The sequence below is a fragment of the Paenibacillus sp. RUD330 genome (assembly GCF_002243345.2).
Taxonomy (GTDB): domain Bacteria; phylum Bacillota; class Bacilli; order Paenibacillales; family Paenibacillaceae; genus Paenibacillus_O.
This window is the reverse complement of the sequence record NZ_CP022655.2, coordinates 2,632,414-2,690,084: the sequence shown is the minus strand read 5'-3', so window position 1 is coordinate 2,690,084 and position 57,671 is coordinate 2,632,414. Positions and strand designations below refer to the sequence as shown.

Below are 57,671 nucleotides of genomic sequence, written 5' to 3'. Positions count from 1 at the left end.
GGCCAGCTCGGGCAGACAGACCGGGAGGATATGGCGGAACAGAATCGCGGCCGGTGCGGTGCCGAGCGTCCGTGCGAACCGCACATAGTCGGCATCGGCGATCTGGCGGACGGAGGCGCGTACGATCCGCGCGAACCAGGCCCATTTCATCAGGATGAACGCCAGCAGGATGTTCTGCAGCCCGACGCCGAGCACGCCGATCACCGCGAGCGTCATGACATAACCGGGAAACGAGAGCATCACATCGCATAACCGCATGAGCAGCGCGTCCGTCCGGCCTCCGGCGTAGCCGGCAGCCATGCCGACGGCCGCACCGATCAGGACGGAGGCGAGCACGGCGGCCAGCACGAGCAGCACGCTCGGGCGGATGCCGTAAAGGAGTCTGGACAGCACGCAGCGGCCGAGCTGATCGTTGCCAAGCGGATAATGGAGCGACCACGGGCCATAACGCAGCGCCATGTTCACCTCATCCGGCGGATGGGGCGCGAGCCACGGAGCCAGCATGCCGGCAGCGGCGATCGCCGCCAGCACCGCGAGCGAGAGCAGCGCCAGCCGGTCCGACAAGAGCCGAGAGATTCGTTTCATTCGAGATCCTTTCTCAATCGGGGATTCAGAAGCCCGCTTATGACTTCCGATACGGCGTTGAACGCGACAAACGATGATGCCAGCAGCAGCACGAACGCCTGGATGACCGGGTAATCGCGGCCGAGGATCGCCTTGACGCTCAGCGTGCCGAGTCCCGGCCAGGCGAACACGTTCTCCACGACGACGGTGCTGCCGAGCAGGATCGGCACCGCCATGCCGAACATCGGCAAGGCGACCTGAAGCGAATTGGCAAGCACCCGCCGTGCGACCGCCCGCTCCGGCAAGCCGCCGGCGCGTCCGTACAGGACGTAATCCTCGTTGCGCCCGGCGATCATCGAGCTGCGTATGACGCGGAAGTAGACCCCCGCATAACCGATGGCCAGCACCGCGACAGGCAGCACGAAGCTGGCAGCGGAGTCCATGCCGCTGGTCGGCAGCAGGTCGAGCTTCACCGAGAACAGCCAGACGAGCCAGGCGGCCAGCCAGTAAGGCGGCATCGCCGTCAGCAGGAAAGCCGCGCCGCGGGCTGCCCTGTCCGGCCAGGAGCCCTCGCGCAAGGCGCAATAGACTCCGAGGGCGATGGACAGCAGGATGATCGCGGCCGCCGAGACCGCCGTCAGCTGCAGCGTATGCAGGAAAGCGGGACCAAGCAGGCTCCAGACCGGCTTGCCGGTCACATAAGAGAGGCCGAAGTCCAGCTGCAGGCTGGAGGCCAGCCAGGAGCCGTATTGACGCAGAAGCGGCCGGTCCAGCCCGAGCTCCGCTTTTTTCTGGGCAATGAGCTCCGCCGTCACTTGCGGCACGCCCTGCGCATGCAGGACCGCCTGTGCCGGATCGGCCGGGGCCAGCTGTTGAAGCAGGAACGCCAGGAACGAGATGACAAGAAGCAGCGGGACGGCCGTCAGCAGCCTGCGTGCCGCATAACGCAACATTCGAGCCTCCTCCTTTTACTTGAAGTGCATGAGCTCGAACGGGAGCTCGAATTGCGTCTGCTTGAACGCAACGCCCTCGAGGTCGATCGGAGCTACCACCGCCATGCTGCCATGCGTTATCGGAATGAATACGGCCTCGTCATGCACCGTAGTCAGAATCTCCTTGTACAAAGCCTTGCGCTTCTCCTCATCCCTGGAGCCGGTCACCTCTCCGATCTTGGCGTAAAGCTCCTTCACCCCTTCGATGCCGCCGGTCGTATGGGCGTAAGAGGACTCCGCCGTAAACGCGGAAACGGTGCTCTGCGGATCGTAGGCGAGGCCCCATGTCTGGTTGAACAGCAGGTCGTAATCGCCAGAGGCGCGGCGTGCCGCGACGGAGGAGGACTGCTCGCCGATCAGCTCCAGCTTCATGCCGATCGTTTTGGCGGCGCTCTGGATCAGCTCCGCTTCCGTTTTCTGCGAGGAGGAGGCTGCATCGTAATAGAGCTTGAGCGCCAGCTGCCTCCCCTTCTTCAAGCGCGTCTCGCCGCCGTTCTCCAGCTTCCAGCCGGCGTTCTCCAGCAGCTCGGCCGCATGCTTCAGATCGTAGCCGCGCTTGGCCAGCGGGATGTCGGCATATTCCACATTGCCCGAGAACAGGCTGTATGCCGGCGCTTCGGCACCATGGAGAATCTGACCTGCGATCGTCTCGCGGTCGACGGCATGCCATAAGGCCTCGCGCACCGCTTTTTCATGCACCGGACTCGTTACGCTGCTGCTGTTGGCGGCAATCAGCTTTGTGTTCATCGGCTTGCTGCGAAGCAGCTGATAGCGTCCGCTGTCCACAAGGCTCTGCATTGCCTCGATGTCGACGCCGTCCGCGCCGCGGTCGTCGGTGAAGATGAAGTTCACTTCCCCTTTTTGCAGCGCCAGCAGCGTCGTTTCGCCCGATGGCAGCACCTTTGCGGTAATCCGCTTGACCTTGGGCGCGCCGCCCCAGTAGGACTCGTTGGCCTCGAATACGGCAGCCTGCTCCGCTTTATGGTCGACAAGGCGGTACGGGCCGGTGCCGTCGTAGCCGGCGACGCCGTCCTTGGTCTGCCCGTTGATGAAGTCGTTCGGCGAGAGGAACACATACGGACGGGTCATCGACAGCTCGAGCAGCGTCGGGTAGTAGGGCTCGGATAGCAGGAGCTGAACGGTATATTCATCCGTTGCGCGGACTTCCTTGATCTTGGTCGACAGCTTGATCCAGGCGTGGCGCTCAGCATTCGCCTGCACGGCGTCGATGTTCAATTTCACCGCTTCCGCGTTGAACGGGGCACCGTCATGGAACTTCACGCCTTGCCGCAGGTGGAACGTGTAGCTCATGCCGTCCTCGGAGATGTCCCAGGATTCCGCGAGCAGCGGCTTGATGCCGACTTCGGTCTTTTCGACGAGAGATTCATAGACCATCCCCTGCGCAGGCATCGAGCCCGTGTACAGATGAGGGTTCATGTCATTGATGTCCTTGGAAGAAGCATAGATGATCTCATGTGCTTGCTCTTGCTTCGCCGCATCAGCGGCGGCAGGCTCATTCACGCTGCCTGAGCTGCCGGAGCAGCCGGAGGCGAGAAGCAGGAGCAGGATGAGGATGGCGGATAGGGCATTTCTCGGGTTATTCAACGGATTTCTTCCTCCTGGATAGGCGACGGAGCGCCTGAGTTGGGTTCTAAGGATGGGCTTGCCGGGCACGGCAGGCCGCGGGCGATCAGCTCCAGCTCGGCTTCATGTCCGCCCGGATAAAACGCATCCGAAAGCTCTTGGTAAGCAAGCGACTCCCGCGCCTTGGCGAGCCGCCCTTCGTAGAAGCCGAGCAGCCGGTCGATCGTCGGAGTCGGAACGCCGAGCCGCCGGGCGATGCCCTGCAGGATGGCCGTCCGGTAGTAATCCTCCTTGGGCATGCGAGGCACCTCCCATCGGCCTTCGTCGTTGATGGCCAGGCTGCGGATGGGAACCGCCGAAAAATCGAAATAGCGTCCTTGCCCATCCGGCTCGGAGAATGGATCGATCAGCAGCGAGGCGTAACGGATGTACAGCAAATACTGCTGATGCACGGCATCCAGCTCGGGAAAGCGCGCCAGCTCCTCGCTCGACAGGCTTTGCGGGCGTACCGGGTAACACTCCTCCGTCATGAACCGGAGCAGGTTGATCGGCCGCAGCCCTACCGCCTGAACGATGGCGCTGATCTCCAGCCAGCAGGAGCGCATGTCGCGGATCAGCGCCGGCGTGATCGGCCCTTCCGGATACAGCTTGTAGACATAGGTCTGAACACGTTCGGAGCCCAGGGAGAAGACAGCGTCAAGCGCGAATTCGTTCATGAACAGCGGCGGATGCACATACAGCGAGATGTTGCGGGTCTCGGCGGCAATAGGCGATTCCAGCGCCTCCATCGCGATGCCGGAACGGGCGCAGGCCTCCTGCAGTTCCTTCATGGCTTCCGAAGTGCGGCCGCGGGTGGAGCCGATGAATACTTTGCGCTTCACGCCTGTCGTCACGGCGCGGGAGCCGGGCCGGCCATCCGGCCAGCGGGTATCGCCCAGATAGGTCGAAAAGCTGATGACCTCGGGCCGGTCATCGGGCTGCAGCCCCTGCAGCAGCTGGCGAATGAGGCTGCCCGAGCCGAAGGTCGGCGAGACGAGCACGATGCAGCGGGCAGCCTGCAGCACAGACGGCGGCAGCTGCTCCAGCACCGGGGCATAGGCGTCCGCCGTCACGGCCAGCAGAAGCACAGGCCATTCTCCTTGGATTCGACCATAGCCCTCGCACCAGTCATCGAGCACGCAGCAACCCGACAGCTCCCGGTGTGCCGCGTTCTGGATATCCGCAACCACCGTCCCTCCTCCTTGTCGCAGAGCGTCGAAAAATCGTCTCGAGCGGGGCGAGCTCCTCCCTGCGATGCCGATTCTCCGGCTGGACCGCTGCTTGCGCAGCATCACCGCCAGCTGCACGGCCGCAGGTCCCGTACCGAGAATCAGCGCGTCCCCGAGCGCGCTCATCGCGCCCCTCCGATCAGGCGGTCCTGCTCTGCCGCCTTGCGGTACAGGGCGATGTCGAATATCTGCCCCGGCCTGAGCACGGTTTCCGCCAGCCGCCAGCCGCTGTCCTCCGTATGGCGGTCCGGATAATTGAACAGCGACTTCAAGCCGCCGCCATAACGCATCGCCACGACCGCATGTTCCCCGGCGAGCGGATGCAGCCGTTCGAGCAGCTCGTATTTGACAGGGATCGTCGAGCTGAAGATGATATGGGTCATCGCCTTCAGTCCTTCCAATTGTTCGATCCGGCTCGTCTCCAGCCGGATCGGAAGCTCCGGTCCGAGCCTGCCGGCGACCTTGCGGCCGAGCTCGACCGCCTCCGGGTCGATGTCGATGCCGACGACTTGCGCTCCTGTGCGGCGTGCGATCAGCAGCGGCGTCATCGGGAACGAGCCCGAGCCGATCATCAGCACCCGTGATTGCCGCGTCACCGCGAAGCTGCCGAACTCCTCCTCGATGCACGCCTCGATGTTGCGGAAATAGCCGGTCCGATTCTCCGCTCCATCCAGCAGCTTGAGCGCGCGGTACTTTTCCATCAGCGCCACGCATGCCGCCGAACGCTCCCGCAGCCGCTCCGCCAGCCGCTCCGTTTCCTCCGGCTCCCGGAGCGTCAATTCCTCCCACAATAACGCATTGCGCGGCTCCAGGATCAGAGCGGAGTAGCGGTCGATAAGCGCTTCAAGCTCGGATGAGCTGGCCGCCGTGCCGTCATAGGCATCTGCCAGCAAAGCGAAGGCGTCGGCGTATCCGGACAATGTCCGGTGAAAATCGGTCAATACGATCAAGTCGTCTTCTCTCCTTTCCTCTCCTTCAATCGCTGATGTAAGCCTTGCCGCGAGCGACGATGCCGACGAGCCCGCTTATGTACAGGTTCCTGATGCTGCTTCCTTCACCCTCGGCCTCGACCACGATCGTGCCCCCCGGCTGGCGCAGGGGAATCGTCATGCCGGCGCCTTCCCTCCAGCACAGATATGCACCGACGGAAGCCGTTCCGGAGCCGCACCCCCGCTCCCAGACGATGCTGCCGAGAGACGGCACATAGACCAAGGGCTGCATCTCGGACGTATCGGGCTTGTACAGCATGACGCCGATCAGCCGGTCGTCAAGCATCGCTCCTAGCAGCGTGGCCAGCTCGCATGCCTGGGTCCGGATCGAGTCGGAAAATGTCTTCACTTCGAGCACCAGATGCGTCGACTCGGCATAACGCACCAGCCCGACGCTCCAGGACTGTCCGCCCAGCGTGATCGTTCTGGCTTCTATCCGCCGGGGGAGCGGCATCTCCACCCGGCAGCGGAAGCGGTTCCCGGCACGGCTCGCCTCGCAGGAGATCGGCATCTCGACGCCGGACGCCTCCAGCTGCACATTCATCGTCCTTCCCTCGGACAGGCTTCTGTCCTGGGCGACCAACGCCGCCAGCGCCATGCAGGCATTGCCGCAGAATTCCCCGCCCGCCATGCTCAGCCGCGCTGCAGCATCGTTCAGACGCGGCGGCTCGACGAATCCGACCTGCTCGGCGGATATGTGGTCATATGCCATCATGCGGGACGCGATCGCCGCATGGTCCTCCTTCGGAATCGGCGTGATGACGAGGACGGTCATGTTCTGCGTTGGATTGAGCTTGACGAATTCGACTTCGAGGGTCATCGCCTTTCCTCCATTTACCGTAATTATTACTGTTTAAATAGTAATAATTACTAATAATAGCCATGTCAGCACGCTGCGTCAATACATTTCTGTAAGCCCATTCCAGAGAGGATGCCGGCCTATCGATTTGAAATTCCGTCCAAAAGCGGTGTACGGCCGACGAAAAAAGAACCCTGCACGGGTTCTTTCGCTTTGCACGCTCCATTTACGTTTTCATCGGCTTAATGAGCTTCCCATTTCTCCACTTTTCGGCCAGCCAGGAATTCAGCAGGAGCAGACCGCCATTGATTATTTGGATCCACACGACTGCGGCGCCGCCGATTACAGCTTGAGTGTACAGCATGGCGGATCCAAGCAAAATCAGATGCGCGATGACAGATACGGCAATGACGGCAAGCATAGCCGGGTAGCTCCGTTTGGCAGGACCGAAGCCGGCATGCGCGGCCCATCCGCAGAGCGGCAGGAATAGGATCAAGGAAGTTAGCAGGCCCGGCGTGTAGCCTTCACCCGTGAATACGGGAACCAGATGAGACAGAGCATTTACAATCATGATTCCGTACATCGACCAGCCGACCAAAGGATGACGGCGGCTCACCAGAGCGGCAATCGGCGCAGCGAACCATACGATGGAAAGATTGACCGCCGTAAAAAAACCGTTCGGCGGAAGCCCGCCTGGAGAAGCGGCCGTATGAAGCATCGTTGCCATCGTATTCGGAAATTCGTGAAGCCTTCCTCTCAAATCGATGCCGTACTCCTCCACGTTGTGAGCCAGATAGGCGGCCGCTGCCGCCCATGACAGCCAGACCGGATCGTACCATCTTGATTTGGCCTTGTCTCCGCGCAGTCCATCCGTCTTGAACAACAAATAAAGAAGGACAAGCGCCCCTGCCGCTCCCGCCCATGGCCATGCGATGTCATACCACTGCAATTTCATCGCTTCAACCCTCCTCGTCCATTGAAAAACGGGAAATCATACGCTCAACACACGGGATTATAGTGTTGATTGAATAGAAGCTGCCTCTATTTTAAGATAGAACCAGATTCATTGACGATCAACATGTTGTTCATTGAAATCAGCCTGAAAGGAAGCAGAGGTGCATTCAAGAATGAAAGCAGTCCGATATCATCAATATGGAGGACCAGACGTGCTCCAGTACGAGGAAGCTCCGATTCCGGAAGCAAGCACAGATGAAGTCTTGATCAAGGTGGCCGCGACAGCCTTCAATCCGGCGGATGCCATGATGAGAATGGGCGCATTGAAAGATTTCCTGCCGTTGGAGCTGCCATTCATCCCGAACGTGGATGTGTCCGGCATCGTTGAACGGGTGGGAGCTTCCGTTGCGGGCCTGAATGTAGGGGACAAAGTATTTGCCTTTTTGGATATGACCCGCAGCGGCGCGGCAGCCGAGTATGTAGTCAGCAAGGCCGCCGATGTCGCTCTGGCCCCGGCAACGATTGCCCTCCAGGACGCTGCGGCTATTCCGGGCGGAGCGATGACCGCTTGGCAAGGCCTCTTCGACCATGGGAATCTGCAGTCCGGCCAACGTGTCCTGATTACGGCCGCTGCCGGCGGCGTCGGCTCGTTTGCCGTGCAATTCGCGAAGTGGAAAGGCGCTTACGTCATCGGGACCGCTTCCGAGAGCAGCTTCTCTGCCCTTCGGCAATTGGGGATCGATGAGATCATCGACTACAAGACTGAAGCTGTAGAGGAAAAAATTACCGGTAAAGTCGACTTGATCTTCAACCTCGCCCCGATTCCTTCCGAGGAAGTCACAAAGCTGCTTCGCCTCCTCAAGGAGGGCGGCAAGCTGGTCACGGCATTGAATGCTGCCGATGAAGAAGCGGCGAAAGAGCTGGGCGTTCATGCGGAGAGGATGGCTGTGCAGCGCAATGCGGAGCAATTGTCCCAGATCGCTCGGCTTGTCGATGCCGGCAGCGTCATCCCGTTCATTACCGAGAGACATCCGCTCGGCAATCTCGCTTCCGTTCATGAAAAAACGGGACAAATGCGCGGGAAAGTCCTGCTTCTAGTAGAGGATGCCGAGTCCTGACAGCCTTAACCTGACGAAATAGAACGGCCCTGGGTCTTTCCGAAAGGATCGATCCAGGGCCTTTGCTCATTCGAACCTCATTACGGTTTGTTTGGAAGCCTTCTTGTACGCCTACAGCGGCAAATCTTTATTTTTAAAGACTCGGACTCCAAGCAGATAAAGGACAATGCCGACTACGGCAAGCACGGCGTACGAAATCGCATAATTGCCGTTGTTCAATACGGCGCTCGTGTCGAACAAAGCGTTCATGGATATATATTTGAGCTTTTCCAAGCTGCTGTCGACATCCCCCATCAGGTTGAGGAGGAAAAAGGCCATCGGAATTCCCGCTCCCCATGCCAATGAGTTTTTGGTGAGATTGAATGCGCAGGAGAAGAAGAAGGATATGCCGCTTGTCGCGAACATCAACAGAAACAAGCCGAGATTGAGCATGAAATAGCTGCTCTGCCGGAAATCGGTATCGCTTTGGAAAAGCTGGATCGAAGCGTAGCCCGCGATCGTGACGATCAGAATCATCAGGATGAGCGATGAGATCAAATAAGCCGCTTGGGTCCAAACAACGGTGCTTCGTTTCGTCGGAGTCGACAGCAGATACGCCATGGAGCCCCTGTCCACTTGCGAGGCGATGAGGCTGTTGGCGGTCATGATGATGAATACGATCGGCAGCAGGATCCCTTGAATGCCATAAAACGTCTTGGCGAGCATGCCGAGAAAGGTAGCTTCTCCGAGCAGGCTGGCCAGAGGGGTGTCCTTCACCATGCCCGACATATCGGAAATGGTGCTGGGGTCAAAGACCGCGATCAGCACGACATGAAAGACGGTCATGATAACCGTGAATACGAGCCATAGCTTCATGTTCGCCTTCAAGGTCTGTTTGAAAATCGCTTTGCTAAGCATGGCCCTTGTCCTCCTCGTAAATCCCTTTGAAGTAATTCTCAAGCGTATATTTGATTTCCTTGATGAACTTGATGGAATAGCTCCTCAGCGTTCCGAACAACCTATTGATATCGGCATCATGGATTTGGATCACCACTTGATTGTGCTCGTCGCGCTTGGTTATGAAATGAAACGGCTCGGACAGAAACCGCCGATAATCGTCCGGAGATAAAAACTCGATTTTGTATTCCTTGTTTTCATTGTGCTTGACCTCGGAGGTCCGTTTGACCGCGATCAGCCTTCCGCCTTTGATCAGCGCCACCTTGTCGCAGGTATGCTCCACTTCCTCGAACATATGGCTGGACATGAATATCGTCTTGCCTTTCTTCTTTTCTTCATTAAGGAGCTCAACGAACTCTGCCCGCATAAGCGGATCCAAGCCTGTTGTCGGCTCATCCAGCAGGAGAATGTCCGGATCGCCCATCAAGGCCGCGACGATAGCCGTTTTCTGCTTCATTCCTTTGGACATCCTCTTCAGATTGGCTGTCGGATCGAGCTGAAGCTTCTTTATCATGCGCTCCGCATAGGCCATGTCCGCCAGCCCCATTACTTCCGCCTGCCGTTTCAAAAACTCCGTTCCCGTCGGGGCATCCGGAAATGCGATCTCTCCTGGAATATATCCGATCAGCTTCTTGAGCTCCGCCGAATCCGTCCAGCCGTTCATTCCATTGATCGTCACCGTACCGCTATTCGGCTTCAGGAAGCCCATCATATGGCGGATAGTCGTCGTCTTGCCGGCTCCATTCGTGCCTACAAAGCCAAAAACCTCGCCCTTCTCGATCGTTAGATCCAGATTGAACACGCCTTTTCCATCTCCGTAATCCTTGGTCAAACCCTTGATCTCAATGTAAGGCATCCGGTCCGGCACCTCCCGTTGCTTTCGAGCTGCGGTCATAGAACTTCATGAAGTAATCCTCCAGCGTAAACTTGATCTCCGAGAAAAACTTCACCTCGAATCCGGTTATGAAGGAAACAAAGCTGTTGATATCCTTATCATGGACGCTCAGTGTCGCCTGAAGCTTCCGAGGCGTCAATGAAAGCACTTCAAGCTGCCGGACCGTCTTCGCTTCATCGCTGAACCGCTTGAAGGCGGCTTCCGTCTTGAATTCCAGCTCGTAGGTTTTGATTTCGTTATGGCGCAAGTCATCCGCTACGAAGGAAGAGATCAGCCTGCCGTCCTTTATGATCGATATGCTGTCGCAGGTCGCATCGATTTCGGAGAAGATATGGCTCGAGATCAGGATGGTTTTGCCCTTCGCTTTTTCTTCTTTGATGAAATCAATAAATAAAGTCTGCATGATGGGATCCAAACCGCTCGTCGGTTCATCAAGCACAAGTACGGCAGGATCATGCATGAATGCCGTTACAATCGCGAGTTTCCGCTTCATGCCGAGCGACATGCGCTTCAAGCTTCCGGACGCATCGAGCTCGAACTTCTTCATCAAGGCCCGAGTGTGGGCCATATCTGAGATCCCTCGCAAATCGGCCATCATTCGGATGAATTCAGTCCCTGTCAATGACTCGGGCAAGGCGATCTCACCGGGCAAATAGCCCAGCTCTCTCTGAATGTCGCTCGCGCGCTCCCAGCTGTCTAGCCCATGCACCGAGGTGCGCCCTTGCTGGGGGCGGGAAAAACCCATGATATGCCGGATCGTCGACGTCTTGCCGGCTCCGTTCGGTCCCAGGAATCCGTATACTTCCCCTTTTTCGACGCTGAAGGAAACATCGAAAATCCCCCGGTTATGACCATAATCCTTGGTCAAATGATCAATCTCAATGATAGGCATAAGAAACTCCCTTCTCCACGATAGGGACGATTAGGTTCCATTCGCATCCCATAAAACGAACAACGTGTTGTTTTACTTTTCAGTTTTTATTATAATTAGCGAGCATGAGAGAAACAATGATCAGAAAGGCCTCCTATGTCTGTTATCCAACACCTTCTGCATATGTGTTTAATTACTGAGGGGATGAATGAATATGGCAGATACCGATCTGCGTATTATCCGTACGAAGGAATCGATTCGAAGGGCATGGATTCAACTCATCGAGGAAAAAGGCTTTGAAGCGATCACCGTGAAGGACATTACGACGAGGGCTGGAATTAACCGCGGCACTTTTTATGCGCACTATCAGGACAAATACGATTTAATGGCTAAATGCCAGGAAGAAATCATGATGGAGCTGGCCGACACCGTCAGACAGAACTTTGCCGGCTTGAAAGAGAACCAATACGAGTCCGTGCCCTCGGCAACGCCGCTTGCGGTTTCCGTCGCCCTTTTCCGTTATCTGGATGAGAATCGGGACATTCTGAGGGCGGTTTCCGGACCTAAAGGAGACCAGACTTTCCAGACGAAGCTCAAGGACTTCATGTGGAGCGCCCTCTTCGTGCGCAAAGAAATTCCGCTCATCAAGCAAGAAAATCTGCTCGTCCCAAGTCAATATTTGATCGCCTACATCGCCTCGGCCCATATGGGCGTCCTCCAGCAATGGCTGAATGGAGACGGCGAGGAAACGCCGGAAGAGATGGCTCGCATCCTGTCGACCCTGACGGTCAAAGGTCCCTTTACAGCCGCAGGGCTGAAGGCGGAGCAAGTGCTGCCGGACGCTGCAGCAATACCAAAAGAGGAGCAAGGCTGACAAGCTCAGCCCCGCTCCTCTTTTCTATGGCTTGATCGCGAAAAACTTGATTTTGACATAAATGACCGCCATCTCCTCCGGCGATTGCCGCATCCCGCTGTTCAGCCAATCTTCAATGACTCCAAGATAAGCGGAAGTGGCAAATGCGGAAAAATACTCGCTTGGTATCGAGATATCCTGGAAGTGATCGTTGATTTCTTTGAAAATGCCGTTCTTCAGAGATTCCTTCAGCCTCGGTGAAAAAGCAGGATCTCCTTTGGCGCCGAGCAATGCTCTCAATATCGGCCCGTTCTGCTTCAGGTAGCGAAAAACGTCAACCAACGGAGCATGCGGCTTGTTTTGCTTATGGCTGTCCATCATCTCTTGATAGTCGAGCGCGCGCATATGCTGCTGCAAACCATCCAGCAGCCCGCTTTCTACGCTCTCGAGCAAGTCGAATTTATCCAGATAATGGAGATAGAAGGTGCCTCGATTTATTTTCGCCCGATGCGTCAAATCCCGGACGGTCACATTGCCGAACCCTTTTTCCTCAATCAACAGCAGGAGCGTTTCTTTTATCAGGCGGCGCGTTCTTTCCACCATCCGGTCATGCACTTTATCTGCCATCCCCATCGAACCTTTCAATCGTATGCTGACTGCTACTGTAAGTCTAACCCGTATGCTTGGAATAGACAAAATTATTGTCGTCCAAAGCCTGCCGTTCATTTCCTAAGCTCATTCCGATCAAGGCGAAAAAGAAACGTCCTGTTGATCATATGCAAGCCCCCTTTATTGCCGCCAGACAACAACACGATAGCACGGCTTGTCCTAAAATTGAACCTCAGGCCTAAAATATCGGTCCGCAAAAGAAAGCGCTCTCCACATCAGGCGTTACCGATAGAAGGGGCTCCCCGCGGCATAATTGCCGCAGGGGAGCCCCTTTCCAACAAGGTTTATTCGAAGCGGATTTCGTCGATCCATACCGTGCCGGCGCTTCCATGCCAGAAGGACATCTGCAGCTGTCCGGGAGAGCTGCGGTCAACGCCGCTGGCTGCCAGGTCGATGGCGATGTCCTTGTACGTCGTCGTCACCGTATTGCCGCTGAAAGCGCCGAACGTCTTCTCTTCTCCGCCCAGGACGAGATGGAACTGGCCTTCCTCTCCTCCGGCCGCGCCTTTGATCCGCATGATCAGCTTGCTGTATCCTGTTAGGCTTTGCGTGACGTCGCTGCCGAACCAGCCGTTGTTGTTGTACTGCAATTTCAAGGCGCCATTCTCGATCACGCCAGCCTGATTGACGAAGCTGTTCGCGCTGCTCCACTTGCCCAGGTCATTGGCTCCAAGCCACGCCGGAGAGCTGTCGAAGTTGTCCAGCAGCAGAGCCGTTCCGCCGCCGCTGCCAACGAGTTGAATCCTGTCGAAGTCCGGCGCCCATCCCGTTGCGTTGGACAGCTTGATCGTATTGCTGCCTGCGTTCAATTGCACGGCTGCCTGCAGCGTGCCCACCGTGCCCCAGCCTCCTGTGCTCGGGAAGCTCAGATTGGCGGATGCGCCTCCGTTCACGCTCATCTGGGCCGATCTCGCCGCATCTCCATTCAAGTAGGAGAGGGTCAGGATTGGATTTGGCTTCTCCCTCATTTTGTCATGCGGCTTATTCGACGGCGATGCCGAGAATTGAAGAAACAAGCCCCCTTTTTAACGAAAAAAAAGAAAACCGGCGGCTGATGCCGATTTTCTTTGGGAAACTTCCCGGTGATTCCTTGCGGGGCGCGGAGCGTCGCGAGACGCGGCGGGATGTTCATGACTTGCAAGGATGGCGAATTCCCTGTCTCCCCATCAGCTCTTCCTGTACCAGGGCAGCCTCCCCAGCGGCACCTCGACCTGCTCTGTCGCCGGTCCTTCGACTCTGCTTCCGTCGTCTCCGATCCAGGTTCCGGCCGGGAACGAGACCAGGCGCTCTCGCATGCCTTTCACAACTGCAGGAGCAACCAGAAGGGAGCCTCCCAGCATGAACTGATCGAGGACCGTCTCCATTCCCTCCTCAGGGAATTCATAAGCCATATGGCGCATGATCGGCTCACCGGTGAGGGCGGACTGCTGCGCCAGCGCTAAAATCTCTTGTCCGAACCGCGCATGCAGCCGAGCCGCCTCGACGCAGTAACGCAGATGCTCGTCGTCGAGAACCCGCCATGGCGCGGCGGAAAACTGCATCATCGGGAATAACGCGGAGCATTGGGCATATCGGACGAACAGCTCGGAATCCAGCTGCGCAGAGGTGAAGCTCATATACTCGCCGCCGCCGATCATGTCGGGACAGATATACGCATAACCGAGCAGGCCTTGCGCCAAGCCGTCGGGTATCAAGGCATCGAGCCCGTTTCCTTCCCACTCATGGCTCTTGTCCTTGAGGCGCTGCACGAGCGGCTGGCCGGCGAGCTTCCAGCAAGCCCGGTATTCATTAAGAGGGTATTTCAGCCCTACCCTCGCCCAGGCTTCGCAATGTCCGCTGCGCGTAGTCCCGGCTGCAAAGCTGAGATCGTCGTTCTCGTAAAATTCGGGATCGCCGGCATCCAGCTTGAAGCCATCAATTCCGTATTCGCTCTGCAGGGTGTCCAGCTGTTCATGAATCCACTCGACTGCCGCAGGGTTGGTGCAATCCAGCACCGCGCTGAAGCCGTTCCACCACTTGCGGATCGCTGTCCTGCCATCCCGATCCTTCAGGAGAATGCCGGTCTGTTCCAGCTGCCGGAAGGCAAGGGAGTCCGGACTGACAAAAGGGCAAGCCCAGAGCATGACCTTGAAGCCCATCGCATGCAGCTCGTCGACCATATGCTTCGGATCCGGGAAACGCCCTGAATGGAACTTCCAGGTTCCATAGGGTTCATGCCAGTTGTCATCAATCATGATGACCCCTGGAGGCATTCCATTCGTCAGCACATCTCTCGCGTAGCCCAGCACTTTGTCTTGGGTAGGCTCATACAGCAGCTCGATCCAAAGATTGTACTGGGGAGCCGTGAACAGCAGCTCTTCGGGAATCGACGAAACCGGAGGGAAAAAGGTCCGTGACGCATGGCCATGCGCCCCCCGCAGCGTTTCATGGCCGTCGCCCGAGAAGATCCGGTCCGGGAGGGCTCTCACAGTCAAACCTTGTCGATCGAACCGAAACTCGAAAGGCTCTTCGCTCCAGACGTATCTTCCTTTATTGGAGACCAGCAAGGGACAGGCTTGGTTCCCGTTCAAGCTGCCGCCTAGGTCCACACGGAACAAAGAAGTGCCGAAGGGCATGCTTCGACCGTCGGCAGCTCTGCCTCCCCACCAATATTCATCGGGAAGAAGGTCGAAAACAACCTCAGGAACAGTCATTGGATATTCCTCCTTATCTACCCCAAGCTTACTGCCCGGCGGGAAAGAGGACAATCTTAACATTATGACGAATGCTATAACAAAATTGACTTTTTAGGAGGATACTCTCTGCGTGCTTGAACCAGAATCCTATGCATTCCGTACGGAAGATCGTTCATTATTGATGCTGGATTCGATCGGCTGGCAGAAAATCCGTACGGCCGGCTATCATTTCGAAGGCATCGAACGGCCTGATTCCGGACATGTGATCTTCCAATACACCGTTGGCGGCCAAGGATGGCTGGAGGTGGAAGGGCGGCTCCATCCCTTGCCGAAAGGCTCCGGCTTTCTGGTCAAGGTACCGAGCCGGCACCGCTACTACTACGTGGAACAGGATGAGCCCTGGGAGATTGTCTGGCTGAATCTGCGGGGGGATGAAGCGAACCGCATCTGGGATATTGTCCTGGCTCAGGAAGGGCCTGTCATCTGCAGAGAAGAGGGCTCGCCCTTGATTGCCGGCCTGCGGGAGCTCCTGGAGACAATGGCGGAAATGAAGGAGGCCGATAAATACCGGTTGTCTGCCCGAGTGTATGAATGGCTGCTTGCCCTGCTCCAAACAAGCCGTGAGCTTGGCAAGGAGATGAGCGCAAGCGCAAGCTCGATGATCGAGAAGGCAAAGCGTTACATGAAAGAGCAGCATGACCAGCCGTTGACGCTGGACATCGTTGCCGGGCATTGCGGCGTCAACAAGCATCATTTCTGCCGGCTGTTCCGGAAATCCGAGCATACCTCCCCGCTCGCCTATCTGCGGGATCGCAGGATTGAGGCCGCCATCCGCCTGCTCCGCACGACAGAATTGCCCGTCCATGAAGTCGGACGCCGCTGCGGCTTCGACAGCCCGAGCTACTTCGGCAAAGTATTCCGCCATTATATGAGCGCAACCCCGACGGAATATCGGATGAAGAAGCTGAAGTTCCCTTACGATGCCGTTTATTATGAGCGAGGCTCCGTCTAGCCTGCGGCAGCCGTCTCTCGATGCGCACCATTCCGATAATATCGGATACAAAATAACCTCAGCCTCTTCAAGAGGCTGAGGTTATTCGTTCCGCCGCCTATGTGGATACAGTCGGAGCCTTCGCCGATTCGGCAGCCTCAGAGGCTGCCGAGGCTTGCGGCCGTCGAGGCAGTACGCCTGCCGTATCGGACTTCCGCAGCGTCAGGGCAAGTCCCCATGCCAGAGCCAGAAACGCGGCCGAAGCCAGCAGCGCGAGCTGATATCCGTGCGCACCGGCCGGCGCGCTCTGTTCCGCGCCGGCCGACAAGCCTGCCGTCCCGGCTGCAAGCACGCTGCCGATGACGGCCACTCCAAGCGCAGAGCCCAGCCGGTTCTGCACTTGGAACAGCATGGTCGCCTGTCCCATGAGATGCGGCTCCACGCGGGCGAAAGCCAGCAGCTGCACAGCGCCGACCGAATGCCCCAGCGTGAAGCCGCCGCATAGCAGCAGCAAGCGAACGAGCCATGGATTCGTGCCGGCTTGCACGAGTGAGAGCGCTCCGAACACTCCGATCGCGCATAGGAGCGCGAGGATGACGACCCTCCGCACGCCGAATTTATTGACCGACCACGGCAAGCACTGCGAAGCCGCCATCAGCCCGATAGCCTCCGTGAATGTCGTCAGTCCGGTATGAAAGGCGGACGCGCCGAACATATCCTGGTACATCAGCGGAAAGACGTACAGCATGCCCAGCAGCCCAGCCGAGGAACACAGGGCGATCAGCCCTGCGGTCCGATACAAGCGATGGGAGAGCAGCCTCAGCCTCAGCAGCGGTGCGGGAGTTCGCAGCGATTTCACCGTCATGACGATCAAGAATGCGATTCCCGTCAAGCCCGCGATGACGATCTCCGGCGATTTCCATCCGCGGATCGCGCCTTGGCTGAGCGCATATATCGCCATTGCCAAACCCGGGCCGCCAAGCAGCAGCCCTGCCCAGTCAAGCCTGCTTGCCTGCTGCGGCCGGCTTGCCTCCAATCCAAGCCATCCCAGCACAAAGGCTATGGCCCCGATAGGCAGATTGATATAAAAGCACCAGCGCCAAGACAGCGTCTCGACAAAAAAGCCGCCGACAATCGGACCGACAGCCGGCGCCACGGCGATCGGCAGCACCAGCGACCGGGAAAGCCTGGCCCGTTCCTCTGGTGGAAACGCGCGGAACAACAGCGCCATGCCGACGGGGGCGATCAGGCCGCCGGCAGCGCCCTTTATGACCCGGAACACGATAAGCTCCTCCAAGCTCCCGGCGAGTCCGCAGCAGACGGACGCAGCCGTAAACACGGCAATGGCGCACAGCAGGACACGCTTGCCGCCGAATCGTTCCCCCAGCCACCCTGCAAGAGGCAGCGTCGTCGCCACAGCGACGAGGTAGCCGATATTCACTGTCCCCGCCTCAGCGGGCGATACGCCCAGCTCCCTGCAGATCGCGAGCAGCGATACGTTGACGACAGTCCCATCCATGGCGACGACGAACATCGCCGTCACATAAACCAGTCGTATGGCCACCTTCGGGTTCATGGCCCGGAAGCCTGATGTCCCTATCGCGGTCATACAGGCGTCGACTGCGGCGCAGCCGGCTGCGGACGCATATCCGTCCAATTCTCCTCAATATAAGCCAAGCACGCTTCGCGTCCTTCTTCGTGCCGCTTCGTCCACCCCGCCGGTATGGGAGCAAAGGCGGGCCAAAGCGAATACTGGCCCTGCTCGTTTACAAGCGCATAGAAGCGGTCTCTTGACTGTTCGAAAGGATTGCTCATGCCATTTCTCCTCTTCATCATTTGATATCCGCCAATTTCCGTGAAAGGATCGATCCGATGTCCGTCAGCGGTCCCGGCTGGCACAGATCCTTATGGCGGCAGGCCAAATCATGCTGCTCGATGCGGCCGGTGATGTAAGGCTGCCACGTTTCCGGAGAAATCGGCGTGAACCAGTCTGGAATCACCGTTGAATGGACAAAGAGCAGATCGCCCCTATACAATCCCGGACGATAAGCTCCGAGCACGCGCACGGAATTTACATACGTGTCCTTGAGGCTCATGACGACGGATGGCTCCAGGCTTGCCAGCGCGCTGCCGTCGCTGCGCAGGATGTCCACCGCTGCCTCCATGTCGAGCGCCTTCCCGCCCAGGCTGTCCGGGTCGTAGCCGCCCAGCGCGAGCAAGGCGATCAGCGCTTCTTCCTCGCTCGGCCCCTCGCTGATCGGCAGGAAGTGGCTCGGGAACGCGTCCAGCATGACCAGCAGCGCGATCTCCTCGCCTTCGCCTTGCAGCAGCGACGCAATCGCATGAGCCACATTGCCGCCGAGCGACCAGCCGAGCAAGTAATAAGGGCCATGTGGCTGTACGGAACGGATATGCGCGATATAATCGGCTGCCATTTCCATCAGATCGGCCGGCAGCGGCTCCCTTCTGGCAATGCCTCTCGCCTGCAGGCCATAGATCGGATAATCCGGACCGAGCGATTTCATGAGGCCAGCATAACACCAGCTGAGTCCGCCCGCCGGATGGATGCAAAAGAAGGGCGGGCGCCTCCCGCTCGTCCGCAGCGGCAGCAGCACCTCCAGAGCTCCCTCGCTCCCCCCGCCCTCGAGCCGGGCGGCGAGGCCGGCAACTGTCGGCGCTTCGAACAAAGCTCCGATGCCGAGCGATACGCCCAACGACTCGCGGATGCCGCTCATCAGCTTGACCGCCAGCAGCGAGTGGCCGCCGAGATCAAAGAATCCGTCGTCGATGCCGACCTTCTCCAGTCCCAGCGTCTCGGCGTACAAATCGCATAGAATTTCCTCCTGCGGAGTGCGGGGACCTCTGCCTTCCGCAGCCGAGGAGAAGTCCGGCTCCGGAAGCGACTTTGTGTCCAGCTTGCCGTTGACCGTCAGCGGCAGTTCCTCCAGAACGACGAACGCGGAAGGCACCATGTAGCTCGGCAGCGCTGCCGCCGCTTGCCGACGGATTTCATTGGGGTCGAGCTCGGCTCCCGCTGCCGGTACCAGATAAGCGACCAGCCGCTTGTCTCCGGGAACATCCTCCCTCGCCAGGACGACGGCTTTGGATACGCCGTCGGCTTGCGCCGCAACGGCTTCGATCTCGCCCAGCTCGATCCGGAAGCCGCGGATCTTGACCTGGTGGTCGATCCGTCCGAGGTAATCCAGCGTTCCGTCCTGCAGCCAGCGGGCTAAATCGCCCGTCCGGTACATCCGCGCGCCTGGCGGGCCGTACGGATCGGCGATGAACCGTTCCGCCGTCAAGGCCGGACGCTTCCAGTACCCGCGGGCAAGTCCTGCGCCGGAGACATACATTTCGCCCGCAACTCCCGTCGGCACATGCTGCATGCACCGATCCAGCACATAGACCTGCAGATCCGGAATCGCTCCGCCGATCAGACTGCCCGCCTTGCTCTCCGTCATCGCCCTCGACAGCGGATAACAGCTCACATGCACGGTCGTCTCCGTAATGCCGTACATGTTCACGAGCAGCGGCGCCTGGTCGTCGTGGCGGTCGTACCAGTCCCGCAAATGTCCGAGATCCAGCGCTTCCCCTCCGAAAATCACATAACGCAGCGACAGCTTCCGACGCAGCTGCTCCTGTTCTTTGTCCGCCTGCATGAGCTGGTAAAAAGCGCTTGGCGTCTGGTTCAGAACCGTAACGCGCTCCTCGCAGAGCAGCTTCAGGAATTCTTCCGGCGAGCGGGATGTCCGATGCGGCACGATGACAAGCTTGCCGCCGTACAGCAGCGCGCCCCACATTTCCCATACCGAGAAATCGAAGGCATAGGAGTGGAACAGCGTCCAGACATCCTGCGGGCCGAAGCCGTACCAGCGATCGGTCGCCGAGAACAGCCGCACAACGTTGCGATGCGGAATGACGACGCCTTTCGGCTTGCCCGTCGAGCCCGACGTGTAGATGATGTACGCGGCTGCATCCGGCGACAGCGGGGCCGTGCGGTCGCGGTCCTCCGGATCGGTCGCCGGATACAGGCTCAGCCGCTTGGCCGCAGCGGCTTCGTCGATCAGCAGCATCTCTTTCCCGGCCAGCACGGACGCCGTTTCGAGACAGCCGATCACGCAAGCCGGCTTCGTATCCTCCAGCATGTACAGGAGGCGGTCGAGCGGATAATCCGGGTCGAGCGGCAAGTACCCCGCTCCCGCTTTCAGCACTGCCAGCACCCCGACCAGCATCGAGATCGAACGCGGAAGCAGCAGGCCGACGAGCTGCTCGGGACCGATGCCCCGGAGGATAAGCTCATGCGCGAGCTGATTCGCCTTGGCGTTCAACTCGGCATAGGTAAGCGACTCCCTTTCGCAGGCAACCGCTGCCGCATTCGGGCGCTTCGCGGCCTGCTCCCGGAACAGCTCCGCCAGATTGCGGGCGTCCCAGGCGGATTCCCTTGGAGCAGCGGCTTGAAGCGCGCGTGCCGCCTGCTCCTCCGGCATCAGGATCGGAAGCAGTCCGATCGGCATGTCAGGCTCCGCGGCGGCCGTCTCCAGCAGAAGCGCAAGACGCGCGGCAAGCTTTTCAATCGTCTCCCGCTCGTAGAGATCGCTGGCGAATTCAAACCAGCCGTCGATGCCGTCCGGAGTGCCGTCCGGCAGCCTTCTTTCCCTGAACTCGATCGTCAGGTCGAACTTTGCCCGGCCGACCGTATCCAGCCGCAAGTCGGCGCTGACGCCTTCAAGCGCCAGCCTAGGCTCCGGCGTATTCTGGAAAGCAAGCATGACCTGGAACAACGGATGCCTCGAGCGGGAACGCGGCGGATTCAAAATCTCCACCAGCCGCTCGAAGGGCACGTCCCCGTTCCCGTATGCAGCAAGATTAGCGCTTCTCACCCGCTCCAGCAGCTCCCTGAAGCTTGGATCGCCGGAAGTATCCGTACGCAAAACGATCGTATTGATGAAGAGGCCGACCAGATCGCCGAGCGCATCGTCGTTGCGGCCGGCGATCGGACTTCCCAGCGGCACGTCCGTCCCTGCCCCCAAGCGGGTGAAGAGCGCGGCGAGTCCGGACTGAACGATCATGAACAAGCTCGTCCGAGTCTCTCTGGCCAGCGCGAGCAGACCGGCATGGAGCCCGGCCGGCAGCCTCGCCGCAACGGTATCCCCGGCATGCGTCGATTCCGCAGGCCGGGGATGATCCGCCGGCAGCTCCAGCTGATCCGGCAAGCCGTGCAGCGTCTCTTTCCAGAAAGAAATCTGGCGCGCGACGAGGCTGTCCGGGTCGCTCTCATCGCCGAGCAGCCGCTCCTGCCAGAGCGCATAATCTCCATACTGCACGGGCAGCGGCGGCCAAGCCGGCGCCTCTCCTTTCGAGCGGGCCACGTAAGCGGCCGACAAATCGCGGGTCAGCGGGTCCAGCGACCAGCCGTCTCCGACGATATGATGAAGCAGCAGCAGAAGCACATGCCGCTCCGGTCCTACCACATACAGCCTGGCCCGGAACGACAGCTCCTGGGCCAGATCGAAGCCGTAGCGCACGGCGGCGGCCAGCTCGGCCGCGAGCTCCTCCTCCGATACCTTGGTTACAGCCAGCCGCACCTCGCAGGCGTCCGCATCCAGCACCCGCTGCGTCGCGGTCCCGTTCCGCTCGGGGAACACCGTCCGCAGCGTTTCATGGCGGCGGACGACATCCTGCAGGGCGGCTTCCAGCCGCATGTGGTCCAGCGGGCCATCCAGCCTGGCGACCAGCGGAATGTTATAGGTCGGACCCGGGCCCTCGAGACAGTTCAGGAACCACAGGCGGCGCTGGGCAAATGAAAGCGGAATGTCGGCCGGTCGCGCGGCCGGGACAATCGCCGGCCTCGCCGCAGCGGCATGGTCGATCTCTTTGGCGATGCCCGCGACCGTCGGCGCTTCGAACAGGGCGGCGATGCCTAGCTCAGCCTGCAGCGATTCGCGGATGCGGCTGATCAGCCTGCCCGCGAGCAGGGAATGCCCGCCCAGCTCGAAAAAGTCGTCCTCGATGCCGACCTGCGGCAAGCCCAGCACTTCGGCAAACAGCTCGCAGAGCATTTCCTCCTGCGGCGTGCGGGCCAGACGGGCTGCCGAGCCGGCGGCATAATGCGGAGCCGGCAGCGCCTTGCGGTCGAACTTGCCGCTTGGCGTCTGCGGGAAGCGCTCCATCGCGACGAACGCCGAAGGCACCATGTATTCCGGCAGACACGCCGACATATGATTGCGCAGCAAGGCGGGCTCTATGGACACATTCGCCACGTAATAAGCAGCGAGCCTTTTATCCCCCGGCCTGTCTTCCCGAACGGCGACAGCACCCTGCGCAAGGCCCGGATAACGGCTCAGCGCGGCTTCAATCTCGGAAATCTCCATTCGGAAGCCGCGAAGCTTGATCTGCTGGTCGGCGCGGCCGCAATAATCGACCGCACCGTCCGGCAGCCTGCGCGCGATATCGCCGGTGCGGTACATCCGGGATCCCGGCAGGCCGTAGGGATCGGCCACGAACCGTTCCGCAGTCAAGCCCGGCCGCTGCCAATAGCCAAGCGCCAAGCCGGCGCCGGCGATATACAGGTCGCCGGCTGTACCGGGCGGAACCGGCTGCAGGCCGCTGTCCAAAATATACAGCTGCGTATTCCAGATCGGACGGCCGATGGACGGCTTCGGCACGCTGCCGGCTGCCGCATAGGTCGCGCTTGTCGACCAGATCGTCGTCTCCGTCGGGCCGTACAGGTTCGTCACCTCGCAGCCGAGCGCCCGCAGAGCTTGCAGCAAGCCTCCGGACAAAGCTTCGCCGCCGGCCAGGGCGCGCAGTCCGCGCAAGCCGTCCGGCGCATGCTCCGCCAAAGAATGCCAGAGCGAAGGCGTCGCCTGCATGAGCGTAGCGCCAGAGGTCCGGATGAGCTGCGACAATGCAACAGGGTCTTGAACCGTCCGTCTGTCCGCGACGATGAGCCTCGCCCCGCTTATGAGCGGCAGGAAAATTTCCAGGATGGAGATATCGAATGAGATGGTCGTCACCGCGAGCAGACGGTCTTCGGCCGTCAAGCGGAACTGCTCGTCCATCGCCAGCAGAAAATTCGTCAGAGCGGCACTAGGAATGACGACGCCCTTCGGCTTGCCCGTGGAACCGGACGTGTAGAGGATGTAAGCCGGATCGGCCGATAACGGGGCGAACAGCCGATCCTGATCGGTTACATTCCGTTCGGCGCAGCCGGCCAGCTCCGCCTGGACGGCAGGATCGTCGAGCTGAAGAAGCGGCTGCCGTAAGGCCGGCGCCGCCAGCTGCGGCAGCCTGGCGGCAACATCGGTTGTCGTCAGCATGATCGAGGCCTGAGCATCCTCCACCATATAGGCCATGCGGTCTGCCGGAAAATCGATGTCGAGCGGCAAGTAGGCCGCGCCGGTCTTGTGTACGGCCAGCATGCAGACGATCATCTCGACCGATCGGGGCACTGCGATCGCCGCGATGCATTGCGGCCCGACGCCGCGGCCGATCAGCAGCCGCGCAAGCCGGTTGGCCCGCGCGTTGAGCTCTGAATAGCTGAGCGCCTCGGCTTCGTGGACAACCGCAATCGCGCTCGGGCAACGCAGCGCCTGCGCCTCGAACAGATCGGCCGCACGCGCCGCAGGCAAGCGCCGCGCCGCGCCGTTCCAGCGCGACCCATCCTCCGCAAGCTCCCGCTCGTCCAGCAGCGGGATGCAGCCGACGGGATCATCAGGCCTTGCATCCGCAACGTTCCCCAGGAAATGGATGAGTCTCCGGTGATGTCCCCGCAGTTCTTCCTCGGCATACAACTCCGGGTTGCCGTCCATCTCGATCTGCAGGCCGATTCCATCCGCTTGGAGTGAAACATTGATGGCCAGATCGTCGACGGGCCCTGCCGACAAATTAAGCTTGCGGCCCGGTACGCCGTTGAACTCCAGCCTGCTGTCGAACGGCATCATGTTGACCATCGGGCCGTACAGCCTTCGTCCATCCCCGACCCGCTTGAGATCGCGTCGCAGCTCCTCGTGCCGGTAGCTCTGATGCTTGCGCGCCTCGCGGACCTCCCGCGCCGCCTGGCGCACCAGCTCAGACAGCTCCATCGCGGGCCTTACGTTCAAGCGCAGCGGCACGATATTCATGACCATTCCAGGCGTGTTCAGCGACGCCGAGCCGAGACGTCCCATCATCGGCAAGCCGAGGATGACGTCTTCCGCTCCGGTCAGCCGATGCAGGTACGCGGCGGCGGCGGCGAGCACGATCTCCGACCAGGCTGCGCCCTGCAGCTGTGCGGACTGGCGCAGGCTCGACGCCTTGGCGGAGGCAAGCTCCGCCGATTGCCGCCAAATCCGGTGCGCGCTGCGCGGCGCGCGGTCGGACAGGCTGACGACATCGGGCTCGTCCTCGAACCGGCTCAGCCAGAAGCGGCGATCGGCCTCCGCCTTCTCCGAGCTGCGGTAGCCCTCGTCCTCATCCAGCACGCTGTGCCACGAGCCGAAGCGCCCGTTCGAGAAAGGCTGGCGTCGCAGCATCGCCGTATAGATCTGCGCCACGCGCTTCGTCAGCAAGGAGAAGCCGTACCCGTCTATCGCGATATGATGAATGCGCTGATACCATAAGTAGCGCTCCCCGCTTAGTTTGAACAACGCTTCGGTAAACAGAGGATCTTCCGTCAGCCGGCAAGGACGGCGCAAATCTGCGTCCATCCAGGCTTTCGCCTGCTCGAAGGCGGCTTCCTCCTTGCTGAGATCCATATAGTGCAGGGTCCATTCGGCATTCGGCTCCAGCACCTGCCACGGTCCGTCGCGGTCCTCCTCGAACCGGGCATGAAGCGCCTCGGCTTCCAGCACGGCCTGCCGCAGCGCGGTCTCGAAGATCGACCGCTCGACAGGTCCGTTAATATCGATATATTCGCCTGTATTGTACATCGGATTATCGAGATCAAGCTGCTGGGCATACCATATGCCCGCCTGAGCTCCCGACAATGGGCGTCGAACCGTCGGAGCGGCTAGCATTCCCGTCATCTCCTTCCCTCGCTAGACATTGGCGCCTGCAGCCGTCCTGGCTTGGAGAAGCACGCTCCAGCTCGCCAGAGTCGGCTGCTCCGCCAGCTCGACGAACGTCGCCTCCGCTCCTTGGCCCCGCCATGCTTCGATCAAGCTCATCATGCGGATGGAATCCAGTCCGTGCACCTCGAGAAGATGGTCGCTGTCGCCGAGGCTGGACGGCTCCTCGAGCAGCAGCCCGGCGACTTGTCCGCGGAGGGCATCGATGGAAAAGGGGCCCGAAACGGGAACCGCCGCCGCCAGTTCCAGCTGTGCAAGCGCCTGCTCCGTCGTCAGCACGACCGCGCAGCGGCCAGCTGCGTATGCGATCGCCATCGTATGATTGTCCAGCGAGAAATCCGCCAGCGCATCCGCGACCATGAACGCCTGAATATCCTGCATGAATGCTTCGGCCGCCGTCATCATGCAGCCGATATGCGCATAAATGCCTGTAATGATCAGCTGATCGCGGCCTTTCTCCCGCATCAGCCCGGCTAGATTGGATTTGCGGAAGGCGCTGTACCGCCATTTGTCCATCAGAATATCGCCCTCCGCCGGCGCCAGCTCCGGCAAGATGCCCTTCAGATGAGGTGCTTTGTTGATGCCCTCTCCCCAGAAATCGGACAGCAGCCCGCGTTCCTCGATGGACTGCTCGCCAGGCTGCGCGGTGTACACGACGGGGATGCCCAGCGTGCGGCATTGGTCCAGCAGCTTCCGAATATGGGCGATCAGCTCCGTAACGGGCGATTGATCGACGGCGAAAGCATTCAAGAAATAAGCCTGCATATCGTGCACGAGCAGCACGGCCCGCTTCGGATCGGGAGTCCAGGAAGCGCGGTTCGGAGGCAGATCGGCTGCCTTCGGCATGGAATAGGATTGAATCGCAGGAAGCGCCATTCGCAATGACCTTCTTTCTCTATAGGGATTGGGATGCTCCGGCTCCGGCAGGAGCGGATTTAAGTGCCGGCAGGCTTTCGCGCAGCGCCTTCTTGCTTACTTTGCCGACGTTCGTCTGCGGGAAGGAGTCCGTGAACTCAAAGCGGTCCGGAAGTTTGTACGGGGACAGTCCACGTCCGCGCAGATGGGCTTTCAGCTCCGGGCCTGCCGTCTTCATGCCTTCCCGCAAAATGATGAACGCGCAGGAGCGTTCTCCGAGAAAATCGTCGGGCATCGCCACGAGCGCCGCATCGAATACAGCCGGATGGGCGAGAAGATGATTCTCCACCTCTTCCGCCGCGATCTTGTCTCCGCCCCGGTTGATCTGATCCTTGGCGCGGCCGTCGACGATCAGGCAGCCATGCTCGTCCTGCCTCACGAGATCGCCTGTGCGGTAATAGCCGTCCGCCGTGAACGCCTTGGCATTATGCGCCTCCGCCTTGTAGTAGCCGCGGATCGTATAAGGGCCGCGAGTCAGCAGATGGCCGACCTCGCCCGGCGCCACCTCGACATCGTCCTCGTCGACGATCACGATCTCATCCCGGTCCGACATCGGCCGTCCCTGGGTGTTCACGACGATCTCGTCGGCATCGTCCAGCCTCGTATAGTTCACAAGCCCTTCGGCCATGCCGAACACCTGCTGCAGCCTGCAGCCCAGCGCCTGTCGGACTCGCCCTGCAGCCTCGGCGCTGAACTTGGCTCCGCCGACCTGCAGCACCTGCAGGCTGGATAGATCCGGCTTGCGCTGAGCCGCCGCCTCCATCCAGATGAGCGCGAGCGGCGGCACCAGCGCCGTTATGGTGACCCGCTCCTTCGTCAGGAGCGGGAATGCATCATCGGGATTCGGCCTTGCGGCAAGCACGACCGTGCCGCCCGCGTACAGCGTGCCCAGCGCTCCCGGGGAGCTAAGCGGAAAATTATGAGCGACCGGCAGCGCCGCCATATACACGCTCTGGTCGGTCATGCCGCAGACCTCATTGCTGCGCCGGACGCTGTACATGTAATCGTCATGCGTGCGCGGGATGAGCTTGGGCAGTCCCGTGGTGCCGCCGGACAGCTGCAGAAAAGCAATGCGGCCGGAGTCGACCTGCGGCCAGCGCGGATCCCTCTGCTGCCTTCCCGCCTGTCCCGCAAGCATCTCCAGCGACAGGAAAGGGAATGATCCCGGCTCCCCCGCCACGAGCACATGCTTCAGCTCCGGCACATGCTCCTTCACCTCCGCCGCCAGCGTCCGATAATCAAAGGCTCCATCGGTGTCGGGAATGACATAGGCTTTGGCTTCGCTGAACTGGCATAGATAGCGGATCTCGCTGAGGCGGTGCAGGGGAAGCGCGAAGACCGGCAGAACGCCGATGCGGAACAGCGCGAATACGACGGTGAAAAATTCGTGCCTGTTCGTCATCTGGACGACGACACGGTCAGTCGGCTGCAGGCCGAGCTGCAGGAAGCCCGCAGCAAGCCTGTCCGCCTGCTCATGCAGCGCTGCGTAGCTGAGTCTCGCCTCTCCGCTGACGACGGCTGTCTTCGCGCCGTAGCGCGCCGCCCTGTCAGCCAGCATATCGCTGAACGTCAGTCCCTCCCATAATCCCGCCGAGCGGTATTCGGCCGCCAAGCCGCTTGGCCAGGTCGGGCAATCCTTCCTCAATTGCTCGTAAGCTTGCTCATGCATGTCAGTAGGCTTCGTCATCCTGCACCCCCATCGCGCGCAGCATCGTGCGGAATTTGGCCGACGTCTCCCGCAGCTCGGCTTCCGCGCTGGACTCGGCGACGACGCCGGCACCGGCATAGAGCTGCAAGGAATGGCTTTCCGCCAAAGCGCAGCGGAGCGCGATGATCCATTCGCCGTCGCCGTCGGCATCGCACCAGCCGACCAGCCCTGCATAGAAGCCTCTGTCGAAAGGCTCAAGCTCGTAGATGGATTCCATCGCCAGTCCGGTCGGCGATCCGCATACCGCAGGTGTCGGATGCAGGGCGATTGCGAGCGCCAGCGAAGTCATGCCGGGATCTTCAAGCTCCCCCCTGATTTCGGTCGACAAATGCCACATCGCTTCCGTGCTGACAAGCGACGGCTTCTCCGGAATCTCAAGCTTCCGGCAAAAAGGCTGCAGCGCTTGCGCGACCGCTTCGATTACGAGTCCATGCTCGCGCAGATCCTTCGGCGACGCGAGCAGCGCTTGCGCCTGCTTCCGGTCCTCGGCGGCATCCGGACTGCGTGGGGCGGAGCCGGCCAGAGGGTTGACGTATACGTGAGTGCCGGTTCTGGCCACCAGCATCTCCGGACTGGCGCCGATCAAGGTGCGGGCGCGGGCCGGCGCTGCGCTTCCGGCAGCGTTCTCCGTTCGTCCGGGCAGATCCACGGCAAACGTATAACCCAGCGTATTGTGCTGCGCCAGATTATGCAGCAGCTCCTTCAGTCTGATAGGCTGCTGCGAGGCAAGCTTGAGCGTGCGGGCAAGCACGATCTTGTCCACCTCGCCTGCGCGCATGCGTTCGATGGCTTTGCTGGCGCCTGCCGCATACGCTTCAGGAGCGGGAATCGGCTCGATGGTGAAGCTGCCGCCTAACGGCGTGCGCAGCGGCGCATGAGGATCGAGGTTCAGCTTTTCCAGCTTGCGGACGGTGAGCGGCACTACGAGGTGAGCGGCTTGCCTCGGATCGAACGGCACCGCGCCGACCAGCATCGGCAGCCGCCGGCCGTCCTGCTTCAGCTGCGCCAGCAGCCTTGAGGCGCGCTCGGGCAGCGTTGCAAGCTCATCGTACCCGGCCTCATTCGGGAGTACGGCAAGAGTGCCTTGCGCAAGCCAGGTGGCTTGCGGGGTCGCCAGGAAAAAGGACTGTCCCGGCTGATAGTTCTCTAGTAATTCGGCGGCTGTCGCCTCCGTGGCTTGTCCTTGTGCGTTCAGATGGTTCATCTCCTTCAGGCTCGGATTGGCGGATGTCGGATGGGTTGAAATCTCACATCCCGTTCAATGGGGCGATACCGATGCTCAAACGCCTAAAGTGGCACCCCCATCGATGCGGAGGTCGTGCATCGTCATGTGGCCGGCGCGATGCGAGGCCAAAAAGAGGACGCCTTCGGCGATATCCTCCGGGGTCGCAAGCTTCCGCAGCGGAATCCCGATCCGGTGGGCTGACAGCGATCCCTCCATCGTCTGCTGCGCGCCTTGCCCATCCTGCCACATGCTACGCAGCATCGGAGTATCGGTCGACCCCGGCGACACGATGTTGCAGCGGATGCCGTGCTCCGCCAGCTCAAGGGCGAAGCCCTTCGTCAGCATCGTTGCCGCAGCCTTGGTCGCCGCATAAGCGCCCATTTCCATTCGAGGCACGGCAGCCGCATTGGACGATACCGTTATGATGACGCCCCTCCGGCGCGGAATCATGCGCGCGCTTACTGCTCGCGAGAGCTGGAATACGCTGCTGACGTTCACGGCGAGCAGCTCGTTCCAGTCCTCATCGGCAAACGATTCGAGTCGTCCCGTCCTAAGCCTGCCCGCCGCATGCACGAGGATGTCGATCGAACCGAGCTCTTCCTCGATCCGGGCCACGGCCCGCAGAATCGCTTCGTTGTCCTTCAGATCCATGGGAAACGCCCTCGCCAGGCATCCTTGCCGAGACAGCTCTGCAGCCAGGCGCTCGAGCGGCTCCCTTTGCTTGTCGACGACTGCCACGGTCGCGCCTTGGCCGCAAAGCGCATGTGTGATCGCCTCGCCGATGCCTTGGGCTGCGCCGGTGACAAGCGCGATTCGGCCCTGAAACTCATTGTCCAAATCTCGATTCACCCCCTCGCATTGATAATGATTCTCATTATTGATTATAGGAGAAGGAGACAACGGCTGCCATGAACGATATCCGCAAAATAGAATGTACGAAATACAGATTGAAGGCTGGAGCTGCCTCGGAGTCCGGCTTCCAGGCTCATCCGCGATGTTCGCAGAATCGCTCATGCACGTCCTGAATCATCCTCTCGATTGCATGCGCGGAATACTCCCTCCACGGATCCGACGAAATCTGGTGCACGCGCTCTCTGCGCACGGCCTTGACATCCTGCCATGCCTCCGTAGCCTGCAGCTGCTCCCAGTGGTTCAGAGTCGTGGATTCCTGGCGGATGTTCAGCATGATATGGTCGGCGTCGAGCGCGGCCAGCTCCTCCAGCGAAATGCACTGATTGCCGCTGTACGCCGCGGCTCCCTCCGGAGCGTGCAGGGCCAAATCACGGAACACGTCGCGCATGCCGATCGATGGAAACAGGAAGAAGCGGTCCTGAAACAGGCTGACCATGAGCACGGTTTCGCCTTGCAGCGCCTCGTGCAGCCGCTCGCGCACCAGCTGAAGCTTGCGGCCGTAGCGCTGCAGCCATTCCCTGGCTTCATCGGAGGCGTTCACGATGGCGGCGATTTCCATGAGCTGATCGCGCCATCCCCGCTCATATAAGGGCACGACGTGAACGGCTGCAAGCTGCGCAAGGCGCTCCTCCTCCAGCGGCCGCAGCTGATCCGTCGATATGATGCAGTCCATCTGCGCCTGCTTCAGCATCTCTAGGTTCGCTTCCCAGTCTTCGTTGAACCGGTAGCCGCTCAGATGCAGCGAAATATCGTGCCTGTGCTTCATGTAGTAATACGAAGTCCACTTGGGGTGCAGCGGCGCCGCATAAGGCATGATCTTGAGCGCCAGCAGCTGTCCGAGCACCGTCGCGCTGTAGGCGACGATTTTTTGCCGGCGGGTCCGGAGGTAGACGGTGGGCGAGATGCCGACAGCCTTCTTGAACATCCTGCTGAAATAAAACTCATCCTTGTACCCGACCTGATAGGCGACATCCTTCAGCCGCACTCCTTCCTGCTGCATGAGCTGCTTCGCTTTATTCACCCTCACTTCGGTCAAATAGTCGATGGCCGTCTTGCCGTACGTTTTCTTGAACAAGGAGACATAATATTTCGGCGAAACTTCAGCCATGCGGGCGAGCTGATGGATCGTAATGCTCTCGCTGTAATGGGACTCCACATAGCTGCGGGTGCGGTCCATGGCCAGACGGGAATCTTGCTTTTCCGCCTGGCGGATGTGGCTGAATATCCATGCCATCAGCTCCTGGAAATGCGCCTGTCCCTGGAACCTCTCCACGGCATGCGCGCTGCGGCTGCAGCTGCCGGCCGATTCGCACAGCTGGCGAAGCGTATGATCCCCATGGACGGCAACCTCGCCTTGGAGCGGCAGCCTGCTTCCGTTCGGCGGCAAGTCCTTGTCCCATTGCAGGTCGAAGGTGAACAGGTACACTTCCAGCCTTGTGCCACACTCCTCGCTGAAGCCGATCGTCTGACCGGGCGCGACAAAGCGGACGGCATCGGAGTTCAGCCGGTGCACGTCTAGATCAACCGTCATATGTCCTTCGCCCTGCTTGACCACAATCAGGCCATGCCCATATAACAGCTGCGGCTTGAAATGCTCCCGATGAAGCACCCGCGCCGTGCGAAGTTTCAGCCACATGGAATCGAGGCTCACAGAAGCCTCCTCTTCATTGCCGGCAGGAACGGCTGGCATAGACACAAACCTCCCTTATGATCGCATTTGCGATGAAAATGATAATCACTATCAACGAATCAAATTGTAAAGAAAGGAACAGGACCTGTCAATGATTGACAGGTCCTGTTTTGGAGAGGCTCTTCGTTCCGCTTGCTTGCACGGTTTAGGTCATGATGCCTATGGAAAATGGAATGGGAGAACAGCTCGCCGCCGAGCAAGCTTGCTGGAGCTGCTCTGCTTGAAGCCGGCCTTGGCCGCCAGGACCATCAGGCATGCTTCCTTCGAGGCCATCGGAGCCGTGTCTCTACCGTTCCGTTTCTCCAATTACCTGCAGCTCGATTTGCTTCATCTCGTAGAAATAGCCCTTCTGCTCCATCAATTCCGCAAAAGTACCCGTTTCCACGATTCCGCCTTGATCCATGACGACAATCCGGTCCATCGCCTCCAATCCGGCAAGCCGATGGCAAATCAGGAGCAGCGTATCATCCGCAGCCTGTCCGAATAACTGCCGCATGACGCGCTGTTCGGTTACATAGTCCAGCGCTGACGTCGGTTCGTCGAGAAGCCATAACCGTCCTTTGCGGAGCATCGCCCGCGCCAGCGCGAGCCGCTGCTTCTCTCCATCCGACAGGTTCTCCCCTTTTTCAACCACCGTATCGGTCAACGAGACATGCTGCAACTGCATCCTGGCGAGCATATCCGTCAACTGCCCGTCCTCATAACCGTCTCCATCGAGCAGCAGGTTGTCCCGGATCGTGCCCCGGAAAAAATGGCTCTGCTGCAGCACGACATGGGCCGCTTGCCAAATGCTCGTCTCCTCCAGTTCCGCGAGCGGAACGCCGTCCATCCTGATCTCGCCAGCCGCCGGAGGACGCAGCTTGAGCAGCATGTCGACGATCGTAGACTTGCCCGATCCGCTCGGCCCCACAATAGCCGTCTTGGATCCGGGCCGGATATGCAGGGAAATATCCTTCAGCGCCGGCCGCCGTTCCCCTTCATAATGAAACGACACCGCCGACAGCTCCAACGAAACGGCATGATCGGCCGACAACGGGCGGCCTGGATGCTCAGCCGGCTCGTCTGGAGGCCGCAGCGTCTCCGTCAGCCGACCGGCCGCATGCTCGCTATCCTGCTTATAGGCGGGCAAAACCGACATTGCCGCGGCTTCCTCGAATACGGTGAGCGAGGCCATGACCAGCATGGCCAGGAAAACGCCGGCTAGCGATCCTTCCTGAATCAAATAGGCCCCCAGCGCCAGCACTCCCCAAGTGATCAGATACGTGACAAAAGCATGCATGAGCTGGCCGCGCAGCAGATGTCCGGCCGCTGTCCGCTGCTCGTCCGCCAAGGCGGCGGAAGCTTGCTGAAGCTGCTGCTCCCGCGGCGCCAATTGTCCGTAAAGCTTCAAATCCCGGAAGCCGTACAACACTTCGGTCACCTCCGTGGACAACAGAGCCCGCTGCCGGCGAACGCGTCCATGGATTTTCCGCTGGCCCTGCAAGACGATTCCCGGCACCGCCACTGCCGTCGCCAGCATTCCCAGCACGAACAGACACGAAACCCAGAAGGAAAAGGCCGAAGTGAACAGCATCGTGGCCAAAAAAACCATGACGACAATGACCGGAGGATAAGCGACCCGCAAAAAATAATGCTGCAGGCTTTCCACATCCCCTACGATCCGGGAAAGCAGGTCGCCGCTGCGGTTTTTGTTCAGCAGACCGGGCGTCAAAGGAATAAGCTTGCCAAAATAGGTGGTGCGCAAGCGGCTCAGCATGGAGAACGTCGCCCGGTGGGAATACAGCCGTTCGGCGTACCGGCTTGCCGCCCGGACGAGGCCAAGCAGCTTGACCAGCGAGGTGAGCACGATCAACGTATACAGCGGCGGCGCAAATACCGTCTGCGAGATCAGATATCCGCTCGCGGAAAAGAGGCCAACGCCTGCAATGCCGGCGATAAATCCGCCTAGAATCGAAAGGAAGATATCCTTGCGCTCCTGAATCATCGCTCTGGAAAGAATAGCCAGATCGCTCATGCCATCATGCCCCCTCTTTGTTGGATGCGGACCATTTCGGCATATGGCGGCAGCCGCTTCAGAAGCTGTTCATGGCTTCCTGAGTCCAGCACCGTTCCGTTTTCCATGAACAACAGCTTGTCCGCATTCCGAATCGTATGCAATCGGTGAGCCACCGTAATCATCGTCGCTGTTTCGGCCAGCGCGGCTATCGAGCGCTGCAGGATGCGCTCGGTGTGCAGATCCAGTCCCACGGTCGGTTCGTCGAACAAAATAAGCGCGGGCCGCTTCAAAAATGCCCTGGCCAAGGCAAGCCGCTGCTTTTCCCCGCCGGACAGTCCCCTGCCTCCTTCTCCCACAACCGTATCGAAGCCCTGCTCGAACTGGGCGGCCACTTCAGCAAGTCCGGCTTCCTCCGCCGCCCGCTCAATTTCGGTCCTGGATACGCTCCGCCCGGCTCCAATCGCAATATTCTCAGCGAATGTGCCGGCGAAAATATACGGATGCTGCGTAATATAGCTGACCTGCTCGAACCAAGAGGCCTCATCGTATTCGATTAGAGGACATCCGTTGGCCAGAACCTCTCCGGATGCCGGGTTCAACAAGCCGGAAAGGAGGTTCAGCAGCGTCGTTTTGCCGGAGCCGCTTTTTCCGACAATGGCGATGTGCTCTCCTGAGCCAAGCTTTATCCGGCCTGTCGAGATCTCAAAGGAATCTGGTCCATAGCTGAATCGGACATCGTTGAGTTCTAAGGCCGGCGGCAGGGCGGATCCAGCCGCAAGGGCTGTGAGGCATCCGCCCTCCCGGGCCGCCGCCTTGGCTCCATCCATCGCGGAGGATTCCTCCCCGCGATCGGCCAGACCGCTCTTGCTGCTTGTCGCCGCAAGCAGCTCGTCGACCTTGCGCACCGCTCCCATGCTCGTTCGGCCGCTGTGAAAAGCCGTGCCTGTGTTCTTCAGCAGGCTGTAAAACTCCGGAACGAGCAGCAGAACGAAGAAAGCGGCATGGAAAGTGAGAGAGTTGAAAACGAGCAGCTGAAGAGCCAGCTCCAGAGCGACGATGCCGATGCTCAGCATGACGATCGACTCCAGCATGAAGGTGTTCGTAAACGCGATCTGCAGGATGCCCATCGTGGCATCCCGGTATCCGATGCTGCTGCGCTCGATTTCCTGCTGCTGGCGGCGAGCCCGTCCAAACAGCTTCAATGTGACCAGTCCTTGCAGGGAATCCAGGAATGTACCGGAAAATTCGGCCAGCTGCTCATATTTCTGCTCCGATTTGGCCTTCGTCTTCAGTCCGACCAGAATCATGAATAACGGAATGAACGGAGCCGTAAGCAGCATGATGAAGCCGGTATTGGCATGCTGGACAAACGCAACGGCCAAAATCATGAGCGGAATCAGGGCCGCTTCCATCATCCGCGGCATGTACTGGCTGAAATAGCTGTCCGCCTCGTCCACGGCATCCAGTGCGATGCTGACCTTGCCTCCTGTCTGGCCGGAAAGGGCCGACCGCATGGCAGCATGGGTCAAATGACGCAGCACCGCTGCCCGCATGTTCCGCTTGGCGTCGGCGGCCATACGCAAGCCGATCTTGCCGTTCCCATACGACAACAGGGTACGTGCCGTCATCGCGGCCAGCAGCATGCCGAGCAGCACGAGAACCGATGAAAGGGAGGCTCTCTCCACAAAAATCCGCTGGACGGCTTCCGCGAGCAATGCGGCCTGGCTGATTATGGCTGCGCCAAGCGCGAGCGAAAGGACGGCAAGGAGAACCAGGTTTTTTCTTTGCTCAGACATTTGCTGTGAGATCATGCTGGTTTTCCGCTTCACACCATTCTCCTCCTTGATTTAAGGCCTGTAAGGATGTGAACCATTGGGTTTATTTGTTCCCTTTGACATAATCCGCATCGAACAGGAACAGCTTGAAGACAAGAGCCAGCGAAGGAATCAGCAGGCACAGGCCTCCAATGAAAGCGACGACAAGCGCAAATCCCATCGACGGCGAGGTAGCGCCGCCTTGAATCGTGATGTACGGATCGAGGATATACGGATAATGTCCGATCCCGTAAGCGAAAAAGGCCGAGAAAAATTGCAGCATGATGCATATGAAAGCCAGACCGTACCGGCGTCCTTGATATAAAAGCCACATAGCGACCATGAAAAAGGCAACGGAGAGCCCGAGCAGCCACCATAAATCCATCATGTTTTGAAAATGCCGCTCATTGTGCTGGCCCAAAAAAATAAACGCCGTCAATGCGGTAATGATCGTCGGGGTGCTCCAAAACAGGGCATAGGTCCGCAGCAGCTTCAGAGCGGAATGATCCTCTGCGCGCGAGGCGTAAAAGGCCAGAAAAGAGCTGCTGATGAACAAGACGGACACGATCGCAAGGCCGACGATGCTCCAGGACAACGGATTTGTGAACAGCGCCCAGTAATCCAGAGAAACGGCATCCGCCTGCTTCAAGATAAAGCCGCCCTCAGAGACCGTCAGAGCCACCGACAAGGAGGCCGGAATCAGCAGCCCCGTCGCTCCGTACAAAAACAGATAGATAATGTTCGTTTTGGAGCCATAGTTTTCAAAGGCGTAAAACGAGCCTCGAATGGCGAGCAGGATGACGGCGATGCTTCCCGGTACAAGCAGCGCGGAGCCGTAATAATAGGCCGTATCGGGGAAAAAGCCGACGATGCCGATATAGAAAAAGACAAAAAATACGTTTGTAATTTCCCAAACCGGAGATAAATATCGGGAAATGAGACGATTCATGACATGATCCTGCTTGGTCGATCGAGCATAAAAGGCAAAAGAGCCCGCTCCGAAATCAATGGAGGCAACGATCAGATAGCCGTATAGAAACAGCCACAGCACCGAGATGCCCATCAGCTCGTAACTGATCATGCCCTCTCGCCCCCTTCCTTGGAAATATCCCGCTTCTCCTTCAACCATGTCTCCATCTCCGCTTCCGCCGGCTTATGATGGAACAATCGGCGCAGCACGAGAACACATACGACGGCCAAGGCGATGTACAACAGGAGGAAGAGGAAAAACAGCAATCGTACGCTTGGGGATGTCGTGGCTGCTTCTTCGACACGCATATACCCTCGAATGATCCATGGCTGCCTCCCGAGCTCCGCATACAGCCAGCCGAACTCCACGGCCAGAAATGACAGCGGCGCGGTCAGCGCCAGGATGCGGAGCAGCCATTTGTTGAGCTCGTTGCGTTTTTTCCAGAATACGAACAAGAAATACAAGCAGGCTATTGCCAGCAGCGCAAATCCGATTCCGGCCATGAAATCGAACAAGTAATGAACGAGAAGCGGCGGACGCTCATCCAAAGGGAATTCCTCCAGCCCTTTCACCTCTGCATTAAAGTCTCCGAAAGCGAGGAAGCTGAGAAGCTTCGGCAGATGAATGGCTCCGATAATTTCATGCTCCGTATTGAGCCATCCCATCAAGATCAGATCCGCGCCTTTTTCCGTCTCGAAATGCCACTCTGCCGCTGCCAGCTTCTCCGGCTGATGCTCGGCCAAAAACTTGGCGGATACATCTCCGGCCAGCGTGTTGAGAAGGCCGAACAGCAGGACAGCTGCCATGCTGAGGTTCAAGGCTTTTTTGTGATAGGCGCTCCTGCCTTTTCTCAGCATCGTATAAGCTGCGATGCCGGCCAATAGGGCGGCTCCAGTCAGGTAGGCGGAGCTTAAGACGTGGAAAACCTTGGAGAACGTCGCCGTATTCAGCATCGCCTGCACCGGATCGACCGCCGTGAAGTGCCCCGCTTCCATGACGAAGCCTCCGGGCTGGTTCATGAATCCGTTCACCGTTGTAATGAAAACAGCGGACATGCCTGCCCCGGCGACGATCGGAATCGTGAGCAGCCAGTGAATATACGGATTTTTGAACCGATCCCATGTGTACAAATAGATGCCGAGGAAGATGGCTTCAAAAAAGAATGCGAACACTTCCATAAAGAGCGGAAGGGCGATGACATTGCCGGCCAGCTTCATGAAATGGGGCCATACCAGCGCCAGCTGCAGGGAAATCGCCGTGCCGGTTACGACACCGACAGCGACCGAAATGATGAATCCTCGCGACCATCTTTTGGCCATCAGGATGTAGTGAGGATCCTTCTTGCGGATTCCGATGAACTCTGCGATAGCGATCAACAACGGGATGCCGACGCCAATCGTCGCAAAAATGGCGTGGAACCCCAATGTCATGCCCGTCACCATTTTGCTCCAAAAAACTGTGTCTACTGCCAACCTTTATCGCCTCCGAGTATGAGAATAATTTCACAATGTATGAAGCGAGCAAACGCTCTCCACCCTTTTCATGCTTTTATCTCCGTTTGCCGCAGGGGAGCGACAGCCCATGAGACCGGCTTGAACCGTGGAGGAAAAGCTGTCCAAAGACGACTGGCCATGCAGGATTAAAATCATTGTACCGTTGTCTAGCTGCAATTCAATGCCTGACACTTCTTCGACCTTAAACGTTCAACAAAGGATCAACTCTTTCCGACAACTGCGTGAAAAATGAAAAAACGGCCCGATCGGGCTATTGATACGACCGCTGACCCATGCTGATGCCAGCCTGTTCGGAGCGTTGAAACCGGGCGCAAAAAAGCCGTGAAGGATATCCTCCACGGCCTCTCGAACCGACACGCCAGGCACCGTCATTTTATGCTCGTTCACGCCGAATTCATGGTTGTTCAGAGGGCATTCTCTTCGATCTCAAACCCCAGGTCTTCAATCATTCGGTAGTCGGCCATCGCCTCCTGACCTGCCGTCGTCAAATAGTCGCCTACAAAAATGGAATTGGCCGCATATAGGGAAAACGGCTGAAGGGAACGAAGATTCAACTCGCGGCCGCCCGCGATGCGGATTTCCTTGGAGGGGCACAGGAAGCGGAACAATGCCAGCACCTTGAGCGCCTTCATGGCCGGCGTCAGCTCCGAGCCTTCGAGAGGCGTCTCCGGAATGGGGTTCAGGAAATTGATCGGAATCGAATCCGCATCCAGCTCTCTAAGGGCATAAGCCATCTCGACAATCTCCAGGTTTGTCTCGCCCATGCCGACAATGACTCCCGAGCAAGGAGACATTCCGCTCCGCTTTGCCGCATGGATCGTCTCGATCCGCTGATCGTAGGTATGTGTCGACGTGATGGACGGGAAGTTCTCTTTGCTTGTGTTCAGATTGTGGTTGTACCTGTGAACCCCGGCATCCGCCAGCTTTTCCGCCTGCCCTTCCTTCAGGATGCCGAGGCAGACGCAGATTTTGAGCGGCAGCGTTTCCCGTATTTCTTTGACCGCTTTGACAACCTGCCCGATCTCCTTATCGGTCGGACCTTTTCCCGATGCCACGATACAATAAGTGCCGGCCTTGCGCTGCATCGCCTCGCGCGCGCCGGCAAGCAGCGTGTCCTTGTCCAGCAGCTTGTATTTTTCGATCGGGGCCGCCGATACGATCGATTGCGAGCAGTAGCCGCAGTCCTCCGGACAGAGGCCGCTCTTGGCATTGATGATCATGTTGAGCTTGACCTTTGTCCCATAAAAATGCTTGCGCACCGTGAAAGCCGCCTGCAGAATCGATAGGATCTCATCATTCCCCGCCTCCAGAAGGGCAAGTCCTTCCTCCAGCGTAAGGCATTCTCCGTTCAACGCCTTTTCCGCAAATCGGTTCCAATCCTTTTTCTCGGTCCTAGCCATCCGCTTTGATCACCCTGTTCGTATCCTTCTAATGTTAACCTTAATTAATAGATGAATGGTTAACAATGATTCCAAGCCATTGTATCAATGGACCGGCAGCCTGTAAAGGAAATGTTAACCTGTCATAACATTTTTAAGTTAACACAAATGGCCGATGCGTTCCCTCCCAAAAGAAGCTGCAGCCGAAATGACCCCTTCGAGTCATGTTGAATAGGTTCCGGTTCCCTATACTTATGAAGGTCGATAAGGACCTAATTGAATGGGGGTTGTTCATACAGATGAAGATGGAGCCTGAGCTGCAGCAATCGACTGGCAGCATCCGGACGGGCGGCAATCGCGGCTTGCTTCCCGCCCTGTATCAAACCGTCTGGAGATGGCATTTCTATGCCGGAATCATCTTTGCGCCGTTTCTCATCATTCTTGCTTTCAGCGGATCCATGTACCTGTTCAAGCCGCAAATCGAAGGTTATCTCTACAAGGATCTGCTCACCGTTCGGGAAGTCGGCGCTTCCAGACTTTCGCCCGATCAGCTTTCGGCAGCCGTCAAGCAGCAGCATCCGGGCTTGAGCATCCAGTCCATTACCCTGCCTGATGATGCGAAGTCGACAGTAACGTTTTCGGTCATGAATGAAGGGGCGCAGGCCGTTCTTTATGCCGATCCCTATGACGGAAAAGTGTACGGGATGATGGACGCCGAGAAAACCTTCTCCTCCTTCTTCAAAAAGATGCACAGCCAGCTGCTTCTGAGCGGAACGCTGCCGAACCGTCTTGTGGAAATGGCCGCTTGCTGGGGAATCGTACTCACGGTTACAGGGCTCTATTTATGGTGGCCGCGGGGCCGATTCAGCGTCTGGGGAACGGTGCTGCCCAGGCTCGGCAAGCGGGGGAGCCGTCAATTCTGGCGCGATCTGCATGCCGTACCCGCATTCTGGCTGTCCCTGTTCATTCTCATCTTGATTGCGACCGGACTCCCTTGGTCAGGCGTCCTTGGCGGACAGATCGATCGGGCGGCCAACGCCACCAATACCAATACACCTCCCTACGCATACCTTTTTTCGGGGCAGCCGGAATCCATTACTGTCGCCAAGGATATTGCGGACAATATTCCATGGGCGGCCGAAAATACGCCCGTGCCGAATTCCATCTCGGGCGGTTATGTAAGGCTGTCTATGAACGAAATCGCCGCCATTGCGGAGCGTCAACATGTCCTTAAGCCTTATACGATAACCATGCCGAGGGGTGACTCCGGCGTATACAGCGTATCTACCGATCATGTAAAGCCGGGAAAAGAAGTCACTCTGCATGTGGACCCATACAGCGGCGCCGTCCTTACCGATGTCCGCTACCAGGACTTCGGTGTTATGGCAAAGCTGATCACCCTGGGTATCGCTCTTCATGAAGGCAGGCTGTTCGGTCTGGCCAATCAGATCATCGGACTAGTGACATGCCTCGGCCTTGTGCTTATTTCGGCCGGATCCTATGTCATGTGGCGCAAGCGAAAGCCTTCAGGCACATTAGGCGCCCCCCGCAAGCCCAAAGAGAAAGGCGTCATGATCGGCGTTCTGGCCATCATGGCTGTACTAGGCATCCTTATGCCGCTCGTCGGCCTCTCCATAATGGCCATCTTGATTGTCGACCTTGTACTCATTTCGCGGATCCCGGCTCTGCGCCGCTGGCTCTCTTCCTAGGAGGAATCGCAGTTGAAAAGAAAAAAACGCATAGCTGGAATGATGATCGCGGCGAGTTCCCTCCTGTTCAGCGGCTGCACGGCCGATATGTCCGGACGAGATGCCAACGGCTTTATTCCTTATCTTAGCGTGGATATGAAAGTGCCTACTGACCTGAAGCTGGGCATGGACAAGACGTTTTCCATCCAGGTCGAAGAAAACGGCAAGCCGTACGAAGGCTTTTACAAAGCCCAGTTCCAATTCTGGCCGGAGGACGGCTCCTCCCCTCCTCTCACCGTTCCGGGCGTGATGTCCTCTCCGGGTTTGTATACGGCTTCACCTGCTTTCGATAAGGAAGGGGTTTACAGGGTGAAATTCAGCGGTATATCAGCGGAATATGAGATTATGCCGGCAAAGCGCTTTGCGATCGGCGCACAGGCCTCCAAGCATTTGACCGAGCTTGAAAAGCAAGAAAACGATGCCCCCTCCACCCCTGCTGCCGGCGGGCATCATCACTGACAGAAAGAATTCAGAACGAGGTCATGGAAGGAGCGAACTAAATCATGAAATGGTTCATGGGGATTGTCCTTCTTCTAGCGGCTGTCCTGGCTGTCTATTTGCTCTCGTTCCGCCTGCCTGAACCGCAGCGGACGGCAGTCCAGGACAACGCGGCATTTTCGAGCACGCCCGCAGATGCGGCAGCTGCGGCAACCATCTACAAGTCCAGCTGCCTTCCATGCCATGGAGGCAATCTCCAAGGAGGCATGGGGCCTTCCCTGAAGACGATCGGAAGCAGCTGGAGCAAAGAGCAGCTATACCGGCAGATCAGTCAAGGAGGCGGCGGCATGCCCGGCTTCAAATCCAAGCTGGAGGAGAACGATATCGTCAACCTCACTCTATGGCTGTCTGAACAGAAGTAGGGGGATGCCATGAAGCGGCCAAGCATTCTGGTCATCAGCGAGAAGCCTTCCGTTCGCAATCAAGTCATGCGCAGCGGCTTGAAGGCGAACTGGACGGTTCGCGTCGAAGGGGACGGAGCAGGCGGACTTCTCCAAGCACTTCAGGAGCCTTACGATGTCGTCCTCGCCGAATCCAATCTTAAGGATATTGACGGCTGCACGATCTGCTGCGAAGTTAAAAAGCAAACAGAAGCTTCTTTTATTCTGCTCCGAGCCGAGGAGCAGAAATCGTCTTCTATCCAGGCGTTCGAGAATGGCGCGGATGATTGCATCAGCTGGCCGATCAGCGAAAAGGAGCTTGTCCTGCGGGTGAATGCCCTTGTGTACCGATCCTTTGCCGTGCTTTCTCCCCTCCATAAGTCGAGACGACCCTATTTACTGAAGCTTGATCCGGCTCACCTGATCTGTTGGATTCACAATAAGCCGGTCGTACTGGCGCCCATGGAGTTCGAGCTCCTCTCCTGCCTGAGAAACTGTCCGAATCAAGTGCTTTCCAGAAACGAGCTCTTGATCCGCACACGCTCTTCCGCTTTTCGAAAAAACTTGCGGAGTCCATCTATTCATGCCAGGACGATCGATACCCACATCATGAATTTAAGGGCCAAGCTGGAAGAAGCCCTGCCGGGATCTTCGAAATGGATCCAGACGGTTCGCGGAGAAGGGTACCGGTTGATCGAGAGACTTCAGCGGTGACCGGCATGCCCAGGCTAGAACCGATGACGATCCGGCGGCAGGACGTCGCGGTCTATAAGACCTTGCTCGTAAGCATACCGCGTCAGCTGGACCCGATTGGCGAGCTGAAGCTTGGCCAGGATGTTCTTCAAGTGATTTTTGACGGTATGCTCGGAGATCGTCAGCTCCTCCGCAATCTTTTTATTGATCAGCCCTTTGGCCACGCAGGAAAGAATTTCACGTTCCCTGTTCGTTAAAGGCGACACGGCGGAATAATCGGCAGGATAGGCTTGAAATTCCTTTAAGACCATGGAAGCGAGCTCTTTGGACATGGGGGTTTCATCGGATACGATCGCTCTTAGATAGCTCAGCCAGGTTCCGGGTTGCAGGTTTTTGAGCAGGTATCCCTGCGCCCCTTTTTTTACTGCCTCGAACAGATCGGATATATCATCCGAAACGGTCATCATCACGATCTTGATCCAGGGGTAGACCATCTTGATCCGTTTTGTCGTCTCCAGGCCGTCCATTCCAGCCATGCGGATATCCATCAGAATCAAGTCCGGCTGCAGCAGCCTGACCAGCTCCAAGCCTTCCTTCCCGCTTGAAGCTTCTCCCACGATGACAAAAGCGGAATCTTCCTTTAAAAGCTCTCGAACGCCTTCGCGCGCCATGGAGTGGTCATCCACGACAAGCACCTTTACTCTTGTTTCCATCGTCTTCTTCACCTGCTTCTTTGTCCTTGTTCCCCCATTGTGCAGCAGCGGGATGAAAAGAACATGACTCTTTGGAGTCACCGGGCAGCAATCTCAAGCATTCATTGCGGCTAGAAAATGGATACGATAAAAAAACCCGCTTCGATCGAAGCGGGTTTTTCGGTATTCATAATGCCTCAGCAAGGGATTTCTCAATGTCCGCGACACTTTGAAATTGTCCTTGGACAATGCGGACGATCTTTCCTTCCGGAGAGATCAGAATGGAAGTCGGAAGCGCCTTCGCCCGAAAGGCGCTGACCGCTTCCCCCGTTATATCCACGAATACGGGCATGTCGATATGATTGGCATCCAGAAATTCATGAATCGTTCCGCGGCTTTCCCCTGCATTGACGGCCAGAACGGCCGTCGTGTTTCCAGCCAGAGCCGAGCGGGCTGCTTCGCTGATCAAGGGCAGCTCCGTGACGCAAGGAACGCACCAGCTGGCCCAAAAGTGGACGAGCACCGCTCGGCCGCGGTAGTCGGATAAATGAATGCTGTCCCCGGTCAGAGACTTGACCCCGATATCCGGAGCCGCCGAGCCTTCTTTGACCGAAGCGCCCGTCCCTTGCGGCCGGTGGTCGGCGATCGTGGCGACGGTCGCAAGGAGAGCCGCAGCCAGAAAAAGCAAAGTCAGCAAGATTATTGGCCTTCGATCGAAACGGAAGCGGCCTCTGTTCATAAATCCTCCTTATCCGCGACGCGTATCGCTGAACGCTGCATGCAGCCCGCCTGGTCCGTACTCCTCCAAAAAGGATGAAACAGCGCCCTGCTTGACGGCCGATCCTTCCTGCAGGAACAGGACGTAATTCGCGGAGGCCTCGGCTACAGGCAGCTGATGAGTCGAGTAAATCACGGCATGGCCATCCGCGGCGGCCCTCTTCACCAGCTCCACAAAAGCATCCATCCAGTAAGGATCGAGGCCGTTGGTCGGTTCATCCAGCACGAGCAAGGACGGGCGCGACAGCAGCGCCTGGGCGAACAGAAGCCGTTGGCGCATGCCTTTGGAAAAAGAGGTGACCTGCTTGTTCCTCACTCCCGTCAAGCCGACTTCTTCCAGCACCTCCTCGGTCCTCCCGCGGGACAGCCCCCGCAGCGAAGCCCAGAAGCTCAGCGTTTCCCAAGCCGTCAGCCCTCTGGCAAAAGAATAGTCGTCCGGCATATAGCCCATCTGTTCGGCGTAAGACCGGCGATTGTCCTTCCAGCTCAGGCCGTTCACTTCGATCTCCCCGGCCGTCGGCTGGAGGATGCCCATCACCATGCGCAGCAGCGTGCTTTTGCCCGCTCCGTTGCCGCCGCAAAGGGCATAGACGTCACCTCTTTGCAAAGACAAGGACACAGGACGAAGGATCGTCTGGCCTTTGATCGTTTTGCCGGCTCCCTCGATTCTAAGAACAGGTTCATCCACGGGAACGCCCCCTTTCCCAAGCCCAGGCCGAGACTCCGGACGCCGCCACGATCCAGAGCAGGCATACGGCGGCAAAAAGGATGGCTCCCAGCGGCTCGCTCATGACGTCTACCCATTTGTAATAATCCGGACCAAGGATAGAACCGCCGCCAAGCTTCACCACGACGAATAATCGCACCAGCTCGGCCGGATTGAGAAACGTCAGAAAGATCAACGCCGGCTTGATCCACAGATAGGGAACGAACCCAAGTCCCGCAATCAGCAGCGCCGGCCAGCCGATGACGGTGAAGAACCAGAAGGCGACACCGTAAGTGAGCGCTTGCCAGCGGTTGCGGGCCGCAGTCCCGATCAGGAGAGCGACGGCCAGGAAGAGCAGAATCAGAAGGACGGAAAATACAAGGAACAGCAGCAAGGTTCGGAGCTGGAAGCCTCCTCCTGCAAGCGCTCCGGCTACTCCGCTCACGCCGTACGCGAAGGCGGCGACCGTCATCAGAACAATGGCGAGCCCGGCATATTTGCCCAGGATGAACGACCATGTTCGCAGAGGGTAGGTGGAAAGCAGCTGCCAGCTCCCTTCCTCTTTTTCCGCCGTCAGGGAAAAGGAGCCGATCAGCAGCGTCATGAGAGGCAGCAGATACAAGATCAGGCTTAACATGGAACCGGTCGTGCTTGTGTAGCCGGATATCGAGCTGCTCGAATGAATCAGCAGCAGGACGAGGGTGAACAGGGTGAACAGCGCTAGAAAAGAGTAGGCCCAAGGGTTGCGGAAGCCGAGCTTGATTTCCCTTCGCGCAATATGCAGCATATTCATCGCTTAATGGGAATCGGAGCCCATATTTGCAGTAGCTCCCGCATTTGCGCCCATATCCATTTCACCGCCTTCATCATGCGAGTGTCCTTCTCCCATATCCATGCCCATTTGCGCTTTATTCTGCGTCCATTCATGCGAAGCCAGGTCCGCGGCTGTCATGAGCCGGCCTTTTCCTTGTTCTTTCGTGAACGCTTCCGCTGAAGCCTTGTCCTTGAAGCTGTAGATCCCGTACGCCATAGGGGACTTGAAATCGGCATCGTAGACATAAGCGGCTTGGTCATAAGGAATCCATTCCTTGTCATTGTAATCACGAACGTATTCGCCGCCGATCTTTGCCTCCGCGTTTTTCTCCTTCCACTCGTTCATGCAGCCGATATCGTCGAATTTGAATGTCTTGCCCTCGGTTGTCGTCAGTTGAGTGGCGAAAGCATCGTCCTTGATCTGCATATTGCAAATGGCGCATTTGTCCACCGTCTCGTCGATCGGCACCGGCTCATAGGTTTGCTTGCCGCAACCGGCAGCCAGCAGGATGGTGAATAAGGAAACGAACAGCATGAGCGTGATTTTTTTCATGATTTTTTGACCCCCATTAGTGTAATGATCGTTAGTGCCGCCACGAGCAGAGCCGCTCCGGCTATTCCCGTCTCCGCTGCGCTCCATGGATTCGGCCGGCTATCGGTTGAAGCGGATGATGACAAGAAAGGCTCCATCCTAGGCTCGCGATCCTGCGTCCATTGCTTTGCATCCGCAGTGAAGAGACTTTCCAGAAACCTCATGCCCGGAGACTGGAAAAAAATCTGATAAGCCGGTATTCCTTTCGTCAGCCTTTGAAAAAAAGGATTCATGACGTACGGAATATCGCTGATCCCGTCGCCGCTGGGATCCAGTCCTTGAAAGGCATCCCAATAATTATGGAGCAGCTCGTTGTCCTTGCTGCCATCCGCTTGCGTTTCGATGACATTCGAGACGAAGCGGTTGTTCTCGAGCCGATTGCTCTGAGAGTCCAGCAGTTGAATGCCGACGAAGTTGTACGAAACGTCATTGTCTTCCCATACGTTGTTCCGGGACATCTCGATGTAAAGCCCGACGCGGTTTCCCGTCAGCTCGTTGCCTGCGACCCGGGTATTCTGCACATCGAAGAACAGCATGCCTTGCGAGTTGACGCTGCCTTTCTGCCGAGTGAAGACGTTGTCGGCCACCTCGGCTCCCTTCACGATCATGGCCATGATGCCGGTGACATTGAACTCGCCGCTGTTGCTTCTCATGATCGTGCCGTTGGTATACATGCAATGAATGCCGTACCGGGAGTGGTCGATCTCGTTGCTCAGGACGGTATTGTCATGGCTGCTCTCCATGTAGATCCCGTCGAACATGCCGGTCACCCGATTTTCCTGAATGAGATTGGCGTTGGACTGAAAAAGGTCGATTCCATTTCGCTTGTCGGTCTGGCGAGCCGATTTTCCCTTGAGATCATCCGTAGGAGCGACGACCGAGCCTCTGATGGTGGATCCGCTGGATTTGCGAAGCTGGATGCCGTAAGAGCGGGACTTGATTCGAAGCCCATCCACGACGACCCTGTCGGCGGATATGAGTACGGCCGGAGCTTCGCCCGCAGCATCTTTTTCAACGGCCATTCCGTGCAGTTCCGCTCCTTCCGCTGCCAGCTTCACGACAGGAGCATCCCCGCCCGATCCGGTCAAGGTCACGCCTTCGGCTTGTACGACCAGTCTTTTCGAGATGACGATCGCTTCCGCGTACTGTCCGGGCGGCAGTGTTACGGCTTCTCCCGGCTTGGCTGCATCCAGCCTTTTTTGAAGCGAAGCCGCTCCAATCTCTGGCGGGGAAGCCGCTGCCGAATCGGCATGCCCCCATGCTCCCGGCAAGCATGCCGTGCATACGGCCAGGACGGCTGCTCGTCTGACGAGCCTTTCTAATCGGCAATCATGGTTGAACTGGATAGCCAGGAAACTCCCCCCTCTGTGCAAAGCCCGTATCTCCCCTTCCATGATCATAAAAGAAACGGAGATTTTGCACATAACTCTTTCGGGCTATGAGCAATGACGATCCCGTGACAGGCTGTCTCGATATCCATACTTGCTTGATGGAAGAACCGAATGCAGGAGGATTGGCATGCCGCAGCCGGGATGGACTCAAACCGCTAAGCAAGCCGTTCATTCCGTGCTTGAAACGGAGAAAACATCCAGCAAGCTCGGACAGAACTCCGGCTCAATCGACTGTGCGCAAGCAACGAAAAAGAGAGCGCCGGATCGGCGCTCTCTTTCCTTTTACAACCTTTGTTAATGACATTAATATTCCGACTCAACCATCGGGAACATACAATTAATCGGCTTAATGATCTACACCATTAAACTAAACCTTTAGGTTCGCGGCTCGACCACTCAATCGGCTTTCCCTTTGGCGTCAGTCGACCGCAGCAGAGCCTTGATCTCTTCCATATCCCTCTTCGTTTCGCTGCGGAAGCTTGCAAAATCCGCCTCGAGGCGATGCAGATGCCCTTGCATATCGTCGATTTCCAGCTCGGCCTTGTAATTGATCGCATAATCGATCATGCTCTCGCGCTTGTCGCGGGCCGCTTGGCGGTTCTGGCTCATCATGATGATCGGAGCCTGAAAGCCCGCCAGAAACGACAGCACGAGATTGAGCAGGATGAAGGGCGGACCGTCGAAGCGGACCGCCTTTGTCAGCGCCAGGCTGTTGATTACGATCCATAGGGCCAGCACGGCAAAAAAGATGACGATGAATCGCCAGCTCCCGCCGAACTGCGCGATCCGGTCCGCAAGCTTGTCCGGCCAGCGGGTCGTCTTGTCGTATTCCTCGTTCACCTTGGAATGGATCCGCTGTTCGAACTCGGCTACGAGTCCGTTCAGCCTGGACGAATATCGGCTCAGATCGTCTCTGGCAAGCTCGGCTTCCTTTTCAATCTTTTCGGCTGCAGCATCCATATCCTTTGTTTTCGCCATCGCTCGTCTCTCCGATCCGATCATTGTCATCGCCGCATGGATCTATAGAGACAGGGAAGAAATCCAGAAGCTTCCGTCGCGGGAATAATCCCGGTAAGGACCCGGCACGATCCGATCGACGGCATCCAGCTCACCATCCGTCCATGATACGGCCAGCGCGCCCAGGTTCTCCTCGAGCTGCCCGCGGCTTTTGACGCCGATGACGGGAATGACGTTTTTCCGCTGCAGCAGCCAGGACAGGGACAGCTGGCTCAGCTGGACCCCTTTTTCTTCCGCAAGAGCGGCCAGCTGCTCGACGATTTCAAGCTTCTTTCGGTTGCGCGGCTCGGCCATGTTCAAGCGCTCGCCGCGTGAATCGGCCGGAAGAGGCTGATTCTGCCTGTATTTGCCCGACAGCCAGCCGCCGGACAACGGCGAATACACAATCGTGGCCAATCCATGCCGCTCTGAGGCGGGCAGTATTTCCTGCTCGATCGTCCTGTCCAGCAGGCTGTAGGAAGGCTGATTCGAGACGAACCGCTCCAGGTTCATCCTGTCGCTGGTCCAGAGCGACTCCACGATCCGCCAGCCCTCGAAGTTGGAGCAGCCGATATAACGGACCTTGCCCTGCTTGACGAGATCATCGAGCGCTCTCAGCGTTTCGTCCAGCGGAGTATGGGTATCCGGACGATGGATCTGATACAGGTCGATGTAATCGGTGCCGAGCCTTTTCAGGCTGTGCTCCACCTGCTTCATGATCCGGTAGCGGCTGGCCCCTTCTCCATTGGGACCTTCCTCGGTCCTCACCTTGAATTTGGTCGCGACGACGACCTTGTCCCGTCGGCCCTTCAAGGCTTTGCCGATGATCTCCTCCGACGTGCCCTTGCCGTAGGTATCGGCTGTATCCAGGAAATTGATTCCGGAATCCAGCACCCGGTCAATGACCGCGAGAGAGCTTTGTTCATCCATATCCCAGCTGCCGTACGTCATCGTGCCGAGGCAGAAGCGCGAAACCTCCAGTCCCGATCTCCCCAAGTACGTATAGTCCATGATTCCATTCCTCCCCCGATGATCAGTTGAATACGAACCAGATCAGAGCGACGACGCTGAGCACGGCCGTCACGGCATACAGCATGCTGAGCCTTGCCCATTTCTTACCGTGCGCTCGGTCGTAAGCGGGGTTTCCGTTTTGATTTTCCTTGGAAAAGCCAACCGCCAATGTAGCGCCGATCGCCGCCAGAATGACGGCCCCTACGAGAATATAACTGAACATGACAATCTCCTTATCGATTTGATGGATGTCAGGCTTGATAAGCGACGATGCCGTTGACGACCGTCATGAGCGCCTTGGCATGGAGCAGCTCGTCGGGATCCATGCCGTCATGGATCCGGCGGTCGACGACCGTGAAGTCGGCATGCTTGCCGATCCCGATCGAGCCTCTCCGGTCGGCCTCTCCCGCCGCGGACGCGCTGCCGTGCGTGAACAGCCCGACGGACTGCGAGATGCTCAGCTTCTCCTCCGGCAAATAGCCTTCATGCCGCTCGCCGGGCTTGCGTCTCGTTGCCGCGGCATGAATGCCGAGGAACGGATTCAGCGGCTCGATCGGCGCATCGCTGCCTCCGGAGCAGGGCAGTCCCGTCTGCAGCCATTTCTTCCAGGCGTATAGATAGCTTGTCCGCTCCGGGCCGACCCGGTCCATGACCCAGGGAAAATCGCTCGGCACGAACCGCGGCTGCAGATCGACGGCCAGATTCATCCTCTTCATGCGGTCCACCGTAGCCGGCTGCACGATCTGGGCGTGGATGAAGCGGTCCGGAAGCTTGGCGTCCGCGGCCGCCGGATGCGCCTCCAGCACATCCGCCATCATCTCGGCGGCACCGTCCCCGATCGCGTGGAAGGCGATCGGATATCCCATCTGCCGCGCCCTGCCGACGATGCCGGCCAGCTCCTCCGCTGTATGCATCGCCAATCCCAGCGCGGCGGGAGCGTCGTGATAAGGCTCCTTGAGCAGCGCCGTGCGTCCGCCGACGGCCCCGTCGGCGAACAGCTTCACCGCTCCGATCCGCAGCCAGTCGCTGCCGCTGCCTGCCCTCATCCCGAGCTCCTTGATCTCGTCCAGGAAGCCGTGGAACATCAGCTGATGGGTCCGGAAGGCCAGGCCTTCCTCCCGCAGCTCGCTCTGGATGCGCAGCATCGCTTCCACGCTGCCGAGCAGCCGTAGATCCTCGGTATGAGCGGCCGTCAGTCCGAGGCGGAGCGCATCCTCGCCGGCCCGCCTCATCGAGCTTTTCAGGAATTCGTAATCCGGCTCGGGCTGGACGGCGGCGAATGGAGCGGATGCATTCTCGTAGATCCAGCCGTTCAATTGTCCGCCTGCATCTCTGCCTAACGCGCCCGATTCCGTATCGGGAGTGTCCGCCGTAACGCCGGCTCTGCGGAACGCTTCCGAATTGCCGAGAAACGCATGGAAGCAGGTCCGAGTGAGATAGACGGGATGCCGCTCCGTGATTTCATCGAGCTCGCTCCGATGCGGCGCCGTTCCGTCCGGGAAGTTGTTCTCGTTCCAGTTCAGTCCGAGAATCCATTCGCCGTCCGGCGTGGAGGCGGCCCGCTCGGCGATCATGGCCAGCATCTCTTCCTTCGACGCCGCATCGGTGAAGTCCAGCATGCCGAGCTTCATGCCATGCATCCCGAGATGCATGTGGGCATCGACCAATCCGGGCAGCACCTGCGCCCCGTTCCAATCGACCTTGGCGTAAGGACGCCCGCTGAGCTGCAGCTCCAGCTCGGAAGCGGTTCCAATCGCGCGGATGATGCCATTCTCGACGTAGACCGAGTCGGCCGCGGCCGATTCGGCCATGAACAGATTGCCGTGTACGAACAAGACGGCAGACATGTCGACCCCTCCCCGATTTTTTCCTTCATTATACCAAATCGCCGCTCCCGCAAAAGAGAAAAAACCGCCACGCTCGTGACGGTCTTGTGCCTAAAGCTGTCCAGCCTACAGAGGTTGCTTCCGGTGCAGCTGCCTGTACTCGTCCTCGAGAATGGCCATGAGAATGGAGTCATGATAGGCATGATCATAATACAGCGCCTCGCGCTGCACGCCCTCGCGCTTGAAGCCGAGCTTCTCGTAGACATGCGCCGCCCTGTTGTTGAATGCGAATACGTTCAGCTCGATGCGATGCAGATTGAGGATGCCGAAGCCGTAGTCCAGCATGAGCCGCATGGCCTCGCTTCCGTAGCCTTTGCCCTGATGGGACTTGTCGTTCAGCGCGATCCGCATGCCCGCATTGCGGTTGTTGCGGTCGATGTCCTGGATCGCGATGTCTCCGATCCGCTCATCCGTATCCCGGAGAGCGATCAGCAGAAGGACGGAAGAGGCATCCTTCCCCTTGCCCTGGAGATAATCCGCGACTTGTTCCCTCGTATGGTGCTTCTGAGTGCCGGTGAGCATCCGCGTCTCGGACTCGTACAGGCCGCTGTAATACCAGTCGGCATCCCAGGCTTCCACAGGTCTCAGATAGACGGATTCTCCTTCCAGAAATCGGACGGGTTTCATGATGGCTGTTCCCCTTTTCTAGTACATGCATTATTCCAAGAGATTACCAGCCTCCGTGCGGCCCGTCCAGAGCCGAATCGGTTAAACCCGTTTTTTACCATCCTTTCGGACCGGAACATAGATGAAGGACGCCTGTTCAGGCGTCCTGGCCGAAAGTCGATTCGAGGCATCAATCCCCGTAGTAGTATTGCTTCAAATAATAATGAGAGCTGGACAACCCGTTCTTCTCTCCGCATTCCTCGCAAACCAGCTCTCCGGGCGCCGCCTCTTGCTTTTCGCAGCAGAAGCAAGGCTGCTTGAGGACCGGCCGCTTCGCATCCTGAATCGGCATCATGAACTCTCCTCCTTCGTTTTTTTCTTCCATTAATCCTGCAAGTATCGATAAGCATCAACCGTAAGGAACTCTGCGAACGTATCGGCAAGCGTCATCGCCGTCAGCAGCTCCTCTGCCCTGCCGTAAGCGCCGGAAGCCGCGGCCGGCAGCTTGCCAAGCTCTTCCTCCAGCAGCTTGCGGTACAAGTCGGCGCTCATTTTCCTGCCGTCCTCCAGAATTCCTTGTGGATGGCGGATCCATTGCCACAGCTGCGCCCTGGAGATTTCGGCCGTAGCGGCATCCTCCATCAGGCTGTTGATCGGCACGGCGCCCGTTCCGCGCAGCCAGGCTTCGATATACTGCAAGCTTACCGACAGGTTCAGGCGGACGCCCGCTTCGGTAATCGGCCCTCGCGGAGCTTCCAGCAGCTGCTCGGCGCCGACGCTGCCGTCAGGGTGGAAGAAGAGCTGATTGTCACCCGGCATATGCTCGTTGAACACTTTCTCGGCAACCGCGACAAGCCCGGGATGGGCGACCCAAGTGCCGTCATGGCCGAGCCGGACTTCCCGCAGCTTGTCGAGGCGCACCTTATCAAGCGCTTGTTCGTTGGCGGCGGAATCGTTCTTGATCGGGATTTGCGCCGCCATGCCGCCGATGCAGAACGCTCCGCGCCGGTGGCAGGTCTGGACCGCAAGCCGCGCATAAGCGGCCATGAACGGCGAGTCCATCGTCACGAGGCTCCGATCGGGCAATATGGCCTCGGGATGGGCGCGCAGCTTTTTGATATAAGAGAAAATGTAGTCCCACCGGCCGCAGTTCAGCCCGTCGGCATGGTCCCGAAGCACGAACAGGATCTCTTCCATCTCGAACGCAGCCGGCAGCGTCTCGATCAGAACCGTCGCCCGGAACATGCCGCGCTCCAGGCCGAGCTCCCGCTCCGCGAATGTAAATACGTCCTCCCACAGCTCCGCTTCCTCCATGCTTTCCAGCTTCGGGAGATAAAAGTACAGTCCGCTCCCTCTGCGAGCCTTCTCCCTGGCGTTATGGAACGCGGCCATGCCGAAATCGAAAAGGGCTGCGGATACGGATTGGCCTTCCCATGCGACATGGCTCTCCTCAAGATGCCAGCCGCGCGGGCGGATTTTGATGACGGCGTGATCGGGCGCAAGCCGGTATGCTTTCCCTTCCGGGCTTTCGTATGCGATCGTTCCCGCTTCCGCATCCCGGATATTGAGCTGTCCGTTCATCGTGTTGGCCCAGGTCGGGGAATTGGCGTCCTCCAAGTCGCACATGAACACTCGGGCTCCGGAATTGAGGGCGTTGATGACCATCTTCCGGTCTCCGGCAGGCCCGGTAATCTCCACTCTGCGGTCTCTCAGCTCCGCAGGCGCAGGGGCGACGCTCCATTCGCCGGTGCGGACCGCCAGCGTATCCGAGCGGAAGTCCGGCTTCTCGCCGCCGTCGAACCGTTGCTGGCGATGCTGTCTCGCCTGGAGCAGCTCCCTTCTCCGATGTCCGAACTGCTGCTCCAAAAGCTGCACGAACGCCAATGCTCGCTTGCCCAGCAGCTCCTGGGCCGCAGAAGACAGCGGAGGGCCCAGCACGGCCAATCCTGCCGCTGGACGGCTCATGATTCGGCTCCCGGGCGGCCGGAGCCGGCGAACTGCTCGGCTTCCGTCGATTCCGCAAGCGCAGCCGTGCTCGCCGTGCCGCCGGAGATGGCATGAAGAACATCGTCGAAGTAGCCGGTTCCCACCTCCCTCTGATGGCGGGTCGCTTCATACCCCTGAGCTTCGGCCGCGAACTCGGCCTGCTGCAGCTCCGAGTAGGCGGCCATGCCGCGGCTGCGGTACTCCTTGGCCAGCATGAACATGCTGTAGTTCAGAGCGTGGAAGCCCGCCAGCGTGACGAACTGGAATTTGTAGCCGAGCTGTCCGAGCTCCCGCTGATAGGAGGCGATCTCCTTCTCGCCGAGCTTCTTTTTCCAGTTGAACGAGGGCGAACAGTTGTAGGCAAGCAGCTTGCCGGGATAGCGGGCATGGATGGCCTCCGCGAACCGCCTGGCTTCCCCGAGATCGGGCTCCGATGTCTCGCACCAGACGAGATCCGCATAAGGGGCATAAGCCAGACCTCTGGCGATCGCCTGCTCCAGTCCGGAGCGGACGTAATGGAAGCCTTCGGCCGAGCGCTCCCCGGTCAGGAATCCGGCATCCGCGGGATCGGAATCGCTGGTGAGCAGCCGCGCGGCATGCGCGTCGGTGCGGGCGATAAGCACGGCATCCACGCCGAGCACATCGGCTGCAAGGCGCGCGGAGACGAGATGGCGGATGGCCTTGCTTCGTCGGCAGCAGCACTTTGCCTCCGAGATGGCCGCATTTTTTCTCCGAGCTCAGCTGATCCTCGAAATGCACTCCCGACGCCCCCGCTTCGATCATCGACTTCATCAGCTCGAAGACGTTCAGAGCGCCGCCGAATCCCGCTTCGGCATCCGCTACGATCGGCACGAAATAATCGAGCGCCCCGACGCCTTCCGAATGCTGGATCTGATCGGCTCGCTGCAGCGCCTGATTGATCCGCTTCACCACGCTCGGCACGCTGTTGGACGGGTACAGGCTCTGGTCGGGATACATCTGTCCCGACAGATTCGCGTCGGCGGCCACCTGCCAGCCGCTGAGGTAGATGGCCTGCAACCCGGCCTTTACTTGCTGCACCGCCTGATTGCCGGTCAGCGCGCCGAGCGCAGGGACGTAATCCTCCTGCTGCAGCATGCTCCACAGCTTATCGGCCCCTCTGCGGGCCAGCGTATGCTCGACCAGGACGGAGCCTCGGAGCTTGAGGACTTCCTCAGGTGAATAAGGGCGGGTTATGCCTACGTATCGCTTGCTGCTCCAGCGCTGCTGGAGCTGTTCGGCCGGTGAACCGGCCATCGACTCGCTCATGGTACAGCCTCCTTCAGGGATTATGGAAAAGCGCTGCCGACCTGCGATGCCGGCGCTATCCGGCTTCCGACTCCAGATAACCGCTCCCCTCGCAGCGGGGACATGGAAGAAGCCGATCCCCATGGACCGTTTGCAGGTCATCCCCATTGATTCCCGGAGGACACTCCTTCTGATGCAGGTCGCCGTCTCCTTGGCACAAAGGACAATCCATGCCGATCACCTCTCTGTTATAGTCTGTTTTATATTTGTATATGTATTATATAACAGTAATTCGAAAATGTTCAATACTGTTTTTATAATTTCCAATCTGTTGTATAACAATAAAACAAACGCAAAAAAACCCGCCAGCATCGCGGGTTTTCCATCGGACGGATTCCTTCCGCCGGCCGGCATCGGCCTGAAACTGCTATTCCATTAAACGCGCTGTCAGCATGGACTGCGCCACTTTGCGTTCTCCGGCGAATACTTGAACCTCGGCCTTGCAGAACTTCCTGCTGATCTCGATGATCGTCGGGTACAGCCGGAGAATCTGATCGATCTCCACCGGAGCGAGGTAATAGACCGAGTGGCTGTCCGTAATGAGGTCGCTCCGCCGATGCTCCTTGATCGCCCGCACGGCCGCCTGATGGATGAGCCCGGACATGACGCCTTCCGACATGCTGCCGATCTGGTTGCTCATGAGAGCGGCTGCAGGCCCTTCATAGTAGAGACGGCCTTCCTCATCGCGCTCCTCGCTGAACAAGGCGCGCATCTGATCCTCCAGCGTCTCTCCGTTCTGCGGCTGATGCTGGATCTGCTGCATCGCGCGCAGCACATCCTTGCGGCTGATGACCCCGGTCAGCTTGCCGGCGGAATCGGTGACCGGGAGCAGCTCGATCGCTTCGGCGACCATCATATGGCCGGCTGTCGCGACCGAGGTGCCCGGGCTCACCGTTTTCGGCTCCGTTGTCATCCGCTCGGAGATCGGCTGGTGCAGCTCCGCTCCGATCAGGTCCTTCGTCGTCACCATGCCTACCGGGCGAAGGCTGTTGTCCACGACGGGGAAGCGGTTATGGTTCGTCTCCTCGATTTTGCTCATCGCATCCCCGACGCGGTCGCTATCATGCAAGTAAGCCGGCGGCATGTCCGTCCGCAAGATGTCGCCTACAAGCACGATCTGCTTCTTGATCAGCCGGTCGTAGATCGCGCGGTTGATCAGCGCGGCCACCGTAAACGTATCGTAGCTGCTGCCGAGGACCGGCAGCTCCAGCCGGTCCGCCAGAGCGATGACCTCGGCGCTCGTGCCGAAGCCTCCGGTCACGAGCACGCCAGCCCCGAGCGACAAGGCGCTGTGATGGGCTTTTTCCCGGTTGCCGACGATAAGCAGATTGCCCGGTTCGATGTAGCCCATCATCGCCTCCAGCTGCATCGCCCCGATGACGAATTTGTTCAGCGTCTTCGGAAGGCCTGATTGTCCCCCGAGCACATGCCCGTCGACGATGCCGACGATCTCCTCGAAGGTCAGCTTGTCGATCCGCTCCCTCTTCCCGGAATCCACCCGGACCGTTCCCGTCCGCAGCTTCGTGCTGACGATCCCTTTGGCCTCCGCATCCTTGATCGCCCGGTATGCCGTTCCTTCGCTCACTTCCAGCGTCTGCGCCAGCTTGCGCACGGATACTCTCGATCCGACTTCGAGGCTCTCCATATAAGCGATGATCTGGTCATGCTTGGTCGAGAAATCCGCAGGTCCCACCGTCATCATCCTTCCATTTTCAACCTGTACCCAAACAGTATATAACAGCCGGGCAGCCAGGCAAAACAGGGCGTACAGCATTCAACCCCGTGTCCGCCATTCCAGCGTCATGGCCGCTGCTCGATGCCTGAGGCATCGCCGCCATATCGATTGTGCCGTCGCCGACTTATCCATCCTGTTGGCCGTCTCCGCCTATCCGTCGTCAGCCTGCTGCCCGTCCGAAAAGGCCCTTTTCCTCGCTTGCGACGGCGTCATGCCGACGTATTGCTTGAAAAGCCTCGTAAAATAATTGGGGTTGCTGCAGCCGACTCGTTCCGCGATTTCGGTGACGGACAAGCCGGTTTCCAGGAGCAGCTTGGCGGCTTCCTGCATTCGGCAGCGGTTCACGTAATCGGTGAATGTCCTTCCGGTCAGCCTCCTGAACAGCTTGCAGAAATGATGCGGGCTCACGCTCACCATCCTGGCCGCTTCCCTGACTCCCATAGGGGCGCCGCCGCTGTCTTCCACATGCCGAATCAATTCCTTGAACCGTTCCTGCCTCAATCCTGC

General features: G+C 58.7%; 48 protein-coding genes and 1 pseudogene (2 of these 49 only partly in view). 7 read left to right on the top strand and 42 right to left on the bottom strand.

Annotated elements, in window-relative coordinates; all coding sequences use genetic code 11:
• The 7 genes from opp1C to CIC07_RS12180 all read right to left on the bottom strand — a co-directional run.
• Positions 1-585: the 5' portion of a nickel/cobalt ABC transporter permease gene (gene opp1C / locus CIC07_RS12210; RefSeq protein ID WP_076355947.1), read on the bottom strand. The gene continues 300 nt to the left of window position 1, outside the view; only the first 585 of its 885 coding nucleotides appear in the window; it begins with the start codon at positions 583-585; the stop codon falls past the left edge of the window.
• Positions 582-1,517 (bottom strand): nickel/cobalt ABC transporter permease, encoded by a 936-nt coding sequence (opp1B, locus tag CIC07_RS12205; protein WP_076355949.1) that lies wholly within the window; start codon positions 1,515-1,517, stop codon positions 582-584. The genes opp1C and opp1B overlap by 4 nt, the downstream gene beginning before the upstream one ends.
• Positions 1,518-1,532: 15 nt before the next feature.
• Entirely contained in the window at positions 1,533-3,161 is a 1,629-nt protein-coding gene (cntA, locus tag CIC07_RS12200; RefSeq protein WP_076355951.1) for a staphylopine-dependent metal ABC transporter substrate-binding lipoprotein, read from the bottom strand.
• A complete protein-coding gene (locus CIC07_RS12195; RefSeq protein WP_076355953.1) occupies positions 3,158-4,534 on the bottom strand; it encodes an opine metallophore biosynthesis dehydrogenase in 1,377 nt (458 codons plus the stop codon). Before CIC07_RS12195 ends, cntA begins: the two co-directional genes overlap by 4 nt.
• A complete protein-coding gene (locus CIC07_RS12190) occupies positions 4,531-5,355 on the bottom strand; it encodes an SAM-dependent methyltransferase (RefSeq protein WP_076357006.1) in 825 nt (274 codons plus the stop codon). The genes CIC07_RS12195 and CIC07_RS12190 overlap by 4 nt, the downstream gene beginning before the upstream one ends.
• A gap of 28 nt (positions 5,356-5,383) precedes the next feature.
• Positions 5,384-6,217, bottom strand: coding sequence for a histidine racemase CntK family protein (locus CIC07_RS12185; RefSeq protein ID WP_076355955.1), 834 nt, complete (start codon positions 6,215-6,217; stop codon positions 5,384-5,386).
• Between the two features lie 205 nt (positions 6,218-6,422).
• On the bottom strand, positions 6,423-7,151 hold the full coding sequence (locus CIC07_RS12180; protein ID WP_076355957.1) for an HXXEE domain-containing protein: 729 nt from the start codon (positions 7,149-7,151) through the stop codon (positions 6,423-6,425).
• A 172-nt stretch (positions 7,152-7,323) separates the two neighbouring features.
• Between CIC07_RS12180 and CIC07_RS12175 the strand changes: the two genes are divergently transcribed.
• Positions 7,324-8,268, top strand: a complete 945-nt coding sequence (locus tag CIC07_RS12175; RefSeq protein WP_076355959.1) for an NADP-dependent oxidoreductase — start codon at positions 7,324-7,326, stop codon at positions 8,266-8,268.
• Positions 8,269-8,379: 111 nt separating this feature from the next.
• Here the strand turns inward: CIC07_RS12175 and CIC07_RS12170 are convergent, their stop codons facing one another.
• The 3 genes from CIC07_RS12170 to CIC07_RS12160 are packed head-to-tail and all read right to left on the bottom strand — an operon-like array spanning position 8,380 to position 10,991.
• Positions 8,380-9,165, bottom strand: a complete 786-nt coding sequence (locus CIC07_RS12170; RefSeq protein ID WP_076355961.1) for an ABC transporter permease subunit — start codon at positions 9,163-9,165, stop codon at positions 8,380-8,382.
• Positions 9,158-10,060, bottom strand: a complete 903-nt coding sequence (locus CIC07_RS12165; protein ID WP_076355963.1) for an ABC transporter ATP-binding protein — start codon at positions 10,058-10,060, stop codon at positions 9,158-9,160. The genes CIC07_RS12170 and CIC07_RS12165 overlap by 8 nt, the downstream gene beginning before the upstream one ends.
• Positions 10,047-10,991 (bottom strand): ABC transporter ATP-binding protein, encoded by a 945-nt coding sequence (locus tag CIC07_RS12160; RefSeq protein ID WP_076355965.1) that lies wholly within the window; start codon positions 10,989-10,991, stop codon positions 10,047-10,049. The genes CIC07_RS12165 and CIC07_RS12160 overlap by 14 nt, the downstream gene beginning before the upstream one ends.
• A 187-nt stretch (positions 10,992-11,178) precedes the next feature.
• Here CIC07_RS12160 and CIC07_RS12155 point away from each other — a divergent pair, with 187 nt between their 5' ends.
• A complete protein-coding gene (locus tag CIC07_RS12155; protein ID WP_076355967.1) occupies positions 11,179-11,844 on the top strand; it encodes a TetR/AcrR family transcriptional regulator in 666 nt (221 codons plus the stop codon).
• Positions 11,845-11,868: 24 nt separating this feature from the next.
• Here CIC07_RS12155 and CIC07_RS12150 read toward each other — a convergent pair whose 3' ends face one another.
• The 3 genes from CIC07_RS12150 to CIC07_RS12140 all read right to left on the bottom strand — a co-directional run bounded on the left by CIC07_RS12150 (position 11,869) and on the right by CIC07_RS12140 (position 15,185).
• A complete protein-coding gene (locus tag CIC07_RS12150; protein ID WP_076355969.1) occupies positions 11,869-12,450 on the bottom strand; it encodes a TetR/AcrR family transcriptional regulator in 582 nt (193 codons plus the stop codon).
• A gap of 326 nt (positions 12,451-12,776) precedes the next feature.
• Positions 12,777-13,460, bottom strand: a complete 684-nt coding sequence (locus CIC07_RS12145) for a carbohydrate-binding protein (RefSeq protein ID WP_139334417.1) — start codon at positions 13,458-13,460, stop codon at positions 12,777-12,779.
• A gap of 198 nt (positions 13,461-13,658) precedes the next feature.
• Positions 13,659-15,185 (bottom strand): glycoside hydrolase family 31 protein, encoded by a 1,527-nt coding sequence (locus CIC07_RS12140; protein ID WP_076355973.1) that lies wholly within the window; start codon positions 15,183-15,185, stop codon positions 13,659-13,661.
• A gap of 112 nt (positions 15,186-15,297) precedes the next feature.
• On the opposite strand from CIC07_RS12140, the gene CIC07_RS12135 reads away from it, so the two are divergent.
• Complete coding sequence (locus tag CIC07_RS12135) at positions 15,298-16,179, top strand: helix-turn-helix transcriptional regulator (RefSeq protein ID WP_076355975.1); 882 nt, start codon at positions 15,298-15,300, stop codon at positions 16,177-16,179.
• Between the two features lie 97 nt (positions 16,180-16,276).
• Here the strand turns inward: CIC07_RS12135 and CIC07_RS12130 are convergent, their stop codons facing one another.
• The 13 genes from CIC07_RS12130 to bioB form a co-directional block, all read right to left on the bottom strand.
• Positions 16,277-17,734, bottom strand: a complete 1,458-nt coding sequence (locus CIC07_RS12130; protein WP_076355977.1) for a DHA2 family efflux MFS transporter permease subunit — start codon at positions 17,732-17,734, stop codon at positions 16,277-16,279.
• A 29-nt stretch (positions 17,735-17,763) separates the two neighbouring features.
• Complete coding sequence (locus CIC07_RS12125) at positions 17,764-17,973, bottom strand: MbtH family protein (protein ID WP_076355979.1); 210 nt, start codon at positions 17,971-17,973, stop codon at positions 17,764-17,766.
• Between the two features lie 17 nt (positions 17,974-17,990).
• Positions 17,991-25,154, bottom strand: coding sequence for an amino acid adenylation domain-containing protein (locus CIC07_RS12120; RefSeq protein ID WP_076355981.1), 7,164 nt, complete (start codon positions 25,152-25,154; stop codon positions 17,991-17,993).
• A gap of 21 nt (positions 25,155-25,175) precedes the next feature.
• On the bottom strand, positions 25,176-26,081 hold the full coding sequence (locus CIC07_RS12115; RefSeq protein WP_076355984.1) for an isochorismatase family protein: 906 nt from the start codon (positions 26,079-26,081) through the stop codon (positions 25,176-25,178).
• 19 nt (positions 26,082-26,100) lie between these two features.
• Entirely contained in the window at positions 26,101-27,807 is a 1,707-nt protein-coding gene (locus CIC07_RS12110) for a (2,3-dihydroxybenzoyl)adenylate synthase (RefSeq protein WP_083687987.1), read from the bottom strand.
• Positions 27,791-29,032, bottom strand: coding sequence for an isochorismate synthase DhbC (dhbC, locus tag CIC07_RS12105; RefSeq protein WP_076355988.1), 1,242 nt, complete (start codon positions 29,030-29,032; stop codon positions 27,791-27,793). Before dhbC ends, CIC07_RS12110 begins: the two co-directional genes overlap by 17 nt.
• Before the next feature lie 75 nt (positions 29,033-29,107).
• Positions 29,108-29,890, bottom strand: coding sequence for a 2,3-dihydro-2,3-dihydroxybenzoate dehydrogenase (locus CIC07_RS12100; protein ID WP_240923506.1), 783 nt, complete (start codon positions 29,888-29,890; stop codon positions 29,108-29,110).
• A gap of 148 nt (positions 29,891-30,038) precedes the next feature.
• Complete coding sequence (locus tag CIC07_RS12095; RefSeq protein ID WP_076355992.1) at positions 30,039-31,655, bottom strand: AraC family transcriptional regulator; 1,617 nt, start codon at positions 31,653-31,655, stop codon at positions 30,039-30,041.
• A gap of 286 nt (positions 31,656-31,941) precedes the next feature.
• Positions 31,942-33,669, bottom strand: coding sequence for a thiol reductant ABC exporter subunit CydC (gene cydC, locus CIC07_RS12090; protein ID WP_076355994.1), 1,728 nt, complete (start codon positions 33,667-33,669; stop codon positions 31,942-31,944).
• Positions 33,666-35,447, bottom strand: coding sequence for a thiol reductant ABC exporter subunit CydD (gene cydD / locus CIC07_RS12085; protein WP_442953337.1), 1,782 nt, complete (start codon positions 35,445-35,447; stop codon positions 33,666-33,668). The genes cydC and cydD overlap by 4 nt, the downstream gene beginning before the upstream one ends.
• An 82-nt stretch (positions 35,448-35,529) precedes the next feature.
• Positions 35,530-36,546 carry a cytochrome d ubiquinol oxidase subunit II gene (locus CIC07_RS12080; protein WP_076355998.1) on the bottom strand — a complete coding sequence of 339 codons (1,017 nt, stop codon included), beginning with the start codon at positions 36,544-36,546 and terminating at the stop codon, positions 35,530-35,532.
• Entirely contained in the window at positions 36,543-37,907 is a 1,365-nt protein-coding gene (locus CIC07_RS12075; RefSeq protein WP_076356000.1) for a cytochrome ubiquinol oxidase subunit I, read from the bottom strand. The genes CIC07_RS12080 and CIC07_RS12075 overlap by 4 nt, the downstream gene beginning before the upstream one ends.
• A gap of 446 nt (positions 37,908-38,353) precedes the next feature.
• Positions 38,354-39,349, bottom strand: coding sequence for a biotin synthase BioB (bioB, locus tag CIC07_RS12070; protein WP_076356002.1), 996 nt, complete (start codon positions 39,347-39,349; stop codon positions 38,354-38,356).
• 278 nt (positions 39,350-39,627) lie between these two features.
• Between bioB and CIC07_RS12065 the strand changes: the two genes are divergently transcribed.
• Genes CIC07_RS12065 through CIC07_RS12050 form a run of 4 tightly spaced genes read left to right on the top strand, consistent with a single transcriptional unit; the run spans position 39,628 to position 42,668 of the window.
• Positions 39,628-41,037: a PepSY-associated TM helix domain-containing protein gene (locus CIC07_RS12065; protein ID WP_083687989.1), complete on the top strand. Its 1,410-nt coding sequence runs from the start codon at positions 39,628-39,630 to the stop codon at positions 41,035-41,037.
• A gap of 12 nt (positions 41,038-41,049) precedes the next feature.
• A complete protein-coding gene (locus tag CIC07_RS12060; protein WP_076356004.1) occupies positions 41,050-41,535 on the top strand; it encodes a FixH family protein in 486 nt (161 codons plus the stop codon).
• Positions 41,536-41,579: 44 nt separating this feature from the next.
• Complete coding sequence (locus CIC07_RS12055) at positions 41,580-41,936, top strand: c-type cytochrome (protein ID WP_083687990.1); 357 nt, start codon at positions 41,580-41,582, stop codon at positions 41,934-41,936.
• A gap of 9 nt (positions 41,937-41,945) precedes the next feature.
• On the top strand, positions 41,946-42,668 hold the full coding sequence (locus CIC07_RS12050) for a response regulator transcription factor (protein ID WP_076356007.1): 723 nt from the start codon (positions 41,946-41,948) through the stop codon (positions 42,666-42,668).
• Between the two features lie 14 nt (positions 42,669-42,682).
• On the opposite strand, the gene CIC07_RS12045 is transcribed toward CIC07_RS12050, so the two are convergent.
• The 16 genes and pseudogenes from CIC07_RS12045 to CIC07_RS11970 all read right to left on the bottom strand — a co-directional run.
• On the bottom strand, positions 42,683-43,360 hold the full coding sequence (locus CIC07_RS12045) for a response regulator (protein ID WP_076356009.1): 678 nt from the start codon (positions 43,358-43,360) through the stop codon (positions 42,683-42,685).
• Positions 43,361-43,526: 166 nt separating this feature from the next.
• The gene (locus CIC07_RS12040; RefSeq protein ID WP_157741902.1) at positions 43,527-44,036 is read right to left on the bottom strand and encodes a TlpA family protein disulfide reductase; all 510 of its coding nucleotides are present in this window, start codon (positions 44,034-44,036) and stop codon (positions 43,527-43,529) included.
• 51 nt (positions 44,037-44,087) lie between these two features.
• Positions 44,088-44,804, bottom strand: a complete 717-nt coding sequence (locus CIC07_RS12035; protein WP_076356013.1) for an ABC transporter ATP-binding protein — start codon at positions 44,802-44,804, stop codon at positions 44,088-44,090.
• The gene (locus CIC07_RS12030; RefSeq protein WP_048748191.1) at positions 44,797-45,615 is read right to left on the bottom strand and encodes an ABC transporter permease; all 819 of its coding nucleotides are present in this window, start codon (positions 45,613-45,615) and stop codon (positions 44,797-44,799) included. The genes CIC07_RS12035 and CIC07_RS12030 overlap by 8 nt, the downstream gene beginning before the upstream one ends.
• A gap of 3 nt (positions 45,616-45,618) precedes the next feature.
• Complete coding sequence (locus CIC07_RS12025) at positions 45,619-46,188, bottom strand: nitrous oxide reductase accessory protein NosL (RefSeq protein WP_076356015.1); 570 nt, start codon at positions 46,186-46,188, stop codon at positions 45,619-45,621.
• Positions 46,185-47,600 (bottom strand): right-handed parallel beta-helix repeat-containing protein, encoded by a 1,416-nt coding sequence (locus tag CIC07_RS12020; RefSeq protein WP_157741901.1) that lies wholly within the window; start codon positions 47,598-47,600, stop codon positions 46,185-46,187. The genes CIC07_RS12025 and CIC07_RS12020 overlap by 4 nt, the downstream gene beginning before the upstream one ends.
• A 414-nt stretch (positions 47,601-48,014) precedes the next feature.
• Positions 48,015-48,596, bottom strand: a complete 582-nt coding sequence (locus CIC07_RS12015; RefSeq protein WP_076356019.1) for a DUF1003 domain-containing protein — start codon at positions 48,594-48,596, stop codon at positions 48,015-48,017.
• Between the two features lie 42 nt (positions 48,597-48,638).
• Positions 48,639-49,625 carry an aldo/keto reductase gene (locus tag CIC07_RS12010; RefSeq protein WP_076356021.1) on the bottom strand — a complete coding sequence of 329 codons (987 nt, stop codon included), beginning with the start codon at positions 49,623-49,625 and terminating at the stop codon, positions 48,639-48,641.
• A 22-nt stretch (positions 49,626-49,647) separates the two neighbouring features.
• Positions 49,648-49,848 carry a hypothetical protein gene (locus tag CIC07_RS12005; RefSeq protein WP_076356023.1) on the bottom strand — a complete coding sequence of 67 codons (201 nt, stop codon included), beginning with the start codon at positions 49,846-49,848 and terminating at the stop codon, positions 49,648-49,650.
• Positions 49,849-49,876: 28 nt separating this feature from the next.
• A complete protein-coding gene (locus tag CIC07_RS12000) occupies positions 49,877-51,472 on the bottom strand; it encodes an amidohydrolase (protein ID WP_076356025.1) in 1,596 nt (531 codons plus the stop codon).
• 105 nt (positions 51,473-51,577) lie between these two features.
• Entirely contained in the window at positions 51,578-52,138 is a 561-nt protein-coding gene (locus tag CIC07_RS11995; protein ID WP_076356027.1) for a GNAT family N-acetyltransferase, read from the bottom strand.
• A gap of 169 nt (positions 52,139-52,307) precedes the next feature.
• The gene (locus tag CIC07_RS11990) at positions 52,308-52,472 is read right to left on the bottom strand and encodes a hypothetical protein (protein ID WP_157741900.1); all 165 of its coding nucleotides are present in this window, start codon (positions 52,470-52,472) and stop codon (positions 52,308-52,310) included.
• 29 nt (positions 52,473-52,501) lie between these two features.
• Entirely contained in the window at positions 52,502-54,082 is a 1,581-nt protein-coding gene (aceB, locus tag CIC07_RS11985; protein ID WP_076356029.1) for a malate synthase A, read from the bottom strand.
• A pseudogene (aceA, locus tag CIC07_RS25675) lies at positions 54,079-55,378 on the bottom strand (isocitrate lyase). Before aceA ends, aceB begins: the two are co-directional and overlap by 4 nt.
• A 418-nt stretch (positions 55,379-55,796) precedes the next feature.
• The gene (locus CIC07_RS11975; protein ID WP_076357010.1) at positions 55,797-57,128 is read right to left on the bottom strand and encodes a DRTGG domain-containing protein; all 1,332 of its coding nucleotides are present in this window, start codon (positions 57,126-57,128) and stop codon (positions 55,797-55,799) included.
• A gap of 186 nt (positions 57,129-57,314) precedes the next feature.
• Positions 57,315-57,671: the final stretch of an AraC family transcriptional regulator gene (locus CIC07_RS11970; RefSeq protein ID WP_159442430.1), read on the bottom strand. The gene runs 546 nt beyond the window's last position; the window shows 357 of its 903 coding nt (coding positions 547-903); its start codon lies off the right edge, out of view; it ends in the stop codon at positions 57,315-57,317.

What these genes read in the sequence shown, in the direction of transcription:
- CIC07_RS12170 (WP_076355961.1), bottom strand. Translation starts at nt 9,165, where the DNA reads ATGCTTAGCAAAGCGATTTTCAAACAGACCTTGAAGGCGAACATGAAG.
- CIC07_RS12065 (WP_083687989.1), top strand. Translation starts at nt 39,628, where the DNA reads ATGAAGATGGAGCCTGAGCTGCAGCAATCGACTGGCAGCATCCGGACG.
- CIC07_RS12160 (WP_076355965.1), bottom strand. Translation starts at nt 10,991, where the DNA reads ATGCCTATCATTGAGATTGATCATTTGACCAAGGATTATGGTCATAAC.
- CIC07_RS12150 (WP_076355969.1), bottom strand. Translation starts at nt 12,450, where the DNA reads ATGGCAGATAAAGTGCATGACCGGATGGTGGAAAGAACGCGCCGCCTG.
- CIC07_RS12155 (WP_076355967.1), top strand. Translation starts at nt 11,179, where the DNA reads ATGAATATGGCAGATACCGATCTGCGTATTATCCGTACGAAGGAATCG.
- CIC07_RS12140 (WP_076355973.1), bottom strand. Translation starts at nt 15,185, where the DNA reads ATGACTGTTCCTGAGGTTGTTTTCGACCTTCTTCCCGATGAATATTGG.
- dhbC (WP_076355988.1), bottom strand. Translation starts at nt 29,032, where the DNA reads ATGAACCATCTGAACGCACAAGGACAAGCCACGGAGGCGACAGCCGCC.
- CIC07_RS12005 (WP_076356023.1), bottom strand. Translation starts at nt 49,848, where the DNA reads ATGTTCAGTTATATTCTCGTAGGGGCCGTCATTCTGGCGGCGATCGGC.
- opp1B (WP_076355949.1), bottom strand. Translation starts at nt 1,517, where the DNA reads ATGTTGCGTTATGCGGCACGCAGGCTGCTGACGGCCGTCCCGCTGCTT.
- CIC07_RS12125 (WP_076355979.1), bottom strand. Translation starts at nt 17,973, where the DNA reads ATGAGCAATCCTTTCGAACAGTCAAGAGACCGCTTCTATGCGCTTGTA.
- cydD (WP_442953337.1), bottom strand. Translation starts at nt 35,447, where the DNA reads ATGTCTGAGCAAAGAAAAAACCTGGTTCTCCTTGCCGTCCTTTCGCTC.
- CIC07_RS12115 (WP_076355984.1), bottom strand. Translation starts at nt 26,081, where the DNA reads ATGGCGCTTCCTGCGATTCAATCCTATTCCATGCCGAAGGCAGCCGAT.
- bioB (WP_076356002.1), bottom strand. Translation starts at nt 39,349, where the DNA reads ATGGCTAGGACCGAGAAAAAGGATTGGAACCGATTTGCGGAAAAGGCG.
- CIC07_RS12165 (WP_076355963.1), bottom strand. Translation starts at nt 10,060, where the DNA reads ATGCCTTACATTGAGATCAAGGGTTTGACCAAGGATTACGGAGATGGA.
- CIC07_RS12175 (WP_076355959.1), top strand. Translation starts at nt 7,324, where the DNA reads ATGAAAGCAGTCCGATATCATCAATATGGAGGACCAGACGTGCTCCAG.
- CIC07_RS12145 (WP_139334417.1), bottom strand. Translation starts at nt 13,460, where the DNA reads ATGAGGGAGAAGCCAAATCCAATCCTGACCCTCTCCTACTTGAATGGA.
- CIC07_RS12015 (WP_076356019.1), bottom strand. Translation starts at nt 48,596, where the DNA reads ATGGCGAAAACAAAGGATATGGATGCTGCAGCCGAAAAGATTGAAAAG.
- CIC07_RS11995 (WP_076356027.1), bottom strand. Translation starts at nt 52,138, where the DNA reads ATGAAACCCGTCCGATTTCTGGAAGGAGAATCCGTCTATCTGAGACCT.
- CIC07_RS12000 (WP_076356025.1), bottom strand. Translation starts at nt 51,472, where the DNA reads ATGTCTGCCGTCTTGTTCGTACACGGCAATCTGTTCATGGCCGAATCG.
- cydC (WP_076355994.1), bottom strand. Translation starts at nt 33,669, where the DNA reads ATGAGCGATCTGGCTATTCTTTCCAGAGCGATGATTCAGGAGCGCAAG.
- CIC07_RS12050 (WP_076356007.1), top strand. Translation starts at nt 41,946, where the DNA reads ATGAAGCGGCCAAGCATTCTGGTCATCAGCGAGAAGCCTTCCGTTCGC.
- CIC07_RS12095 (WP_076355992.1), bottom strand. Translation starts at nt 31,655, where the DNA reads ATGCCAGCCGTTCCTGCCGGCAATGAAGAGGAGGCTTCTGTGAGCCTC.
- CIC07_RS12185 (WP_076355955.1), bottom strand. Translation starts at nt 6,217, where the DNA reads ATGACCCTCGAAGTCGAATTCGTCAAGCTCAATCCAACGCAGAACATG.
- CIC07_RS12120 (WP_076355981.1), bottom strand. Translation starts at nt 25,154, where the DNA reads ATGCTAGCCGCTCCGACGGTTCGACGCCCATTGTCGGGAGCTCAGGCG.
- CIC07_RS12055 (WP_083687990.1), top strand. Translation starts at nt 41,580, where the DNA reads ATGAAATGGTTCATGGGGATTGTCCTTCTTCTAGCGGCTGTCCTGGCT.
- CIC07_RS11990 (WP_157741900.1), bottom strand. Translation starts at nt 52,472, where the DNA reads ATGATGCCGATTCAGGATGCGAAGCGGCCGGTCCTCAAGCAGCCTTGC.
- CIC07_RS12130 (WP_076355977.1), bottom strand. Translation starts at nt 17,734, where the DNA reads ATGAACCCGAAGGTGGCCATACGACTGGTTTATGTGACGGCGATGTTC.
- CIC07_RS12195 (WP_076355953.1), bottom strand. Translation starts at nt 4,534, where the DNA reads ATGAGCGCGCTCGGGGACGCGCTGATTCTCGGTACGGGACCTGCGGCC.
- CIC07_RS12045 (WP_076356009.1), bottom strand. Translation starts at nt 43,360, where the DNA reads ATGGAAACAAGAGTAAAGGTGCTTGTCGTGGATGACCACTCCATGGCG.
- CIC07_RS11975 (WP_076357010.1), bottom strand. Translation starts at nt 57,128, where the DNA reads ATGACGGTGGGACCTGCGGATTTCTCGACCAAGCATGACCAGATCATC.
- CIC07_RS12110 (WP_083687987.1), bottom strand. Translation starts at nt 27,807, where the DNA reads ATGACGAAGCCTACTGACATGCATGAGCAAGCTTACGAGCAATTGAGG.
- CIC07_RS12030 (WP_048748191.1), bottom strand. Translation starts at nt 45,615, where the DNA reads ATGAATATGCTGCATATTGCGCGAAGGGAAATCAAGCTCGGCTTCCGC.
- aceB (WP_076356029.1), bottom strand. Translation starts at nt 54,082, where the DNA reads ATGAGCCGTCCAGCGGCAGGATTGGCCGTGCTGGGCCCTCCGCTGTCT.
- CIC07_RS12025 (WP_076356015.1), bottom strand. Translation starts at nt 46,188, where the DNA reads ATGAAAAAAATCACGCTCATGCTGTTCGTTTCCTTATTCACCATCCTG.
- CIC07_RS12010 (WP_076356021.1), bottom strand. Translation starts at nt 49,625, where the DNA reads ATGGACTATACGTACTTGGGGAGATCGGGACTGGAGGTTTCGCGCTTC.
- CIC07_RS12180 (WP_076355957.1), bottom strand. Translation starts at nt 7,151, where the DNA reads ATGAAATTGCAGTGGTATGACATCGCATGGCCATGGGCGGGAGCGGCA.
- CIC07_RS12080 (WP_076355998.1), bottom strand. Translation starts at nt 36,546, where the DNA reads ATGATCAGTTACGAGCTGATGGGCATCTCGGTGCTGTGGCTGTTTCTA.